Annotated in this window: 27 protein-coding genes (2 of these 27 only partly in view); 10 read left to right on the top strand and 17 right to left on the bottom strand. The window is 54.7% G+C overall.

Annotated features, from left to right (window positions below):
- The 5 genes from VN12_RS14535 to VN12_RS14510 all read right to left on the bottom strand — a co-directional run.
- Positions 1–300, bottom strand: the 5' portion of a protein-coding gene (locus VN12_RS14535) for a hypothetical protein (RefSeq protein ID WP_146677505.1). The gene continues 2,982 nt to the left of window position 1, outside the view; only the first 300 of its 3,282 coding nucleotides appear in the window; its start codon is at positions 298–300; its stop codon lies off the left edge, out of view.
- A gap of 57 nt (positions 301–357) precedes the next feature.
- On the bottom strand, positions 358–3,675 hold the full coding sequence (locus VN12_RS14530) for a hypothetical protein (RefSeq protein WP_146677504.1): 3,318 nt from the start codon (positions 3,673–3,675) through the stop codon (positions 358–360).
- Positions 3,676–3,730: 55 nt separating this feature from the next.
- Complete coding sequence (locus VN12_RS25855) at positions 3,731–5,305, bottom strand: hypothetical protein (RefSeq protein WP_168164099.1); 1,575 nt, start codon at positions 5,303–5,305, stop codon at positions 3,731–3,733.
- A gap of 242 nt (positions 5,306–5,547) precedes the next feature.
- On the bottom strand, positions 5,548–10,848 hold the full coding sequence (locus VN12_RS14515) for a protein kinase domain-containing protein (protein ID WP_146677501.1): 5,301 nt from the start codon (positions 10,846–10,848) through the stop codon (positions 5,548–5,550).
- Positions 10,849–10,927: 79 nt separating this feature from the next.
- Positions 10,928–21,574 carry a hypothetical protein gene (locus VN12_RS14510; RefSeq protein ID WP_146677500.1) on the bottom strand — a complete coding sequence of 3,549 codons (10,647 nt, stop codon included), beginning with the start codon at positions 21,572–21,574 and terminating at the stop codon, positions 10,928–10,930.
- A 413-nt stretch (positions 21,575–21,987) separates the two neighbouring features.
- On the opposite strand from VN12_RS14510, the gene VN12_RS14505 reads away from it, so the two are divergent.
- Entirely contained in the window at positions 21,988–22,704 is a 717-nt protein-coding gene (locus tag VN12_RS14505) for a hypothetical protein (RefSeq protein WP_146677499.1), read from the top strand.
- A gap of 29 nt (positions 22,705–22,733) precedes the next feature.
- Here VN12_RS14505 and VN12_RS14500 read toward each other — a convergent pair whose 3' ends face one another.
- The 3 genes from VN12_RS14500 to VN12_RS14490 all read right to left on the bottom strand — a co-directional run bounded on the left by VN12_RS14500 (position 22,734) and on the right by VN12_RS14490 (position 28,003).
- Positions 22,734–24,992: a site-2 protease family protein gene (locus VN12_RS14500; RefSeq protein ID WP_146677498.1), complete on the bottom strand. Its 2,259-nt coding sequence runs from the start codon at positions 24,990–24,992 to the stop codon at positions 22,734–22,736.
- Between the two features lie 75 nt (positions 24,993–25,067).
- Positions 25,068–25,961, bottom strand: coding sequence for an HlyD family secretion protein (locus tag VN12_RS14495; RefSeq protein ID WP_168164418.1), 894 nt, complete (start codon positions 25,959–25,961; stop codon positions 25,068–25,070).
- A 119-nt stretch (positions 25,962–26,080) separates the two neighbouring features.
- Positions 26,081–28,003 carry an HlyD family efflux transporter periplasmic adaptor subunit gene (locus tag VN12_RS14490; protein ID WP_146677496.1) on the bottom strand — a complete coding sequence of 641 codons (1,923 nt, stop codon included), beginning with the start codon at positions 28,001–28,003 and terminating at the stop codon, positions 26,081–26,083.
- Between the two features lie 220 nt (positions 28,004–28,223).
- On the opposite strand from VN12_RS14490, the gene VN12_RS14485 reads away from it, so the two are divergent.
- Entirely contained in the window at positions 28,224–30,329 is a 2,106-nt protein-coding gene (locus tag VN12_RS14485; RefSeq protein WP_146677495.1) for a TolC family protein, read from the top strand.
- Between the two features lie 35 nt (positions 30,330–30,364).
- On the opposite strand, the gene VN12_RS14480 is transcribed toward VN12_RS14485, so the two are convergent.
- Genes VN12_RS14480 through VN12_RS14470 form a run of 3 tightly spaced genes read right to left on the bottom strand, consistent with a single transcriptional unit; the run spans position 30,365 to position 34,502 of the window.
- Positions 30,365–31,282: an ion transporter gene (locus VN12_RS14480; protein WP_168164417.1), complete on the bottom strand. Its 918-nt coding sequence runs from the start codon at positions 31,280–31,282 to the stop codon at positions 30,365–30,367.
- A gap of 33 nt (positions 31,283–31,315) precedes the next feature.
- Positions 31,316–32,383 carry a hypothetical protein gene (locus tag VN12_RS14475; RefSeq protein WP_146677493.1) on the bottom strand — a complete coding sequence of 356 codons (1,068 nt, stop codon included), beginning with the start codon at positions 32,381–32,383 and terminating at the stop codon, positions 31,316–31,318.
- A 28-nt stretch (positions 32,384–32,411) separates the two neighbouring features.
- Positions 32,412–34,502 (bottom strand): tetratricopeptide repeat protein, encoded by a 2,091-nt coding sequence (locus VN12_RS14470; RefSeq protein ID WP_168164416.1) that lies wholly within the window; start codon positions 34,500–34,502, stop codon positions 32,412–32,414.
- A 157-nt stretch (positions 34,503–34,659) separates the two neighbouring features.
- Here VN12_RS14470 and VN12_RS14465 point away from each other — a divergent pair, with 157 nt between their 5' ends.
- From VN12_RS14465 to VN12_RS14440, 6 genes are all read left to right on the top strand, one after another.
- Positions 34,660–34,872, top strand: coding sequence for a hypothetical protein (locus VN12_RS14465; protein ID WP_146677491.1), 213 nt, complete (start codon positions 34,660–34,662; stop codon positions 34,870–34,872).
- A gap of 145 nt (positions 34,873–35,017) precedes the next feature.
- Complete coding sequence (locus VN12_RS14460; protein WP_146677490.1) at positions 35,018–36,997, top strand: type VI secretion system Vgr family protein; 1,980 nt, start codon at positions 35,018–35,020, stop codon at positions 36,995–36,997.
- Positions 36,998–37,018: 21 nt separating this feature from the next.
- Positions 37,019–37,945, top strand: a complete 927-nt coding sequence (locus VN12_RS14455) for an FHA domain-containing protein (RefSeq protein WP_146677489.1) — start codon at positions 37,019–37,021, stop codon at positions 37,943–37,945.
- Between the two features lie 2 nt (positions 37,946–37,947).
- Positions 37,948–43,119: a carboxypeptidase regulatory-like domain-containing protein gene (locus VN12_RS14450; protein ID WP_146677488.1), complete on the top strand. Its 5,172-nt coding sequence runs from the start codon at positions 37,948–37,950 to the stop codon at positions 43,117–43,119.
- Positions 43,120–43,236: 117 nt separating this feature from the next.
- Entirely contained in the window at positions 43,237–44,949 is a 1,713-nt protein-coding gene (locus tag VN12_RS14445) for a peptidylprolyl isomerase (RefSeq protein ID WP_146677487.1), read from the top strand.
- Between the two features lie 79 nt (positions 44,950–45,028).
- Positions 45,029–50,170 carry a vWA domain-containing protein gene (locus VN12_RS14440; protein ID WP_146677486.1) on the top strand — a complete coding sequence of 1,714 codons (5,142 nt, stop codon included), beginning with the start codon at positions 45,029–45,031 and terminating at the stop codon, positions 50,168–50,170.
- On the opposite strand, the gene VN12_RS14435 is transcribed toward VN12_RS14440, so the two are convergent.
- Together VN12_RS14435 and VN12_RS14430 are read right to left on the bottom strand one after the other, a co-directional pair.
- Entirely contained in the window at positions 50,157–51,488 is a 1,332-nt protein-coding gene (locus tag VN12_RS14435) for a dicarboxylate/amino acid:cation symporter (RefSeq protein WP_146677485.1), read from the bottom strand. The genes VN12_RS14440 and VN12_RS14435 overlap by 14 nt on opposite strands.
- 42 nt (positions 51,489–51,530) lie before the next feature.
- Complete coding sequence (locus VN12_RS14430; RefSeq protein WP_205855049.1) at positions 51,531–53,564, bottom strand: S9 family peptidase; 2,034 nt, start codon at positions 53,562–53,564, stop codon at positions 51,531–51,533.
- Positions 53,565–53,625: 61 nt separating this feature from the next.
- Here VN12_RS14430 and VN12_RS25850 point away from each other — a divergent pair, with 61 nt between their 5' ends.
- Entirely contained in the window at positions 53,626–53,811 is a 186-nt protein-coding gene (locus VN12_RS25850; RefSeq protein WP_168164098.1) for a hypothetical protein, read from the top strand.
- 91 nt (positions 53,812–53,902) lie between these two features.
- Here VN12_RS25850 and VN12_RS14425 read toward each other — a convergent pair whose 3' ends face one another.
- A complete protein-coding gene (locus VN12_RS14425) occupies positions 53,903–54,256 on the bottom strand; it encodes a hypothetical protein (protein WP_146677484.1) in 354 nt (117 codons plus the stop codon).
- Between the two features lie 26 nt (positions 54,257–54,282).
- On the opposite strand from VN12_RS14425, the gene VN12_RS14420 reads away from it, so the two are divergent.
- Positions 54,283–54,738 carry a four-helix bundle copper-binding protein gene (locus VN12_RS14420; RefSeq protein ID WP_146677483.1) on the top strand — a complete coding sequence of 152 codons (456 nt, stop codon included), beginning with the start codon at positions 54,283–54,285 and terminating at the stop codon, positions 54,736–54,738.
- Positions 54,739–54,790: 52 nt separating this feature from the next.
- On the opposite strand, the gene VN12_RS14415 is transcribed toward VN12_RS14420, so the two are convergent.
- The 3 genes from VN12_RS14415 to VN12_RS14405 all read right to left on the bottom strand — a co-directional run.
- Positions 54,791–55,687, bottom strand: coding sequence for a phosphatidylinositol-specific phospholipase C/glycerophosphodiester phosphodiesterase family protein (locus tag VN12_RS14415; RefSeq protein ID WP_146677482.1), 897 nt, complete (start codon positions 55,685–55,687; stop codon positions 54,791–54,793).
- Positions 55,688–55,735: 48 nt separating this feature from the next.
- Entirely contained in the window at positions 55,736–55,975 is a 240-nt protein-coding gene (locus tag VN12_RS14410) for a hypothetical protein (protein ID WP_146677481.1), read from the bottom strand.
- A gap of 167 nt (positions 55,976–56,142) precedes the next feature.
- On the bottom strand, positions 56,143–57,671 hold the 3' end of the coding sequence (locus VN12_RS14405; RefSeq protein ID WP_146677480.1) for a PVC-type heme-binding CxxCH protein. 3,226 nt of this gene lie beyond the right edge of the window; only the last 1,529 of its 4,755 coding nucleotides appear in the window; its start codon lies beyond the right edge, outside the window; it ends in the stop codon at positions 56,143–56,145.

Raw genomic sequence — 57,671 nt, 5'->3', positions numbered from 1 at the left:
TTCCGCTCCCTCTCGAAACTTTGTAGCCGCGTCAGAGATCGACGGGATTCCATAGCGAGCAAGAATTGCTTTCTTATCGGTTATTTCGAAATCGATTCCGAATCCGTCGTCGGAGTCTGGGGCATCGGCGACTTCCTTTTGAAGTGCTTCGAGATCGATGGGATTTCCGTCGTCATCTTTCGCGATAAAGCCACAATCCGGGGTGAACAGAATCTGTCCACCCACGATCTGGCATAGCCAAGCCTTCTTCGAATCACTGAGAACTTTTTTGCTGTTCGTTTTCTGAGCTACGTCTGACATTATGTACTTCCTCAATTACTGTTTCTTGAACCGAATGCGCATGGAGTCCTGCCTCGCCTACCCGACTCCTCTCTCCACATTCAAGTTGATGTCGTTAATCGCTCTCATCAGTTCCACAGCATTGACAAAGCCGTTTTCCTTTTGCCAAGGATTAGGTTGAAAAAAGATCCTGTTATTGACCGGGTTCTTCTGGATAAAATCTTGATACCGTCGAGATATGACCAACAAGCTTTCGCGATATTTCTTCTTGTTCGCTAGATCCTTTTCTTTCGCTGCTTTGTCTTTTGGCGCGGGGGCTTGCAGAACGAGCAGCCCTCTTTCAAAGGCTTGTGCATCGAAATCGGACAGGACACGCGTCACGACCTGGTCGTCGAACTTAGATTGCACGTTGCGGCCTTGTTCTGGAGTGAACTCGTCGGTCGCCTCCGCGAATGACTGCGAAATGGCGTTTGATAGGTTGCCAAGGGAGCCTTCGAGCGTTTCAATTCCTTTCCGCCATCGTGCATTCAATTGACTGAGATTCTCTTGCCCACGGCCGGTGACTTGACTTCCTTGTGGATTTCTAGCCAGGCCCTTCATCATCCTGCTAGCCAATTCCATTCGCTTCGCGGCTTCCGCGAGATTCTTGTTCTTAAATGCCGTCTTTGCAGACTTCGCCGCATCTACATAACGTTTGAATTCAACTTGATCCACCTCGGAAGACTTCGACGCGATCGATTTCGCCTTTTCAAACTCGCTTAATGCAATGTCATATCGCCCTCGCAAGCCAGCGTTTTCGCTTTGCAGCTTCTGTTGAAGCTCCTCACCCTTCTTGTCTTGATCGATAAAGTCTTTGAACAAACCATTCGCGGTATCTTCAATGGCCCAATCAATCTCTTTATTGATTTCATCGAGAAGCCGGATTAGTTGGTCGAATCGCTCTTTGCTATCTGCAGCAATGGCCCCTCCCTGAACTTCGGTAAGACGCCCATACAATTCCAGATTGAGACCGGAGATCGTTTTTCCGGATGCCTCTTTGATCTTCTTGCACAACTCACCCATGATCCGTTCACGGATGGTTGCGATTTTCTGAACGCATAGCTTCTTGCTACCCTTCAACGCTTCGTACTTATCAAAGACCTCTCTTTTTACTTCCGACTCCAGATCCATAATCGTCTTGGACCATGTTGCAAACGTTCGAGCCATCGAGCCGGCTCCATCGTTGCGAAGCTCCTGGAGCGTCGCAGCTACGATCCCTTGCTTTCCACCGTAAACCTCAGCACCCTTCCTCATCGTGGCCAAAAGCTCCTTCTCAGCCAGCCGTTTGAGCATGGACTGCAACTGATCCTTCAGCAGGTTATATTGAATAAAGCTATCCTGTGGGATGAGGATATTCATTCCGGTGTCTTTGAGCAGATTCTTGCACTGATCTTTCAGAATCGCGATGCGGGCAATGGCTTCATTCATCGCGGATTTATTGTCTGTTTTTGCGATCGCTTGAAATCCCTTTAATTCTTCATTCGCAGTCGCATGCCATGTTTCTTCTCTCAAAGTCGTCAACCGGCTTGCTTTGAGCCAAGTGCCAAGCAAATCGAGTTCTCCCATCAATGTCTTTCGAATTTCATTGATTTGCTCAGTGGCCGTTACTGTTAAGTCGGTCGCGTCCAAGATAACTTGCTGTACGAGATCCCAATGGCGTTTCTGTGTTTTGGACTGTTCGTCATAGATCAAATCATTCTCGAGGATGAAATCATTCTCGCGTCGCTGCAGCCACAGCGAAGCATCTGCAAAAATCTTCGTCCATTCCGTTTCTTTCGTCGTGTCGATCGTGGGATCGGCATGCATCGCCAAGTAATCTCTAGCGAGCTTTTTCGCTTGCTCCAACCCCATGCTCAATTGCTCGACGAGAGGCTTGATGCTCCGATTCTTTTTATAGGCTTCCTCGAGATTCTGGACGGTTGTCGGATCGGAAAGGGATGCGATTTGCTTTTGCAAATCAGTCAATTTGTCTTTGGCTGCTTGGATCGCTTTTGATATTTCGTCGACAGTTGGAATGGAACTCTTCGCGAATGGAATCAGAACAAGCTCGTTGTGGAGGTCGGAGACGACCTGGCTAATTCCGTCGACGAAACCTACCGCAAACTTCTGGGCATCGCCCGTCACACCATTGGCAAGCTGGGTCACCGTAGACGCCAGCTTCTGAACCTCTAGCTGACCGGCGATAAAGCGATTGCCCGCATCCAAACATGGCTGTACTTCTTCGATCGCTTGATTCAATAAAGACACCGCTTTCGCATAATCCTTTGTCTGCTCACCTACGGCGACAGCGTTTGCCAAATTACCCAGACCGATGATACGATATTGAGGTGGTGCTAGACCCTCCAGTTGCGACTTTAAGGTCGCGTAGTCATTCTCGCGAAATTGGGTCCAGAGATCGTAATTTTTCTGAGCGGGCCCCAAAAGAAGCTTCAACTTGCCGAGCTCTGTCGCATTGATTTTGTTTCCAGCAAGGCTCCAGTTCTTTTCCCCGGCACCGTTCACTCCTGCAACATAACCCGCTAGTAGAGGCTGCAATTTATCAACTGGCACCACCGTCTCCGCGACGGCCATTAACCTTCGGTACTCTTCAATCGATGCGTCGTATAGCTCTTTGCCATTTTTATGAGCCTGTTTTACGGATTCCGCAGCGTTCACTGCATTGCTAATCGATTGCAGATGCCCATCCGCATCCTTCTTTGTGAGAACCGTCGTCCAGTCCAACTTTGCGAATTCGTTTAACTTTTTGCCAACCTCGCCCGCTGACGTGGGGTCAAAGTTTTTGGCAAAGGACTCGTGCAGCTTCCTGAGCAACACCAACTTCTTCCCGAATTCCTTCCTAGCCTTTAATATCTCTTCGCCCTCTGGTAATTGCTTGATCTTCGCATTGGCAATTTTCACAGACGATTCTTTGTTCTTAACCGTCGTATCAATCTTTCCTTGGAGCGCCTTTAACTCCTTTGCTTTGGATACAATTTCCTCATATTTCTTTTTCATGTTCGCAGAAGCATTTTCACGGTCTTTACTAAAGAACTTGCCTGCCTCCTTCTGTTCTTCGAACTGGCGGTATTCGCGGCGCAATACTTCGAGATCAAAGGCCAAGCCCATGAATTCGCTGCTGTAGCCATCCAGAATGGACTTTAACGACTCGTCGAAGCCGGCGAAGGATTTCAAATCATCGAGGCCATCCACTGTCTTTTGAATGGATGACTCCATTTCCGAGCTATCGGTAAACCCAATACCGAGCCCCAAGACCTTGCGACAGTGTATACACCAGTTCTTCGCGATCTCGACGGTACCCTTCTTCTGGAACTGTTCCTTCTGGGTCTTCTCAACGGATTGGGGGGTTCCAACTGACATCGTATCCTCAGGTAATGGATGGCTAAAACTAGGAAGGGTGATGGAATTGCAAAACTTAGTTTGCTAGTTTTGCTTCAAGATCGTTCAACGCAGCTTGAAGCACTTCACGAACCTTGATGTCTACTCCGAGGGCCGCTTTGGCATCGTCCAGCATCTGAACCACTTTGTGGTTCGAAAGATCGCTCTTGAATTGGACCACTGCCGCCAAAGCTTGTTTCAATGGGCTTTGATCCGAATCGGTGGCGGTTTGAGCGCTGAAGATGGCGTCGTTCAATCGATCGGAAAGGCCTTCAATCGACTGCACAATCTCAGCGACTAATTCGTTCGGATCCTCGTCGGGAACCATTTCGGCGATGGGCCCGAGAAGCTTTTGCACTTCATCCGTCGCGTTGGCCAATGCCTGTTGCCATCGGCTGAGTAGAAACTTCTTCCTCTCCGCCACGATTCCCTTCGGAATGGAATCCGTTTCTTTCACGCCCGAGGCCATGGCGGTCGTCACGGCCTGAAGTAGCCGGTCCAACGCTTTGATCGCATTCGCAAACGATCCCGCGCTACCTTGTTCTTGGATATACGCCATCACGGCCCGGAACTTGCCTGTGTCGCCCAGTTGTTTACGGATCGCATCATTGTAAAGCGGCTCCAATTTGGCGAGCTTCTCCTGGTACTCCCCTTCCAATCCTTCCGGCTGCGCGGTTTCGCTGGGAACAGGTGGAACCGGTTCCGCTTTGTTGCTCGTTAAAATACCTTTCAACAGCTGTCCGACGCTTAGAATACCTGCTCTCGCTTCTTGAAGCTCGCCAGACTCCAGCTGCTTTTTGATCGTCGCAACAGGTGTAAGCAGCTCGACTTTGCGATCCGGAAACGACGCTACCGCCTGCTTCAGCTGCGGAACCAATTTGTTGAGAGCCTCCTGCAACTTCGCTTTCAGCGGGTCTACGCCCTGCGGCGGTGCGGGGGGTGCGGGCGGGGCCGGAGGTGCGGGGGGCTCTGGGGGAGCGGCAGGTGGTGCCTCCGCAGCAGGTGCAACTGGAGCGCTCTCACCCGATTTCCAAGCGTTGAGCTGGGCCTCGAAACGGTTGACGCGAGGCTCCGCTTCGTTGAAATTTCCATCTTGAAGCAAGCTTCGGATCGCCTCATTCTCGCTCTCGATGGTGCCCACCAAATTGGGCTGACTGCCCGATACCGTCGCGATCAACTCCGCCAATCCCATAAAGCGGGCGACAAGCGGGTGACTCAGGTCTTCGTCGTCAAACGGAATGGATGGCAGAGTCGAAACGATCGCAAAACTAGGCTTTGCCTTGAACTCCGCATGCTCCTCCAAGAAATCCTTGAGCGTCTTTTCCTTGCATGGTTCCGAGTCATAGCCATCCGCGGTGGACAGGTTGAACACAAGGTCCATGCCCTTTCCCGTGATGACGCCGATGTATGCGTCCCCCTTGTAACCAAGCTTCTTGGCGTCCGCAATTTCCGATTTCTTGACGGGCTTCTTTTTGACGAGCAAGTACTTCAGCTTCACTCCTTTGCAAATCAAAAGAAAGCATCGGGGCTTCCCTTTCTTCGCTTCTTCCAGGAATTTCACCGTGTCTTCGCCGAGAGGAGGCAAGCCGTCATCTTCGTCTTCGCGTGCCATCGATCATACCTTTGTCGGGAAAGGGGGTTTTTGGTTTCAAGATTGAGAATTGCGGTTAACCACGCATTATCCTACCAAGTTTTTCCATTTCGCTATCACCTTGGTAACACACGGGGACGCCGGAAACACAAGTTTCCATCTGGATAGTGTCGGTGAACCGCGGATCACGATCCAAGCATTTTCAGTACAAATTAAGCGCGTTCAGACCGGTCGCTGCTGCCAGCAGCGAATCGAGCCAACTATCAGCGTGACGAATCGGCTGGAGAGCTCAATGCAATTCCCCGGTCTGCAGAGTCCAACGCAAGAGTGATTTGCGTCTCGGAAGAAAGACTCTCATCCTCGGCACGGAGGACACGGAAATAGAGGATTCCCTGGGTTTCCGCCAACGCATCCGAATCAACCGCCCGGACGGCGATCGCTCCCAGCAGATCTTGGATCATCGCCGGAGTTGCGGCTCGAAGCGGCTTCAATCGAAGGCTTTTCGCGCTGTCGCGAGGTCGCTGGATTTCAGCGATGGGAACTCCCTCGCCCCCCTCCGAGGCCTTCGCTAGGAGTTTCGCCCCGACCTGCTGATAACGTTCGACCGGAAGCTGAAGTTGCACTTCGAAGGGCAACGAATCTTGAACGCCGCAATCGACTTCCATCATGTGCTGAGAAAGATTTCCTGGAGTCGGGACGCTCAACTCGAATAGGTGGCCAACGGCACTCCAAGCATTGAGTGTCGGGATCTCCACTTGGTCCTGTGTCGCGCGCGGATGCGGCGGCAGTTCTTCCGACTCCCAAACCACGCTATCCCCCTCCTGCCCCACCGACAAAATCGAGCCCCCATCGCTTGAGAACTCGGCCATGTTCACGGCCGAGCGATGGTAATTGAGTGCCATCAACTCTCCCAGGATGGTACGACCTGCCTCTCGTTCTCTCGCATAGCCAATGCTTCGCGTGTCCCAGATACGAACCGAGGTATCTTGACTCGAAGAAAGGAGTCTCATGGAGTCTCGAGAAAACTCCAGGGACGTGATGGCCGCAGAGTGGCCCACCAATGTTGCAAGTTTTGAATTTGTCGACAGATCCCAAACGCAAATAGACTTGTCATTCGAACCAGTCGCTAACGCGAGGCCATTCGCTGTTAGGGCGAGACAGCCCACCGTCTCCGAATGCGCCTTCATTTCCGCTTGAATCTCCAAAGTCTTGGGATCCAACCGAAGAACGCGTCCATCGGAAAGGGCGATCCAAAACGAGGAAACATCGCGGGAAAGAACCGCTGCGGTAGGAACCATTCCGATTGGAAGCTGCGCTGTCTGCATCGGTTTGGCTCGCTCGACATCCCACAGAACAACCAAGCCTGTCTTATCGACCGAAATCAAACGATCGCCCACGGAGGAAAACTGCATACTGACGATCTCCGTCGGATGCACCTTTTCCCACTGCAATTGACTTCTTCCATCCTGCACGGACCACATTTGAATGGTCCCATCGCGGCTTCCACTGAGAATTTGGGAGCCGTCTGGGGTGTACTGGATTTCACAGATAGACACGTTGGGACGAAAACTGGAAATCAATCGATTCCATTTCGTACTCCAGAGGCGTGCGCCACGACCTCCATAAGTCACCAAACGTTTTCGCGTCGGGTCGTTCAACACACCCCAGAGCGAAGCATTTCGCGCGCCTTCGACCGGAAAGGTTTGTGCTTGCCCACTAACCAGATCGATCTTAGTCACCGACTTGGTCGACCGCTGCGGGGCAATGAACATAATGGCGAGTTGCTCTCGGGTATCGAACTCGAAGTCGAGCGACTGGACCATCGAGTCGGCGAAATCCTCCTGAAACAATTTCTTTCCGGTGGTACGATCAAATATCCAAACTCGCGTTGAATCCTTTGATAGGGGAGCAGAGCAAGCCAAGTGAGCCCCGTCCTTTGAAATCGCCGACGACTGCAACGGTGCATAGGTCTGGATCCGAGATTGGGGAACTTCATCTCCCGTTTCTGTATTCCACGTACTGATGCTCCCATCGGTGCTGACAGCCACCAGGCACTCCCCCTGCACCAACGTGGAAGGAGCTGATGCAAAGAAGCATTCGACGATGTTCTCTTTGTGCGCCTTCCATGTTCGAATGGGTCTCTTTGTTTCCACGTTCCAAAGCGTGAGGAATCCTTCCCGATTTGCGGACGCGATCTTTTTTCCTTCACCGGAAATCGCAATGGCGCTCGGTTCCGCGAATGGTTTCTTACCATTCAATGCTTCTCCACCCAATGCATCGCCGTCCAACGACTTCAATCGCGCGACTTCGACGTTCTTGTCCAACGACCAAATGGGGATTCCATTTTGATCCCCTGTTGAAACGAGCCATCGTTCGTCTCTTGAGACTGCGAAACGAATGTTACGACCACTATTCTCCAGAACAGCTGTTTGTGTTCCTCGTTCGACGTCCCAGATTCGAAGGGTGTTGTCACCTGCCGCGGTGACGAGGACTTGGTGATCGCGAACGAAACGTGCCGCATTGGCTAAGTAATCGTGTCCCTCGCGCAGCACACTCAGTAGCTCTCCGTTCTCTCTGGACCAAAGCTTGATCGAGCCATCGATATAACCGGTCGCGACGCTCGAACCATCGGGAGAGATTCTCGCTTTGAGCGCTGCAATACCACCGCCCGACAAAATCTGCTGTTCTCGGTAGTGATCCGGGCTCCATATCTTGAGTCGCTGGTCATCTCCTCCGCTGGCTATTCGATCGCCGACAAAGGCACAGGACCGGATCCAACCGCCATGTCCACGAAACGATCGGCTGGGTGAAACGTTCCCGTCCTGGGCATCCGTTGAATTCCCGGTTTGGTTTGATGTGCGGGACACGGGGGAAGCTTCTTTTTTGGCCTCTCGCGGCACCTTCCACAAGCAGACGAGATTATCGCTCCCGCAACTGACGAGATCCTCTCCGTTTTGAGCGAACCGAATGCAATGAACGCTTGATTCATGTCCTCGCAAATGTTGGTATTCGATCGCTTTGGGTGGCACACCCTGGATCGCCAACTGTATTTCCTGAACTGCATCCTGCCCCGCCTGTCGAATCGAAACAGGCCATACCATGATATTTCCACCGCTATCACCCGAGGCAATCCGTCGGCCATCGGGGGAAAAATCGAGGGATAAGACTGATGAGGTATGTTCGGAAAATCGTTGCACCTCGGACGACTCATCGTTTTGGACTTGGGATGCGTCCCAAACTCGAACGGTCCCATCCGTGCTTGATGAGGCAATCCAGCGTTGATCCGGGGAGTATCGGACGCAGGCCACACCCTCCAAATGGCCTACGAAGGTCTTCAAGGTCTGTCCGTCTTTCCAGTTCCATACCTTCACCGTCTTTCTCTCCCCCCCACCGACGAGCACGGGAACATGGGAATCGGGGTGAAACGCAAGCGAATCGATCCGTGTCGTATCCAGGTTCCGATCCTCTGCTTGAAACGCGTCCTGCTTCCTTAACCACACCTTTACCGAATAACCGTGTTCCGCACTCCACGCGGAGGTAGCGATGCGTCCGGTTTCAGGAGAGAAGGCAATAGCGAACAATCGGTCGCCGGCTCGTCCCGAAGCGATCTTCTGACCGGTGGTAGTGTCGATCAACCCAAACTCGCCATTGAGCAACCCGTATGCAATCTGTTGCCCGTCCTTCAGGGAATCGATCGCAACGACATCTTCAGGAAAGTCGATTGTGCGAACGCCTGCGACCGTCTGCTTTTGGGTTCCGCCTTGAACCAAAAATCGAAACCTTCCCCACTCCCAATGCCGCAGCTTGCTTTTGGCATCGGATTGCTCTAGTCCATTGAGCAAATTCCATGCGATGAGAAAACTGTTTTGTTGGATGCTAGCACCGATCAAACCGATTTCGGCGAAGTAAGCGCTTTCATCCGCTTTGCGTTTCTCGCTCGCTGTCTCCAACCTTGATTTGTCGGCCGCGAGCCTCGCCGATTCCGCGATGCGAGTCTGGGTTTCCGCTCGCTGCTGTTCCTGGATGGCATTCTGCTTTTCGGCCTCCGCCACGGTTTTTGCGTCGTTTGCGAGTAGAACTAGACCCTTTAGTTCTTCTTGAGCCCCCAGCAAGTCATCGTTGAGTTGAACCGACCTGCTATAGAGAAACAGGATCACGCAGGAACCCAGCGAGCCCGTGACCAGGATAAAAGCGCCGAGCACCACGGCGATCCGCCTGATCGCTGTGAATCTTGCCTGTCGGGCAGCTCGATCGGACTGACCTCGTTTTAGTCTGGCAATCAGCTCTGGAGCATTGAACTCCTCTTCCTCCAAGACTGAAAGTCCAAGGTCAAAATCCTCCTTGCGGTAGGCTGCCTCCGCATACGCCATCCTCGCATTGGTAAGTCCTTCTCTCGCTTCCGCATTTTCTGGCCATAGTTTGATCGCTTCACCAAATGCGAAGATAACGTGGTTGAACGCTGCGTAGTTTGCCGACTCCTCCGCCGCGATCAACTCCGCCTTGGCGCTTTCCATCAGAGCGAGACTTTCGCGATGGTATTCGAAGTTGCGAATCGCTTTCTGAAAGTCCTGAACCGTCCGATATCGGCGCCCCGGGATGGTTTCCATCGCCTTCATCGCGATGTCCATCAATTCACCAGATCGATCGGTCTCGACGATGACATTGTTAGCGGCATTGCGCACGCACTCCAAGACGTCGTTCCCGTCATGCGGCGGCTTACCCGATAATATCTCAAAGAGAATAGCCCCCAGCAGGTAGACATCGGAGGCCCTTCCGATTCGCTCGACCGGCCCCGATGCTAACTCCGGTGCCATATAAGCCGGCGTACCACCCATCGCCTGCGAGCGGAGAATGCTAGACGATTTGTTGAAACCCTCCGTAGGCATCGCAATGCCCCAGTCCATGACGAGGACTTCACCGAATCCTCCAAGCATGACATTTTCGGGTTTCAAATCGCGATGGATAACCCCGCGCGAATGAGCGAATGCGACAGCGTCGGCGACTTTGTGGAGGATCTCCAAATTGAGCTCGAGCGTTTGGCTGTTGATGACTCGATCCCAAGGGGTACCGACCACATTCTTCATCGCATAGAACAGTTCCCCATCCTTATTGCGTCCCAAATCATAGATGGGGACGATATTGGGGTGATCCAATTCCCCCGTTAACACTGCTTCAGCTAGAAACTTGTCCCGATGTTCGGGTCGCACACGATACTCGTCGCGAAGCATCTTGATCGCGACGCGACGATCGATGCTCGCCTGCCTCGCCGCATAGACGACCCCTACTCCACCTTCGCCAATCACCTCCAACAATTCGTAGTCGAGCGACGTACCGAATTGGAGATCTTTGCTTTCCATTATCTCGCGAGGCTGGATCGAATAGACCGAATCCGATACCGTCAGTTCCCCGGTATCCGATTTGATCGTGCGGTGAAGATCGGAATTCGTAACAATCGATTGCTTCCAGAGTGACGCGATTTGGTCCGTTTTAACCTCGGGTTTCCCCTGGGTCTTCGGTCTGCGTTCCGGTTCGCTCTCACTCGATGAATCTGCCCACTCCATCATCGCCCCGCAATGAGGACAACGTCCCTCGTTTAGAGGAACATCGTTCAAAACCGCACGGCAAATCAGGCACTCGCGCACGTTATTTGGCTCCTGAGGAATTCGATGGTTGCTGCGTCCGAGAAGCAACTTGCTTTCTCAGTTTCCTGGCAGCCCGTCGGAATGATTGTTGTGGCAGCAATACGGAAAGAATGCTGGACGCGAGCCCCTCGTTCCCGACGAATTCCTCGCTTCCCCCTTCCTCGGTTGCGCCTCCATTTCGCGTCGAACTCGTGGGATCAAGAGCCTTGCGTTCTCCTTCACGAGATTCATTCCGAGGCGTTTCCTGCATGTCGCTTCCGGGCGTTCCCTCGGGTTGGACAAGTCCCGGAATAGGGACTTCATCTGCAGTGGCTTCGTCCAGTTCGAAAGGCAAATGCTTCTTCAAATAGAAATCGCGAAGCAACAGCTCGATCCCACCATCCAAAATGGCATAGATTCGATAACGATTGTCGCCTAGACGTCGGAAGAGACTCGGCAGATCGGAGATATCGCTCTCCGATAGCTCTATGTTGTCGCTCTCGGTGACCTCGCCAGCTTCGTTACGAGGAGTAACCAATCGAAGAACATACTGCCGTTCCGATTTGGAAACGACATCCGAGACACTCGATGGCAAATCGGTAGTGGTATTGGATGCGGCAACCAGCGAGTTGGTCTGGAGGATCACCTCGCTCGCTAAGACCAGCACACGGCTCGTGAATTGAACCTGCGGCAACTCAATTCGCAATGCAAACAATCCTGCCGCCGGGACCGTTAAATCGACCTGAACAACTTGTGTCAGCAAGTTTCCTGTACCGAATTGATCGGAAATTTGTATTCGCTGAAAAGGGTCCGTCGTCAGCGTAAAGACAATAGGAATGGGGGCAGCAGGATCGTTGACGTTCGGATTTCCGAGATATTGATGCTGGATCAAGAAAGGAATACCCGTCGCATCAAACCTGAAAACGCCAGGATAAGTGGATAGCGGGGATCTAGCGCCCAACGGCACGTTGTCGACCGCCCCATCCGCCCAATCGATCATGATTCCAAAATTCTTGTCGACCGTAGTTGGATTGGAAGCACCGATGCGAACAATCAACGATGCGCTCCCAATCGCATCCACGTTGACTCCATCTGGATTCGCGATGGGTGTAATTTCTAACTCGGTTGGAATCCGATTTAACAAAGCTTCCGTTTGAGAATTGGAAGCTCCGACTTGAATGACGGCGCCATTTTGCAATTGAAACCGACCGCCGGACTCGGCTTTGAAAATTCCCGCTTCACTCGAGGTCTGAGCAAGAGAACCAGGCAGCAACTGAATATCGCCCCCGGCGATCAACTCAATATCGCCGTTTCCACCTGCGAGAATATTTCCCACAATCGAGAGGGATCCTAAGGGATTCGCCAAAGTGATATCCCCGGTCCCCGACGCCGTCGAGGCTTGAAACACCACCAAGCCTCCGCCTCCGGTTTGCTCGAGCGAAACGCTTCCTGACCCGCTGGACTGCAAGCGGAGAACGGAGAGTGGCAAAACGCTCTCGTTGCGGACTTGCACGTCGCCTAATTGAGAGAATGCTCTCAGCACCGAAGTCTTGGTACGGATCGGCGAGCCGTCCCCCACTCCGCTCTGCGCAACAAACTCGATCGAGTTCGATTGCAGCGTGGCCGCTCCAAAAATGGTCCCTCCTGACACGACTTGTAGAGCACCTTGCTCCACGACTACGTCGCCTTGGAAGTCCACATCCCCTGTTCCGGAGCCGAGGAAGGAAAGCGAGCCCAATCCACCAACTTGAATACCACTTACCCCTATAACAACCTCACTGTTCAGAGACTGAATCAAGGCATTCGATTCACCCACGCTCGGGGTTCCATCCGCACCGGTTAGGAACCTCTCGAGGCTCATGGTGCCACCGGTCTGCGAGACATGGATGTTCGTTCCGTTTTGTCCCTCGACGTCCCAAAGTGCCACACCCGAAGCGGTGTTTGCCAGCCGAATAACTCCCCCGTGCGAATTCTTTGCCTCGATTCGACTCGTCTGAACTTGAATCGGCGTAGCAGAACCAATTCCATTGGCTGCGAAGAATCGCACCTCGGTCGCTTTAACAGTCCCTCCCGATTCCACACGCCCAATGCCTAACCCATCTTGAGCGGAACGAACCGTAAGCCTCTTTGCCAGATCGGTCCCTTGAAGGAATACGTCGCGGTCCGCGATCACCTCCACTTCTCGCGACAATCCTCCGCTCTGCAACGATGCCAACCGGACGGACCCTCCATGACTGACGAATTGAACAGGAGTAAGAGAAGTTGCCAATGTAATGCGAGCGACATCGTCCTGCATCGATAGGTCACCCGTGTTGGCGATTACCTCCGTGGTCGCTCCCAATCGCAGGGCATCGAATATCCGAGAGAATGTAGCTTGCGTAGCGCTGCTCACATTTCCTTGAACTTCGAATACTCGCCAATTCTCCGCGACGATGGCCCCCGTCAATGACGTGAGAGGACCGGCGATCAAGGCGTCGTCATTCCGTTGCACACTCCCTCGAAGACTCAATGTCCCCGCCTGCAATGCCTGCGAGGAAAACGACGCTCCCACAGAATCGGCATCGCTGTCCACCTGAATGCTGAGCTGCGAAGCGGGAACTAACGTTACGACTCCTAATTGCATCCCTCCCTCCGAAGAAAGGGATAACGATACCACATCGGAGGAATCAACGTCTGCCAACTCCAAACCATTGGCGTCTCCCGTTGCAATGATCTGGAAGGCCGCACCATTCCCTATCAGTCGAATGGAGCCAACTCCAGTCCGCGCCAATACACCTGCCCCTCGAAGAGTGAGAGGGTTCTGCAACTGAACTTCACCCGAGACATCGCGAAACTCGACCGCCCCCAGAGATTCGATGTCGGATTGCAAGATTACCGATTGCACATCTTCGACCAGCAGCCCATCGATGCCGAGATCGAGCTGGTCGGTGAAGAGTGCCTCGTCGTTGGCAGGGTCACCACCGGTTACGCGAAGCCCTCGCGCTTGCACACTCCCTGCACGGAACATCGTATCGGTGCGCGCCGTCGAGCGACCGATCGATGCCTCCACCAACCCGTTGGTCAGTAACACATTCCCCAACAAGATCGAATGGTCGCTCAACAGCTCCAGCGTCACGTTCCCAGTTCCCGTGATACTCGGAGTCTCAAGCGTCGTGTTACTCCCTCGGACTTCCAAGATGTTCGTGCCACTGGCTCCTACCAGTTCCAGGACTCCTACTTCCCCGGCCATACTAATGTTCGTCGCCGAACGAAGGTCTGTGTTCGAGGCTAGCTGCACCGAACTAAGGTCCACGAATTGAATCGCTCCGCTTCCCGTCGTAACATCTCCTCCCAACCATACCGTATCGTTACCTAGCGCCGAACCGGTAAACGTGATCGAACCTGCGTCCAACGCACCCGTTGCCGTCAACGCTGAGATCGAATCATTGTCCGTATCCAACTGTATTGATAGCGAGCCTGTGTTCAAGTCGATCGAACCAACCGAAATACTACCTTCCGAGAGAAGGTTCAAATTCTGCGAACCCGATGCCACTGCATCTCCAAGCTTCAGCTCGTTCGTATCTCCCAACACTCGCAACGTCGCGCTATCGACCAACTCCGTCAGCGTGTTCCGGAAGTCCAAGTCTCCATGGACCGTTACCGTCACGGCCGATCCCGTGGGATGCTCCAACCGTGTGCGACCAATCGTTGTACCTCGCGTATCGATCGATAGGGAACTCCCGGCTGTCGAAAGATCCACATCCGCTAAGAACACATTCCCCGCCACATTCGAACTGTTCCCAACAACCGTTGAACCGGTTACCAACGACAAGCTACCAGAGCCCGTAAAACTCGTATTGCGAAGATCGATCGCTCGGGAACTCAACCCCGCAACACCTCCGGGGTTCGTCTGCAGCGAAAGGGGATTGGCTGCTGCAAGCTCCACCGTGCCTAAGATCTCAATACCAACCGCCGATGCGCTCCCACCATTGAATCCATCGACACTCAAGACGCGAGCTCCTGTACCAGTCACGCTCAACGTCCCGCTCTCGTTGGGGGTCCCAGCACCTCGCATGTCGATCAACAGGGTGTCGAAGTACGCGCTACCCTGGTTGGCTACTCCTCCAATGCGAATGTCACCACCATCGTTCCCGTTGTCCACGACACCAAGCCCCGTATGCTGCGTTCGCAACTCCAACACACTGGTGCTATTGAGCGGGGTCAATCGCGAGGATCCAAAGTCGATCGAACCGGCTTGCTGACCCAACGTCCCATCCCGAAGATCGATCACGCCCGATGCGATAATATCTGTCGCCGTCGCATCGCTCTGGTTGATCTGAAACAACGCCGGTGTACCGGACTTGCCAATCAAACGAACACTACCAATCGTCACCGTTCCATCGCTCACCGAGCCGCTGCTCTGAATCGAAAGTCGATTCACACCGCTGCCGGTTCCAACGACAGTACCCAGAGTGACCGCTCCACCTTGCAGAACACCACGGGTGTCGATCTCCAAAGCGGCTGCGCCGTCCACTCCCGCAATGCTTGTTCCTGCTCCCCACTGGACTTGCCCTGCCGTGTTCGCTGTGACTCCGGTCCCACCTGTCGTCAAAGTCCTGACTGCCGTGCCATCGACATCGACTCGGCCTGACAGAAAGAGAATGTCGCTGCCATTCGTGGTGATATCGGAGTTGAGAAGGATCGTTCCTCCAGTCCCCACTTCCAACGACATATCCCCGTCGGAGAAAATATCTCCTGAGAGATCGACCGATTGCACATCTTCGACCAGCAGTCCATCGACGCCGAGATCGAGCTGGTCGGTGAAGAGTGCCTCGTCGTTGGCAGGGTCACCACCGGTTACGCGAAGCCCTCGCGCTTGCACACTCCCTGCACGGAACATCGTATCGGTGCGCGCCGTCGAGCGACCGATCGATGCCTCCACCAACCCGTTGGTCAGTAACACATTCCCCAACAAGATCGAATGGTCGCTCAACAGCTCCAGCGTCACGTTCCCAGTTCCCGTGATACTCGGAGTCTCAAGCGTCGTGTTACTCCCTCGGACTTCCAAGATGTTCGTGCCACTGGCTCCTACCAGTTCCAGGACTCCTACTTCCCCGGCCATACTAATGTTCGTCGCCGAACGAAGGTCTGTGTTCGAGGCTAGCTGCACCGAACTAAGGTCCACGAATTGAATCGCTCCGCTTCCCGTCGTAACATCTCCTCCCAACCATACCGTATCGTTACCTAGCGCCGAACCGGTAAACGTGATCGAACCTGCGTCCAACGCACCCGTTGCCGTCAACGCTGAGATCGAATCATTGTCCGTATCCAACTGTATTGATAGCGAGCCTGTGTTCAAGTCGATCGAACCAACCGAAATACTACCTTCCGAGAGAAGGTTCAAATTCTGCGAACCCGATGCCACTGCATCTCCAAGCTTCAGCTCGTTCGTATCTCCCAACACTCGCAACGTCGCGCTATCGACCAACTCCGTCAGCGTGTTCCGGAAGTCCAAGTCTCCATGGACCGTTACCGTCACGGCCGATCCCGTGGGATGCTCCAACCGTGTGCGACCAATCGTTGTACCTCGCGTATCGATCGATAGGGAACTCCCGGCTGTCGAAAGATCCACATCCGCTAAGAACACATTCCCCGCCACATTCGAACTGTTCCCAACAACCGTTGAACCGGTTACCAACGACAAGCTACCAGAGCCCGTAAAACTCGTATTGCGAAGATCGATCGCTCGGGAACTCAACCCCGCAACACCTCCGGGGTTCGTCTGCAGCGAAAGGGGATTGGCTGCTGCAAGCTCCACCGTGCCTAAGATCTCAATACCAACCGCCGATGCGCTCCCACCATTGAATCCATCGACACTCAAGACGCGAGCTCCTGTACCAGTCACGCTCAACGTCCCGCTCTCGTTGGGGGTCCCAGCACCTCGCATGTCGATCAACAGGGTGTCGAAGTACGCGCTACCCTGGTTGGCTACTCCTCCAATGCGAATGTCACCACCATCGTTCCCGTTGTCCACGACACCAAGCCCCGTATGCTGCGTTCGCAACTCCAACACACTGGTGCTATTGAGCGGGGTCAATCGCGAGGATCCAAAGTCGATCGAACCGGCTTGCTGACCCAACGTCCCATCCCGAAGATCGATCACGCCCGATGCGATAATATCTGTCGCCGTCGCATCGCTCTGGTTGATCTGAAACAACGCCGGTGTACCGGACTTGCCAATCAAACGAACACTACCAATCGTCACCGTTCCATCGCTCACCGAGCCGCTGCTCTGAATCGAAAGTCGATTCACACCGCTGCCGGTTCCAACGACAGTACCCAGAGTGACCGCTCCACCTTGCAGAACACCACGGGTGTCGATCTCCAAAGCGGCTGCGCCGTCCACTCCCGCAATGCTTGTTCCTGCTCCCCACTGGACTTGCCCTGCCGTGTTCGCTGTGACTCCGGTCCCACCTGTCGTCAAAGTCCTGACTGCCGTGCCATCGACATCGACTCGGCCTGACAGAAAGAGAATGTCGCTGCCATTCGTGGTGATATCGGAGTTGAGAAGGATCGTTCCTCCAGTCCCCACTTCCAACGACATATCCCCGTCGGAGAAAATATCTCCTGAGAGATCGACCGATTGCACATCTTCGACCAGCAGTCCATCGACGCCGAGATCGAGCTGGTCGGTGAAGAGTGCCTCGTCGTTGGCAGGGTCACCACCGGTTACGCGAAGCCCTCGCGCTTGCACACTCCCTGCACGGAACATCGTATCGGTGCGCGCCGTCGAGCGACCGATCGATGCCTCCACCAACCCGTTGGTCAGTAACACATTCCCCAACAAGATCGAATGGTCGCTCAACAGCTCCAGCGTCACGTTCCCAGTTCCCGTGATACTCGGAGTCTCAAGCGTCGTGTTACTCCCTCGGACTTCCAAGATGTTCGTGCCACTGGCTCCTACCAGTTCCAGGACTCCTACTTCCCCGGCCATACTAATGTTCGTCGCCGAACGAAGGTCTGTGTTCGAGGCTAGCTGCACCGAACTAAGGTCCACGAATTGAATCGCTCCGCTTCCCGTCGTAACATCTCCTCCCAACCATACCGTATCGTTACCTAGCGCCGAACCGGTAAACGTGATCGAACCTGCGTCCAACGCACCCGTTGCCGTCAACGCTGAGATCGAATCATTGTCCGTATCCAACTGTATTGATAGCGAGCCTGTGTTCAAGTCGATCGAACCAACCGAAATACTACCTTCCGAGAGAAGGTTCAAATTCTGCGAACCCGATGCCACTGCATCTCCAAGCTTCAGCTCGTTCGTATCTCCCAACACTCGCAACGTCGCGCTATCGACCAACTCCGTCAGCGTGTTCCGGAAGTCCAAGTCTCCATGGACCGTTACCGTCACGGCCGATCCCGTGGGATGCTCCAACCGTGTGCGACCAATCGTTGTACCTCGCGTATCGATCGATAGGGAACTCCCGGCTGTCGAAAGATCCACATCCGCTAAGAACACATTCCCCGCCACATTCGAACTGTTCCCAACAACCGTTGAACCGGTTACCAACGACAAGCTACCAGAGCCCGTAAAACTCGTATTGCGAAGATCGATCGCTCGGGAACTCAACCCCGCAACACCTCCGGGGTTCGTCTGCAGCGAAAGGGGATTGGCTGCTGCAAGCTCCACCGTGCCTAAGATCTCAATACCAACCGCCGATGCGCTCCCACCATTGAATCCATCGACACTCAAGACGCGAGCTCCTGTACCAGTCACGCTCAACGTCCCGCTCTCGTTGGGGGTCCCAGCACCTCGCATGTCGATCAACAGGGTGTCGAAGTACGCGCTACCCTGGTTGGCTACTCCTCCAATGCGAATGTCACCACCATCGTTCCCGTTGTCCACGACACCAAGCCCCGTATGCTGCGTTCGCAACTCCAACACACTGGTGCTATTGAGCGGGGTCAATCGCGAGGATCCAAAGTCGATCGAACCGGCTTGCTGACCCAACGTCCCATCCCGAAGATCGATCACGCCCGATGCGATAATATCTGTCGCCGTCGCATCGCTCTGGTTGATCTGGAACAACGCCGGTGTACCGGACTTGCCAATCAACCGGACACTACCAATCGTCACCGTTCCATCGCTCACCGAGCCGCTGCTCTGGATCGAAAGTCGATTCACACCACTGCCATCGACATCTTTGACAACATTGCCAATCGTGATGTTCCCGCCGACGTTGGTAGCTTGGCTCCAGACTTGAAGGTTTGCGGCGCTCCCCTTTCCGTCGATTCGATTGATGTTCCCCAGTTGGATTACACCGCCTGTTGCACTTCCTCCGCCGCTCGATTCGATGGTTCGAGTCGCACTACTGTCGACCAAAAGTCGATCTGCTACGATAGAAATGGATCCGCCACGCGTTTGAAGGTTCCCGGCAAGCTCGACTTCGGAGGCATTAGATCCTTGGATAAGCAGCGAGTTTCCCGAGCCCTGGACAGTCAAGGAACTGTTGATAATGACATCGGCTCCACCGGACGCGACAATGGTCAACGCGTCGGTGTAGGTATGGGAGGTACCGGCTAGAGTAATCTTCCCAGTTTGGAGAGACTGACCGTATTGAATCCCTCCCGTGAATCCCGATGCGATCGCCAGCAGCGATGCGTCGCTCATCCTCAAGTCACCTGAAGCGCCCGTTCCGAACCCCAATGCCGTCGTTGTCTGCAATCCTTGTATTCGCAGCTGACCAGACGTTGATTGAATGGAACCTGCTCCACCGACGAAAGCCACGATAGATGCCGCTTGGATTTCCAAATCCCCGGATGCGGTGCTAACGTCATCAAGTGAAATAGATGTCCCTGTTGTGTCGGTCGTCTTAAGTTGAATATCCCCACCCAGGCTAGTGAGAGGCCCGGTTGTCGCGAGAGATCTGGAGACAGATGTCATGGCGAATCCTGGCAATCCGACTCCGTCGCCGATAGAGACCGCTCCCAAAGTAATATCGCCGCTGGTGGCTGATAGGTTGAGTTCTCGCAGTGCAGACAAATTTGCGGAATCGGTTCGGAGATTTCGGCCGGCGGTGAGTTGCAACGAAAGTTTTTGATTGCCCGCGATATTCCCCGATGCGTTGAACTGAATATCGCGAGTGGCGTTGAGGCTTAATGTGGCATTGTTCGTTCCGGTGACATTGATCGCGGCTTGTATCAAGATGTCTCCATCCCCGGTTCCCGTGGAGGTGATGTACGAGACCGAGACGCCATTGTTGAGTTGGGACTCGATTGTGCTAGCCAATACATAGGTCACCGTCGCGGTATTGGCGGTGGGGGTGGAAACGATAACGATACTGGATGGATCGACCAACCAGAGCCCACCGCGTCCCGCGTTGGCCGTTAGGACCGCCGGGTTATCCACCTGGAGCGAGCCGCGACTCGACGTCTCGATGAAACCGCCGTTCCCACCCGTGAGACCGCCGCGGGCACGCAGGTTTCCGGTACCCTCCACCACCGTGCTCGCTTCCGACCAGATCACGATGGATCCACCGTCGCCATGTTGGATCGAATCCGCTTCGACCAGCGCGGATGCGGAGACTCTCACGGACTGGGCGTTGCCGTTTCCAAGCAACGCACCCTGTCTTCCTCCACCGATCCATATTTGTCCGCCGTCGAGATCGGAGGACGCATTCAATCGAGCGCCGTCGTTCAATTCGACTCGATCCCCCAGCAATACAATCTGACCTCCCCCATCGAACCCGCGGCCCGAGACATCGATGGTACCGGATACGAAAATCGAATGTTCCCCTCCCGCGTCCAGCGTGACACGGGCTCCCGAGCTGGCGGTGATCTGGCCGTGAACCAGAATCGTACTACCTTGGATATCGATTGACTTTGCATTGGTTCGAAGATCAGACATCTCCAACGTCGCGGTCGATGCGGGCTCGAAGAATCGAATCTGCATCGCACTGCTATCGGCGAAGGCCCAGCGTCGGGTTCCGTTGGAGAGAACCTGCAACTCCTGCCCGACCCATCCTTCGCTCGTGTCCCGCGCGAGACTCTCGAGCCCCCATCCTCCAGCAGCCTGAAGAATGTCGTAGGTCTGCGAGGTGGATTGCGAACGATCCTGCATGGATTCGACACCTGAAGCTTCGATCAAAAGCCCCTGGGAATCGGAAGCGGCGTAGTATGTTCGGCTCCAAGTGTTCGATTCCAAACGCGTTTGAATCTGCTCCCAGAGTCGGTTTGGCGAGGAGAGGACCTGGAGGGAGTCTTCGCCCCCTTCGTCGTTGGGACCTCCAGAGAACTGAATCGTCCCCTGCCAATTCAGCTCCGCGTCTATTTTCACCACATCGCTGTCGCTGGATCCTTCGATTCGAATTTTGTCCAGCTGGTTGTAGGCCCCTTCCCACACCTTCTGCGCATTGACGAGGACTTGCAATTGCCCCGTCGATCCGGACGACGCCTGGCGTATTTCGAAGGTGTCGGCCCCACCATCGTTTCGGCCCTCTCCTGCGTCGATCAGCAGTTCGGAGACGTCGGTGGGAAACGGTAGCGGGGCTGCATTGAGAACGCGCCGCGACTCCAACCTCGACTCGTACAAGCGGGGATAGACTGAATTGTCACTCTTCCGTGGGTTGGCGGCGCGATCTTCGACGTTCCCTTTCCAGAATCGCAGCAACTTCAGAAGAAACGACATCATGAATCGACAACGTGATCAAAAGGAAAAGGGTCGGGACAAACACTTTTGAGTGGGGCTGCAGCACACCCTACAGATGGGTGAAACGCTACTCTCGGACCTTTAGTCATAAAGTCGACAAAACAAACAAGCCTTACAATTTTAACTGTGCCCGTCTCGGACGTTCAGCTTTTCATTTGATTTTCGTCTACAACCGCTCCAAAAGTCACACCTTATCAGGCTTGGATCACAAATAAGTTCTGTTTGTTCCTGTCGTACCGCGCAATCGGTGTTTATCGCTCGTAGGGAATGCCTGCAATTTCTGATTTTATGAACCGGGCTAATACGAACATTCCCGTGAGCAGGGAAGGATTCCCGCTGTCTCGCTCTCCCGGCGGACTGGATGAAAACCGCGTTTGGAACAGGATGTTCATGCGATGCCAACTCTTCGAACCACCCCCCTTTGGCCATCCCTCGCTGTGGCGGTAGGTGTGGGCTACGGGCTCCCTGCGATCGCTCAACAGGGGGTCAAGCTCCGACAATCGCAGGGACAGATAGGCCGCTCCATTGTCGTCGAAGCACCTGCGGAGGCCTGGGTGCAGGACGAACCGAGCTTGATGCCACCTCCGCCAGCATCGCCAGCATCGCCGCAGGGGACGCAGAAATCCGGAAATCCGCAGGCCCATTTCCTGCCTCCGATGAAGCCGATTGGGTCGGTGTCTATCGGATTGGCACCGAAATCGAAGGGGGACAGCACGCTTCTCCCTGAAAACCAGGTGGAAGCCGTTCTCGGCCCGATACCGACTGTGGAGCCGCAATGGTTCGCCTCCCCTTCCCATGCCTCGACCCCTGCCATTCGGTCAGCGTCCGCAGTTCCCTACCAGCCTCTTTACTTCGAAGAGGTCAACTTGGAACGCTACGGTCGCACCTGCGGTCTCGTGCAGCCCGCGCTGTCGGGAGTTCGATTCCTCGCGACAATACCCGCGTTGCCTTATGCAATGTCGGTTCACGACGCGCGGCAACCGGCGTATTGGGATTGGCCCTACGAAGCCGGTTGGCCCGCACCGAAAGTACGCGAGTTGCCGCCCCTCCAACTCAAACCTCTCGTTATCGAAGGAACGGTGTTGACCGCGGGAGCCTTTTTAATCCCGTGATGTCGCGGGCGGAAGCTCTCACCATGCGTCTACCAACGCAAGTTCGACGCCAGGGACCGCCACAAAATAGCGGCGAGTGGGAGGGGTGATGTCGTTACCCATACACGTCCGATGCCGTCGGCGTCGATGGAGCGAATCTCTACCTTCAGCTCAATTTCGACGAGATATACCGGCTCTTTGGACTTCGTTCCCTCGGTAGTGGCGTACCATGAAAACAGGGATTCGCGTTGCAACGCAGGAGGAATCTCTCCCGTGGTGTCGAGCTTCACTTGTCGGACCACGCCCGCACACGGACGATCAGGCTGCCGCCTCAAGATGACCTTGGCGTCCTGTCCAGATTGAATCCCCGCCACATCCGACTCGCGAAAGTAGGCTCGAAATACCGAACCTCCTTGTTGTTCCACGGTCGCTTGCTCCAGGGGGATTTGTTCAACCGGGGCATTCTCTACCGTGGCGACCCATGTTCCGCGCACGATGTGGCAACCGAGGTTCTGAAATGAAAGGAGCGGAACTCGCCATGCCTGAGTCTGCGACTCCTCCATGGCACCGCGATCAGGCTCGACGCACCACCCCGCTCGGTCCGCGCGAAGGGTGAGGAGTTCTAGATTTTTGTCGAGCAGTGCGAGTTCTTGCTCTAGTCCCAGGACTTGCTGCTCTGCGCTTAGGAGAGACTGCGATGCGGATGGCTCGAAGGCGCGTTTGCGGCGAAGACTCTCTTGACGAGCTCTAGCCTGCTGAAGCTGGACTTGAAGATTGGATCGTTCCAGCTCCAAAGTCGGGTTCTCCAGCGTGGCAATGACCTCACCCTGACGCACGTACTGCCCCGCCTCCACACACGATGCGAGTCTCCCCGCCACGATGGAGAGAATCGGTTGCCGTTGCTCCGGGAGCACAATCCCGAAGGAAGTGGCATTCCATGAAACGGGAAAGGTAAAGAGCAGGACGATGCCCACCACGATGGCGGCCGCGGTCCCTAGGCTGCGCGCGAGGCTCAACCTGCGTCGGAAGGAAGGGTTCTGAATTTGCGATCCCAGTTGCAGCGAAGTCACCAAAACGATCGTTCCTCCGATTAAGAACAAGACCATCCAGAACACGGAAAGCAGCCGCCATTGAATTGCCAACGCGTGCAGCACCCAAAGCATGGCAGCCAACACTGCGAACTGGTAGACCGAGGAAGCCAGACCGAACCATAACGCCAGGGTTCCTGACCGCATCCATGGATCGCGTTGCTGGAACGCAGGTTTGAGAAAAAACATCCCAAAAAGCCTTCGAACATGTGCGCGGGAAGCGGTCCACAGGTTGGGACGATTCAACGCATCGGAAAGAACAAAATATCCATCGTATCGAAGCAGTGGCTGGCCGTTGATCAAAATGGAATTGATCGAACAAACGATCATGACTTGAAGAGAAATTGCGTGGATCACTCCAGGATAGGTCAACCACCAACACCAAAACGCGAGCCCCCCGAGCACGCACTCTGCCGCGATTCCTGCTCCCGCTACCGCCGCGCGCTTCCATCGACTCTTGAGCATCCATGAATCCGACACCTCGCAATAAAGACAAGGTACGAACAAGAGGAGCATCACTCCAATCTCATTGCATTCGGCGCCGAATCGTCTGCATACCATCGCATGGGACAGCTCGTGAAGGATCTTCGCGATCGCGATCGCGAGAATAAGAAGACTCACATATCGCAGGGATAGATATTCGTTCCATGCTGGTAGCCTGTCTTGAAAGGCCTCTCGGTGAATTGCCGCGAAGCCAACCGTGAAGACCAAGAACAGAGCGAACAGGACGATGGAAACCGGATGAAGCAAGAAACGGGTTCTTCGTTCGACCTCGTCGAGAACATGTGGAAAGGAAAAACCACGAAACCGGATGCAAAGCAGTTTTTGAATCAGGCTCGCAGGAGACAACTTCTTGTTCTTCAAGGACCTCGCATAAAGCCGTTCGCCAGTCCCAGGCCGATCGGCTAGGACCAATCCTTCATAAAAAAAGTTTGCCAACAATCGTTCGAGATGAGGGATGCTTAGACGCTTCCCTGGAAACTGTTTTTCGAAACGGCTTTGCAATTCGCGACGACTGGTTCGCCCGTCCAGACACGCTAGCAGAAAGTACTCCTCATGAAGATACTGAAAATGCTGGAACGCAACCGGATCTTTGATCGTGAACCGTACCCCCTCACGTCCGACCGACTGGCGAACGATCAGATCGAGCCGCCTTCTAAGAGGGATAGGACGATCCATCGCAGAGAGAAGAGCGGGAGAGTTTCCCAGGACGAGACTCATACCGTAACTACCCGCATTTCGAAAAGTGTCTGACCAGACGATCTAACGTCCAGCCTATGAAACGAAGGGGAAGTGTCACGGGATCTTTCGGCGACGAGCGTCGATGGAGGGATTGTTTGCGGGTATGCGAATCGCAACGCGCATCCCAGGTGCAAGCCTTTGTTGAGCGTTGTCTACCTCAGCGACCACGCGACGACGATCATCGTTGATATCGACTTCGGGGCTGATGAAAACGATCTTCGCACGGATTTCCTTGCCACCTTCCTTGGCTGTCCCCTGCGGATTCATGTCGTGAACCAGGACCATAACATCCCCTTCGATCGACAGGAATGAGGCCTGCTTTTGTGTGATAAAGGCCTCCGCTCGCAATCGATCTAGTTGCAGGACACGGGCCACCGGAGCTCCTTGGCGAATCCATTCACCGGGCCGCGCGAAGATTTGAACGACTGTGCCATGGATAGGGGATCGTATTTGACATTGATCGAATTCGAGGTTGGCTGCCTCGAGCGAGGAGCGAGCGAGATCATGCGTAAGATGCGCCAACTCAAGATCTTGTTTGGCCCTTTCGAGATGCTGATTCGCCTCGGCCACGCGAAGACGAATTTGATCCATCTCTGCTTGGGACGGGGTATCTGGGAATCGCTTTCGAGATTCGTTCGCCCTTTGCAGCGAAGCACTGGCTACCTCGACCTCGATTTGAGCGAGTTCGACCGTGGAGTTGTCTGCGGCCTTTAAGCCTGCGATCCTCGCCTGCAACTCGGCTTGGTCCCGTTTGTGTTTTGCATTTCGGTCGTCCATATGCACCAGGACGCTTGTTGGGTCGACGTGCCCCCCTTCTTGCACCACGATTTGCCGAACGGCGCCGTCGAGAAGAGCAGGGACTTCTACCTCCTCCATCGCTTTCAGCAGGACAGGGGAGATGACGAGTTCGTCTGGGGACTGAGCGGGGAGCGCGCTGGTCCAGACCATTGCGATCCACCCACAGGCTCCCAGGGCGAAAAACGTCCTCCTGGCCACTCGAAGATACCCATGAGAGACGACGCTCAGAGCGTGTCCCAGACCATTGGGTCCACCTCGATGGCGAAGCGTTAGAAGTACCACCATAATCTCCACTGTTGAAGGACCCGACTGCACCAAAGACCACCGAGTGTTGTATCGCCACATGGTATTCTCCCTCGAACGTTGGCACCTGGTTGCGGGGACACATTCTGACCGACCGAGACCACGGCTTCGACTCGGATCGATCGAACCGCTCGATCCGAACGTTCGGCATTGATTGCCGTTCGCACTACTTCAGCCCGATGGGTAACCGTCGGATCGTTCACGAACGTAAATCGAACTTCTACAGGTGCATTGCTCTCGCGAGTTCGTCGAAACAAAGCCGGCGCATCCCTGTCGTCTATTGTCAAACGCAATTGACCTGGACTTTGCAAATCGACGATCGAAACCAATCGCTGCCCCTGACGAACGGGCCGACTTATCCAATCTTTGGTGTTGTTCCAGCTGATCACTTGCCCCGTGATGGGGCTTCGAAGCGTTAGCGACGCGATCATTTTGTCGATAATTCCTAACTGCTCATTTTGTCCCGCTACAAGTTCTCTCAACTCTTTTTCTGCAGCGGACCAATCGGTTGGCAGGGCTGGATCCTGCGAGCGATTGCGGCGATCTCCCAGACGCGAGGCTTCCAACGCGCGAAGCTTTTCCATAGCAACCTCTCGCTGCGTCATGAGTTCCTCTCTCTTAAGGTCCAGTGTGCGACTTTGCAGCTTCAGTAACACATCGCCCTGTTGGACCTTGCTCTCGTGGTCAACACGCATATCGACCACTTCGGCGTCCAACGGTGCGAAGACGTCGCGCGAGAGTGAGCACTCATAAACACCTTCCGCCCAAACTTCATAGTCGATCGGAATCGTGAACAGCGCGACCAAGGAACCGGCAATTGCGAGCCCCAAACCGATCCCTGCCCATCCCGATGCGGCAAGTCGCTTGTGCCATCGATCGATCCATTTGCCCGTTCGGAGAAACCAACCGCGGTCTCGTTTCCAAGCCAACCCGAGAGCCGTTTCGGCTTGTTGGAAAACGAATTCAAGCTCCTCGGGTATCTCTGCTCGGGATGAGTGAAAATTCTCGAGGGAGACGACCGAAAACGGTGCTCGAGCTTCTCTCGGCCCTCGCGTCTCAAGCGGTAGGTTCCAAGTCGCTAGACAAACCGAAGAAGCACCGCTCGCATCGACATAATTCTCGGCCAATACCACCAGCGACGGAGCCAACTCTTCTTCACTTGGAAAGACAACCTTCAAATTGGCTCGAGCGACAAACGTCATCAACTCTTCCATCAAGGAAACTTGCTTCGCGCGTCGATCCAACACGGGGGTTCCACTGATCACCGTCAGCTTGACCCGCTTACCTCGAACCGACCCGATACTGACTCGATGGTACGCGCCCAGTTCCAGGAGGTCGTTGGCGATCAGGAATGCCGTCTGATCCAAATGATCGCAAGCGTACCATTTCGGGATGCGCTCGGACCAAACATGGAAGCCATCGAGTTGTTGCTTCAACGACTGGATCGTGGAGCGGCTACGGAATTCCCTCGCAGTCTCGTGAAAGGCCGCGAGAATCGCCATGAAGGTCGACTCGGTCCCTTCAGAAACTGGATCGGTCGCGATCTCGAGGACGAGGAAAGTGTCTCCGTCCAAATCACCCGCGAAGAAGAGATAAACGAAATTTCCATCGCCCCCTACGACGCGAGCGGAACGCTCATCGGAACGGCACGCCAACTCCAGTCCTTGTTCATGCTGGACGCGGACCGACTCCGATGCGTGGATCCCGATGGAAGCAAGGCTCCGCTCGGCTTGCAATCGATAGCGAGATCCTTCTACGGTCCAAACTGCTGCAGCGCGGGCATTCGTCGCTTCGCATAAAGATTCGACGAGTGTATCGAAGTAAACCTTTGCAGCAGGCATTTTTGCGGCCAGTTCGGATAACAGGTCCAGTCGCTGATCCAGATTCACTTGCTCGTGCACTTTCTCTGCGCTACCTGGTTTACCACACCCAGTTCACCAGCCGTTTCAAAACAATGGAATTTTCGTCTGTGCCGATTTTATCGCTTATGTCGGCTTTCGCACCAGCCCGATAAAGGACCGTGGTGTGTTCCTGTGGACATTGTGACGGAGTCGCCCCGAACATCCGGGCGGATTCTTTGCACTTCAGACAAATCTCGTTGCTATCTCCATGCGTAGTTTGCACCGCAGTCTCTTTCTGGTGAGCTTGGGCCTGGCGTGCCTGCCAGGTTGTGCTCGCGACTACAAGCCTGCGGTCCCCGCTCTGACTCCGCTGCAAAAGTTGGCCCACCCCGGCCCCAATTCCTACTTGCAAGACCTCGCCGAGGAGCCGCGCGCTGTCCTCGTCGAGTCGATCGCGTCAGAACCCCTGACGTTGCTCTCACCGGAGAGGGCGGCGTGGCTTATGACACCGGACGAAGCGATTCAAATCGCGGTGGAACGATCGAAAATTCTGCAGGACCTCGGTGGTACCACACTTCGCACGGCCAACGGAGTCCAATCGCTCCACGATCCTGCAATCCAAGCGACCGATCCGAGGCTTGGAATCGAATCGGCCCTCGCTGCCTTTGACGCCCAATTCAACAGCAGGCTCACTGTCAACAAAAATGACTTGCCTCTGAACAACCGATTGATCGGTGGTGGTACCAACTTGCTCCAGCAAGACTTGATCAACTACCAAAATGAACTCACCAAAACAACTGCGTACGGAACCGATCTCTACGCGCGTAAAAACACGTCGTACGATGCGAACAACGCGCCGAGTAATCTTTTTCCCAGCGTTTGGCAAACGAATATCGAAGTCGGATTTCGCCATCCCCTGGCACGAGGAGGGGGGCTCGAATACAACCGAATCGCGGGCCCGAAATCCACGCCGGGGGTCTACAACGGTATCCTCGTCGCACGCGTCAACACCGATTCCGCAATCCTCGACTACGAGATGGCCATACGGGATCTTGTCAGCGACGTCGAGAACGCCTATTGGGATCTCTATTTCGCATACCGCAACCTCGAAGCGAAAATCGCGGCCCGAGACGCCGCTCTCAATACGTGGCGAATTGAGAAGAACTATCGAGACCAACAGTCGGGATCGAGCGATTCAGAAGCAAGGGCGAGGGAACAGTACTACCGGTTTGAAGCGCAAGTCCTCGATGCGATGACAGGACGAGAAGTCGACGGTACACGAACCAACAATGGAAGCAGCGGCGGGTCCTTTCGAGCGATCGAAGGGGTTCACACCGCAGAGCGCCGGCTCAGGCTCTTGATGAATCTTCCCATCAATGATGGACGAATGATCCGCCCCGCGCACGACCCCATCCTGGTTCAAGTCTTATTCGATTGGGGACAATTAGTACAAGAGTCGCTGAGTCTGCGACCCGAACTGAGAAAACAAGATCTTCAAATCTCGCGTAGCCGATTAGAACTGCTCGCTAGCAAAAATGCTCTCAAACCACAACTCGATCTGATCTCGCAATACCGCATCCGCGGCTTCGGCGATAGCTTGTGGAGCCAGAGCCAAGCGGAATTCGACAACGCGGTAGCGAGTATGACCTCCGGTCAATTCCAAGAGTGGCAATTCGGCCTGGAGATGAACCTACCCGTGGGATTCCGACGCGCGTACAACAACGTCAAAAATGCACAGCTGAAGCTCGCGAAAGATCAAGAATTGCTCCAAGCGAAAGAGCGGCGAGTCGTTCATGATTTGAGCAATGCCTACGCGGCCGCTATTCGAAGTTTTTCTGTTGCTCAAACCACCTTCAACCAGCGATTGGCAGCCTACGAGCAACTCGCCATCCTAAAAAACTTGGAAGAGAATAACAACCAAGTCAACGTGAACGAAATCCTGGATGCACAAAGCCGTGTTTCGCAGTCCGACACCGCTTTCTACGATGCGTTGGTTCGATACATGATCGCGTTAAAGAATATCCACTTCGAAAAAGGAACGCTGCTGGAATACAACAACATTGTCTTTGCCGATGGAATCAAAACATCGAGATCCTCCACTCCGAAGTGGCGAGTGCAAGCCCCAGAGGGCGATTTACCGATTTCGCCGCTCCCATCGACCACCATCGATGTTCCCCCAGAGGCACTCCCCCCTCCAGCCCTACCGCAAATCCCTCTCGAGCCGACGACCCAAGCCTCAGCATTATCGAACCCAGCTTTATCGAACTTGGGAACATCCGACTTGGGGATATCGGACTCGATCGTTGTACCGACGACCGAGCCCTCCTTTGATCCTATCGCTCCGCGAATCGACTCGTTTCCAACGAACGAATAGCTCGATCGCGCCCGTCGGTGGGACCGCGAAGCCACTCAAGACAAACGGTCTGTTTCCGACGGCGGATTTTGAAGCTTCGCGACCTGAGCAGCGATTTTGTGAAGCTGATCGTTGATAATAGCCAGCTCATCATGCAAGGTTAAAAAACCTTTCTCTGCCAGCTGCGTTTCTCGGTCCCCATGGTCGGCGACTTCCGATTGGGCCTCCTCCATACTACTAATGATCACTCCCGTAAAGAGATTGAGCATGATCATCGTTCCGAGAAGAATAAAAGACATGAAATAGAACGTAGCGGACAATGGCATCGGCTGCGATATACGATTCGACGAAGTGATCTCTTTCCAACTTTCATCGTACGTCACATCGCTCCCCATGACTTGCGTGTCGCGCACGTCATTCCAACCTTCCAACGTGAGGACTTGAAACAACGTGGATGCGGTTGCATGAAGCGACCCAAATCGAATGGGATCGTTCTTTCCAAACGCGATGGTCCCAATGACCGAATAAATATAGAAGTGAAGACCGAGAAGAACGCCAATATACCCCAGCGAAGGGATCGAACGGAGCAGAGCGCTAACCAGCAATCGCAACCTCGGCAGGATGGTAATCATGCGAAGAGCCCGCAATATACGAGCCATGCGAACCACTGCTGCCGACTGCAAATTAAAGGGTAGCAGACAGATCAGAATGATGGCGAGATCGAATAAGTTCCAAGGTTCCGCGAAAAACTTCTGAGGCTTGCTACCACAAGCGATGATTTTCATCGCGATTTCGATCACAAACACCAGAAGAATTACGGACTGGATCCACTGCAGTAGCTCCCCCCATCGAGTCCCCTCTCCAAAAGCTGGATAGGTTTCCACGCCGACGAGAATACCAGACAAAACGATCAGCCCAAGGATCGATCTGTTGAACAGCGACGATTCGGTGACTCGTTTACAAAACTCGACCACTTGGTAACTCCGTAAACGGAAATAGGAAAGCAACTAGGGTAGGGACGTGTCTATGTCTACACCGGCGATCGATTCACAGTTCGCCTCCAGCCATTCAAGCGTTTGGATGGGAGTGGTACCGCGGTCCGAGAGCAATGCAGTGCAAAGCTGAAACGGTGCATCAGGATCAGCGGTGAATGTAATTCCCCACATCGCCAAAAGCCAGCGGCTGATTTCGAAAAGTGAACTAGAATGCTCTCCCTTCCAATGACCCTCGGTAGAATCCAAGCGTTCGGAAAGATCTGCCAGCAACATGGACAAAGACCGCAAGAGCTGCCCCGTCGCTTCCCGTGTCGGCAACGCGACTTTCCCCGAATCATGCACGCCGTTGGCGAAAAAGAATCGATGCACCAAACCGAGCCATTCGTTCTGCGGAGCATCAAATGACTCAGGCAACGCCGAATCGGTCGTATCACGCTGACTGTGCAGGATACGAAGGATCTGCTGCTCGACGAGCTTCGGGCTCGAAATCCTGCGGCCTGGCAAATCGAGAAGTGGACGTATTCGAAGCCCCTCTCTCTTGGGTGCGCCGAAAATCCTCACATCGCCTTGAACCTCGAACCCCAGCTCGAAGTCGGACGGGTCCACCAACAACGTTTCCCCCCCAGGTAACCGTGCTGAATTGCGTTGCTCTCCCCAAGCAACCTCGATCGACGAAGAGGTACCGTTTCGAATCCGAATCCACCTCGATCGCTCGCGATCGCTACGGGTGGGTGAGGTAGGTTCGGCCGAAACGCTCGCAACCGATCCCGAAGAGGGAGTTCCGTCTGGACGACGCATTTCCTGCACAACGCGATGGATACTCTCCGCGACGCTGTAAGCCTCGCGTTCCTCCAAGACCGAAAGGCTGAATATCAAATTCGGTACCAAGCTCCGAAACTTGGGATGATCCTCTCGAGCGGTAATGTAGAGGGTTTGAGGCGTCTCCGAATTCTCCAGTTGTTTCTGAAAATCGAGCCGATCCCCACGTTGCATGGAAGACCAGCCAGTCTTCTCCATGTAAAGGCAAATGCTCTGGTGCGTGATGGAAGCGAAAAGCTTTTGAATGTTCTTCGTGCTCAATTTATTTCCTGATGGTTGTGGCCCTTCGTCAGGCATTCACTCGCGAGAATCGATCGATGACTTCCAACCAAGCATCGTCGATCGAGCGAGCATAAACGTCCCCCTTCGCAAGTGGCGAACGCAGAAACGCGTGTCGTCGCTCGACTCGCTGCTGTCGGTAGACTCGGAGTTGCTCGAGCTTCCCCCGAAGCGCGTCGATACACTCTGGAACGGTGGAGCCCAGAACCACGGACTCGGGTAAGAGCGACTGCAACGGTGCGAGCCCACTTCGGGGAGCAGAATCCCCGAGCAAACCCGCTACCGAGCATCCCGTGGAAAGGGCTGCCAGCGGGCTCGGCATCGAAGCGACAGGCAGGCTCGTTACAAAAACGTCCAGCCCTTGACACCATTTTGCAATCGACGCAAAGGAACTTGGATCGTAATCGGAATCTACGCAGATTCTCGACTCGAGAATACCTCGACGCGCGAATCCGTCGCGAATCTCCCCATCCGTTCCTTGGCTTCTTAACTCCGACGATAGTAGGGTTAGCGAGGAATCGGGAAACGCAGCGAGGAGGGAGGCCCAAAAATCGAGGGACTCGTGAGTCATCCATTTCATCGCGCCGCAAAACCCAAATCGGAGCGGAAGTATCTTCGACGTTTCATCCAAAGCAGGGTCGAATTCCTCCGGGGGCAGATCCGATTCCGTCATCGCTGGATAATTCACGACGACGGCGGATTCCGTTGCTTCATGCCGGAACGCGGCGGGGTCGGAATGATGCAAAAGGCGAAAGGCAAAATCGGGCTGACCGCTCGTCTGTTGCGAGTAGTTCCAAAAAACATTTACCTTTGCGGGCTGAAGCTTGCCCACTCCCAGCCTCGTGGAAGGACCATGCCCGATCATGTCGACCAAGATATCGGACCTCTCTGCCTCCATGCGCCCTGCGATCGATGCGTCGGTCCATTGGTGGGACATCGACCACTGATCGACGAGCGGTTGTAGCTCCTTCTGAATCGGATGCTCGTCGAGGGAGCACCAATAGATATGGATCGAGTGAAGGGATCGGTCGCGTTGCTTCAGATAGGGCAAAAGCTGAAATACAATGGCTTCCAACGCCTCTTCATGAACCAAAACAGCAATGCGCCGACCTCGAGTTGTTTGGGGACTCGAGGAGACTACTTCGTCCTCCCCGTTTTTGGTTTCGGAACGCGTGGGATGCGCTCTGCCAAACGGGGGGACGCTCGATCGCGTAGGCCCAGACTTCGCAACTCGCCAATTCTTCGCTTCATCTCGCACTTTGTTCGGATGATGCACCGAAGAGAGCTGGAGCATCTGAATCCAGTGGCTAAATAATTCTGCAGACGGTTCTCGAAGCGTGGCCGCACGATGGATGCAGGCGGTAGCTTCCGACACACGACCTCGCCGTGCGTGATGCTGAGCCAACCTCGAAAAGGTGCGCGGGTCTTCCGGAAACCAGTCGACCGCTTGCACCAAGTACGACAATGCTAAATCCCAGCGATCCCGCTCCTCCCAGAGAGCGCTGAGCCCAAAACAAGCATCGATTTTACAACGATCATGCGCGAGAGCCTCCTCTCCCAAACGCACCCCGCGATCCCATTCGCGAAGGAGTCCCAATGTTCGGAGACCACGCTCCACGGGACGAGGATTGCCGGGGGCTTTCTCCCAAGACCGGCAAAACGAATCTGCGGCGTCCGAATAGCGAGCGAGTGCCAGCTGGACACGTCCTAAATGGAAGAAACATTGCGACGCCAGCTCAGGAGGAATGCTGCTGCTCCGAAGAGCTCGAACGTAGGCGGCTGCGGCATCTTCGGACTCCTGCAGTTCGCTCAACGCGTTGCCAAGATTGTTCCAGCTGGCAGGGTCATCGGATAATGCCAGCGCTGCACGGTACGCGTCCGCCGCCTCACGGAATCGAGCCAGTTCAAAAAGAGCGTTTCCCAGATTGAAATGCCCCGCCTCCACCTGCGGAGCGAGCTGGGTAACACGACGATAGCATTGCACCGCTGTGTTCCAGTCACCCGACTGGGCCGCCCGCGCCCCTAGCTCGAATACTTCCCTGGGGTTGATCCCAATCAGCGAGAGATCCGGTTCCCGGGCTTCGTCTTCCGATGATTGCATTTTCCTGATGGGTTTCGTTATTTCCTTTGACTGCAACGAAGTTGCAGCTCGAAATCGACGATAGTATAGTGGGAGCCGAGCCGCACTGGGTAGCTCAGGTTCGCATACAACCATCGCTTTGACCAGGAGTCGTCTCTTAGGGAAGCGGAAGAATCGCATGTTCGAATTACTCGATAGCATCCTCAATGAACTAAAAGAAGTTCCCGGGCTTTCCTTCTTGAAAAACCTCCATCTCAACTTGCGAGCGAAACACGCCCGTCTCCAGCGACATTATCAAGTCGCCAAGAACCGGAGACGCGAGATGAAAGAAGTGGCTTCGAACATCAGTACCATGCGGGGCGGAAAAGGTTCGAAGAGTCGCGATAGTTGATTGGTTTGGGTACAGTGCGAGTGACTGGTTTGGGTACAGTACGGAGTTGGGCACTGAATGTTCTCGAGCGATCCGGAGCGATGCCCACACCACCGAGATCTTTTCCTGTTCGATATTGCAGTGATTGCTTGAAAGGTAGTTCGAAATGTCGAGCGGAGTCAACGCCCAACGCATCAACAAGATTCACGGTGTTTTTGACGAGTCGACGATCTTCCGAAAACTGGTTGCAGAAGAACACTTGGGGCGGCTGTTCTCCATCCAGGTCGAAGTCCTTTCGACCAAATCCGACATCAGCCCCTATCTGACGATCGGCAAATCGGTTGCGATCGAAGTAGCGAACTGGGGAGAATCACGATTCTTTCACGGAATCATCTCGCACTTTGAACTGGTCGGCGAGATCGGTAGTTATTTCTTGTACAAATTCGAATTGAAGCCTTGGTTCTGGCTCTTAACTCACACGAGCGATTGCCGGATCCACCAGCAATTGGATCCATCGAAAATCATTGAATATGTTTTTCGAACCAAGAATGGGTTGACCGATTACCAATCCAAACTCACGAAGACGTACAAGGTCCGAGATTACTGCGTGCAATATCGAGAATCGGACTTTCAGTTCGCGAGCCGATTGATGGAGCAGGAAGGGATCTACTATTACTTCGATCACTCGCAATCCGACCACAAGATGATTTTGGTCGACAACGTTTCATCCCACGCCAAAATCAGCGGCACCCCCACAATTCCATTTCGACCGCCCAACAATGCGGAAGCGGCCGACGAGCATATTTACGTGTGGAAACATCGCCTGGTAATTCAACCGGGCAAGTTTGTTTATAGGGATTTTGACTACATCAAGCCGAACGTCAATCTGGAAGTCCGACTCAACGGGGAGCAATCACACCCCCATTCGAGCTTCGAACATTTCGACTACCCCGGACTCTACTCCGAAACAGCGGATGGCACTAACTACGTGCGAGTCCTGTCGGAATTGCATGGTAGCCAGTTCGCGCAAATCCAAGGTGTTGCAAAGTCTTGGAGACTAAGACCGGGATACGTCTTCCAATTATCCGAACATCCATCGAATTCCGAGAATGAGCTTTATCTGATCATCTCGTCTCGAACCACCATCACTTCGGGAGAGATCGACCAAGCCCGACAGGACTCCGATAACGAATCGATCGTGGAGTTCGTTGCAATCAAAAAGACCCAACAGTTCCGAACGCCGGTCACCACTCCTAGGCCGATTATCGCGGGCCCCCAGACCGCCAAGGTTGTTGGAAAGAACGGAGAGGAAATATGGACCGATAATCTCGGACGAGTCAAGGTTCAATTCCCTTGGGATCGCGAAGGGACTTCCAATGAAAACAGCTCCTGCTGGATTCGCGTCGCGCAAATCTGGTCAGGCAAATCCTGGGGAGCCATGTTCATTCCGCGAATCGGTCAAGAAGTCGTCGTGGAGTTTTTGGAAGGTGACCCCGATCGTCCCCTTATCACCGGTCGTGTCTACAACACCGACCAAGTCGTCCCATATGCACTTCCCGATCAAGCGGCGACGAGCGGTATCAAGACCAGGTCGACCCCCTCCGGCACCGCAGAGACGTATAACGAGTTGCGATTCGTCGACAAGAAAGACGAAGAACTCGTCTACTTCCACGCCGAAAAGGACTTCGAACGGGTCGTCGAAAACAACGATAGCCTCAAAGTTGGATTTATCAAAAAGGATAAAGGCGATCAGACCGTCGACGTCTTCAACAACCAAACCATCCACGTGGGGACACAAGAATCGAGCGACGGCAGCCAAACGATCGAGATCTGGAAGGACCAAAAGGAGACTATCAAAACCGGCGATCGCACCACGAAGATCGAACAAGGAAACGATTCGCTCACTATCTCGGCTGGTAACCAATCTATCTCCATTCCATCAGGCACCTGCACCATCGACGCTGGGCAAAAAATCACTTTGCAGGTCGGAGGTAGTAGTATTGTCATCGATGGATCGAGCATCACCCTCAAATCCACCAATATCAAAATCGAAGCGGGACTTTCGGCCGAGATGACTTCGACAACCGGAAAAGTCGAGGCATCGGCAACGCTCGACTTGAAGGGTGGAGTGATCAACATCAACTAATCACGCGAGGGCGTTTTTCAGATGCGAATTGCCATCACCGTCACTTCAGGTCCTTCTACGGGGCAGCGATTTGTTCTGCGCAGCGGTCAGCTGGCGAGCGTTGGACGCTCGGATTGGAATGACTTTGCCATCCCGGAAGATGATCGTATGGACGACTCACCATTCGTCATTCGCTGCGAACCCCACGCAGGAGTCTTGGTCGTCCGATCCGCGTCGAGCAGCCCGCTGCTCAACGGCAGTCCATTAGCCAATCCCTGCGAGCACCTTTTGCATGATCGCGACAGGCTCAGCATCGGTCGATCCGAGTTCCTCTTCGCGATCGAAGGTGCTTCGGTACCCATGCCGGGAATGGGAATGGTCGATACCCAGACGGCGCGCGCTGAATTCGATGTAGCGCATTGGGCGGAGAGGGTGACTTACCTCGAAATCGAAGAGGACCCCTCCGAACTCGTGTCGGATGGCTCCCAAGGCGATGCCATTGAACGCAAGCTAGTCAGTGCCAATCGGTACAGCGATTCCCTGCGATGGAAAGGCTTCCACTGCGATCGACACGAACTGATCGCATGGGCCGGTGCATTGATCGGGACTCATCTTGAATCACCCCAAAAGCCGGCCGAACGGGATGCTTGGACTCACTGCCGCAATTGGATGGAGCAACCAAACGACGCCGATCGGGTCGCGGCCTTGGAACTAGCGAAGAAACTGAAGTGGGCGGGCCCCGTCGCGGCCCTGGCGGCGGCAATCGGATGGAGCGGAGGATCCCTCGGTCCTGCGGAGGGAGAACCGATTCCCCCCGATCCACGTTTGACTAGCCGGCTCGTTGCGATCGCGGTCGAGCAATTGGCGCGTCGGCATCACCCCACCGCATCCCATCTCGTTCTTCAGACCTGGATGGAAAGCATGCCCCCCACAAACTACCTTATCCCGGGCGCAAGAACGCAGGAATAGAGATGCCAAATCGAACTATCCGACCTGCGACGCTTCGCGAATCCTGGCGACCTCAGAACGAGGGTTCGTTTCGCGAACTCCAGTCGATCGTCTTGCGACGAGCCCTGTTCTCGTTCGTGCTGACAGCGGTACTCTGCTTCTTTGCCTACCTCCTTTTCGCGCCGTTCTATCACCCAAACGTTCGACTCTATTTCTTTTCTGCCGGGGACTATCGGTCTCCATGGGTTGAGCCTGTTCCCTTTTTTCGAGATGCTGCCATTCGCTTTCTCTCCAGCGACGGGTACTTCGACGAAGCAGAGGCGTCCTCGCAATTTCGAGAATGGTCCTCCCCCCCCGAGGCTCTGGCTTCCATCGACAACCTTCTCCAGGAAAACTGGCGAACCTCCGATTTACCGATCATCTACCTCAGCGGCAAAGCATCGATCGTCAACGGACGCGCGTCACTCCACTCCTCCGACCTGATACCCGGAAACGCCGATGCCAGCGCCGTGCTGTTTGAAGACATCTTTAGCAAGCTCGCTCAGCTACCCGTCCAGCGCGTTCTGGTCCTCGTCGATTTCGAATCTCTCCAAGCTCCTCCAACGTCGGGACCACCCTCGATTCTCGACAATCTGCATGAGCTGCTGAAACAACCCAATTATGCAAAACTCTGGGTGATCGCATCCCATTCAGCTACCGAGCGCAGCCATCTGTCGGTAACCCATCGCGTTCCCGCATTCCTCGTCGCGTGCTCCCGCGCACTCGCAGGCGACGGCTCGATCGGCGAGGACAAGAAAGTATCCTTCCAAGAATTCTTTCGCTTCGTCGAACGCACGACCGCTGAGATCGTCCAATCCGAATCGCAAGGTGAAGTCGCCCAAACTCCACTCTTTTTAGGAGATCGTCGGAGACTGGAGGCCTTCAACGATTGGACCGTGGCCAGCGTCCCTGAATCAACTTGGAAGCAACGATTGCTCGAGATGCAACAAACGGTAGAGCAGTCGGCTTCCCCAACCGAACCTCCCCCTGAAGCGGAGGTGCTCAAGGAAGAAAATAAAAAAGCGCAAGGATGGCTTTCCAAACTTGCAGCAGAGAAGTCGGAACGGGTCTCAGGACGCATCGCCGACGAAATTTCCGATAACATCGATCTACTCCCCTCTTTTGTCGCCGACCCCATCAAAGTCTCGATCGGTCTCCGCCCCGATCTCGCCGAAGATCCCGCCGCTACCGACAAAACCGACAGCTCGACGCCTCCCGCCGATCTCCAACTCCCAAATGGTCCCGATCTCCGATCCCTCGCCGCTGCGATCAACGACTCCGTGCAATTGCTCCAACTGGCGCGACAGTATTGCTCCTACGTCGAACAGAATCATGCAAGTCCCTTTCGGCCATGGGAATCGATCCCCGTCGCATGGGCCTACACGATTAGCAAACTTCGCAACATGGAGAGCAAACTGCGACTGGGGGGCTCCCCCGATACCTCGATATCCCGTGCAGAACTGGTCGCTCTCATCGTCGCCATCCACCAGTTGGCCACCGACAAGTCCGTCAAGCTCGAAGGCCCTTTAGAGGCTTGGCAAAAACAACTCCCTGCACCGATGTCCGACGAGATCCCCCCCGTCTCTTTGACGTGGCTCGCCATCGCCTCGCGAGGCACGGAGATGGCGCCCGCAGTCACCGAATGGACTCGGTCCTTTGATGATGCGTTGATCGCCCCCAACGCGGAGGCGCTGACCAAGCTATTAGAAACTCCAGCTCCGTTCGAACAAAGTTTGCTCGCCGATTGCTTCTATGCGAGGAGATTGACGGTCGACCAGCAAGCTCCTTGGGAACTCACCCGACGAGCGTTGAGACTCTTTCGCAAGCTCGATCACTTGCTTTCCGAACCGGCGAGCAGCAATCGCGAGTTGAGTGCAAAACTGCAGTCCGCGTTCCAAGAGTGGTTGCGGGCGACGAGGTTATGCACGGACCTGGTTCCGAATGACTGGGAAACCCGTGCGAGGGAAAGCTTTGACAATGTGGAAAGGGATTTGGTCAACGCCGAGCAGCAGGTCCAACAAGTCCAATTGGCAAAAAGACTTTGGTATCGCGTCCATTACGAATGGAACGGTTGGAATGAACGACTTGCTTCGCCCGTTCAACGCACGGATTTCGATGTTGCGATCGAGTCCACACTCGCCCGAACCCTTCCTTTGCATCGCGAACTCACGGAACAATTGATAAGCCTTGAGTCCAGCTCGCTCGAAAGCATTCAACGAACGACGGTCGCTCTCGAAGAACAGCTGGGAGTCTTGCAAGACATCTGGGTTCAAGAAGCCAGTCGACTCGACGGCGTGGACTCCGAACCCAAAGTCTCGGATTACTGGCTGATCCATGAGCTGCTAGAGTGGTCCTACTACAGCGGCCCAGAACGCGATCGCCTCTTTCAACGATGGCTACAATGGATCCAATCACCTGCCCCCGTCAAATCGGTGTTGGAAGCGATTCCCTTTTTCAATACCGACGGGCGAGGTTCCGAGCGGGCCCCTTTTTGGAATGAGTTGCAGAACTGGCGAGCGACATTTCGTGTTGACCCTACTCAGTGGGATCAAGAATCGACTCTTGAGACATTGCGCCGGCAGGAAAACGCAGTTCGGCAAGTGCGAGTGGATTCGCCCGATGCATTAAACCCTCGCTTGCTGTTCGAATCGATCGCGAGGCAGGAAGCTGCCCAGTTGATGCGTGTTCGCCGCGCATGCTTTCGCCAGGCTTTGAAAGATGCGACGGAAGAGGAATATAACTTCTATTGGACGGCCGATACTCAACTGCGAGAAAGGTTGGCGACCATCCTGCCGACCTCGCAGGACTCCCCCTTCGCACCCAATGACGTGGTCGCACAAGCCCCACCTCAAATCTCATTGGAATCGAGTCGCGAACAGATCGTCTCCCTGCGATTGAGAAATCGAAGTCCTTCGGTGCAGGAAGTCTGGCTTCTAGCTGATCTGGATGCTCAGTCCATCGCCATCGAACCGCTTCAGGGTGAACCACTTTACTTTCTCCCCGATCTCCAAGATCGATTGCAAAAGGAGAAGAAGAGCTTGGAGGAACGCCTCGCCGCGCTTCTCGCGACCTCACCTCCCACCAGCGATCGTCGCGATGCGCAAGCTGTCCGAAACAGCATGCAACAGTTGACGAATGGACTCCTCTATCCCATCGATCCCGTCGCAGCCACCGTGGAACCCACGATCGCTATTCCACCCAACAGCACCAAAGACATTTCATTCCGAATCTCGCGAAGCGAAAGACCGGATGGGAGCCAGAAAGTCCTTTGGAAAGTGGTCACTCGCTCGCAGTACACCCGTTTGGAAACCCGCGTTCGCTTACCCTCGTCGAGCGATGTTCGATTGATGGCGGAAATCCAGGGAGGGGCATGGCGTCCGTCCTCCTCAGGCATCGATATCGATCTATTCCCCAATCGCACCGCATCGGCGAGATTCGGCCTGCGAGCCTCGGAAGTGGGAGCTGGTAAATACGACGTTCGGCTTTGGATTCCTCAAAGTCCCATCTCGGTATTGTTGCCAACCGGAGAGCTCTCCAATGAAGCGAGCGCGACACTCAAGACCAAGCTCCCTGAGTTGAAACTCTGGCAGGAATGCAACGCAGTCGAACTCACCAGCGCTGAATCCACCGCTTGGTTTTCTCCCAAATCTGCGCCACCTTCCGCCCCGAACGCTCCGGGCGCTACCTCGACGGAATTGACTAGCAAAACCGCAGCGGGCGACGGAGCAGCTCCCGAACCGATGGACACCGTCTCGTATGGAGTGATTGCCGAATTCCAGAACCAAGAAACCGGACGAACCGGTTGGCGATGGATCACGATGCGAACTCGACACCCGAGAAGCTATATCGATGCGCGTTGCAGCTATGACAGTATCTCGGAAACAGCCGAATTGGTGCTCACTTGCCGAGATCCATCTCTCCTCCCAGCCGCCGGAGTTCCCGTGGCCGGTCGCGTTCGCGAGAACCTTCCTAAGGGTACCGAAATGAAGCTTTCGGGAACCCTACTGCCCGACACGCCCCTTCGTTTGTACTGCAAAGTACCCATTACAACTCTGCGAATGCTGAACGTCGAACTCGATGTCGAAGAGTACCCAAGAGCCTTCGTAGCTAGCATTCCCTGTTGGAGAACCTTCTCCAGCGCCCCGGTACGCAACGATCGACCTCGCATTCAAATCGAAAACGTACTTCCCAACTCGGCGCTCTTGCCTGGACAAACGCTGCCGGATGTCCAAGTCCTCGTCGACGCATGGGCGGACTCTTTTCTCAATGATGGCGACCGTCTCGAAATCGGATGGGATGAAGACCAAGATCGCGAATTTGAAGATGAGACACCACTCGTGATTCGTTCCGATCGCGACCTGACGATCCAAGCCTCCCGTTACGGCATTCAAGGAACCAAGATTCAACCCAAGGTAACCGACTTCCGGTTAAATCTCCCCCCTCCCACCCCCGTGAACCGGAAGATCAATTTGCTGGCAAGACTCCAAAGCGGCGGTCAATCCGTGTGGAGTACACCGATTCCTGTTGTGATCGACGGGGATAAGCCATCGATCCAAGGTATCGAAATAAAACCCAGCATGCGTCTCCCCAAGGGCACGGACCTCGACCTTCGCGTTTCCGCCGACGATGCCTCGTTGAGTGGAGTAGCAGGAGTGCAAGCCGCGATCGACACGCGAGGTGTTTTGAAGTGGTCTGAAATCCAAGCACCGGTACTGGGAGTGCGTCAAGAAGACCAAACATGGCGAATCACGGTGCCCACCTCCGAAGCCCCCACCGGCATGTCTACGCTCATAGTTGCCGCAACAGATCGCGCAGGAAATGTGAGCGAGATCGAGAGGCGAACCATTGAGCTGGTCGGAGAGGACGAATGGCAAAAGATGATTGCTACGCGCCCTCGCGAAATCGTCGGACTGGTGACCTACGCGGAGCGATCTGTTTCCAATGCCGTGGTGACCTTATCCAAAGAAAGCGGTGAGGTGATCGCTAGCACTTCCGTCGATGCGCTCGGGCTGTTTCGCCTTCAAGGTGTTTTGCCAGGGAAGTACAAACTTTCAGCAACAGCGGTCATTAAGAATCGTCCAAGGCGATTCGAAGAGAGCCTGACGGTCAAAGGGGAACCCGCCACACCGCTGCGGAAGGAGATCCAGCTAAAATAACTTGTTCGTGCCCTCCTGCAATTTAGAAGTTTCAAGTTATTCCACCGAGAAAGTCGAAGAAGCATTACGTATGGATCGCTTTTTCCAATTTGTCTGATTGCAAGACGGGCTCCCAACGTGATCGCACCCGATTTTCTCCATGGTCGAATGGCTTTGAGCCTTCCCAGAGGGTGGTATTGGTTCGGATGGCTCCTCTTTGCCCCCCTGGTAGGCTGCGCCTCGGTTCCTAAACCCGCTCCTACCGCCCCGCCTCCCACCAGCGCGAACGCTGGAAGCACGACGATTGTCGCGATCCAACCCTCCAGCCCAGCTTGCGATACGACCCTTCCGAAGTTCTTGGGATTAGACGCCGCCGCACAAGGCATCGGGGGTGGCCTCCAGAGGTTGGGGAGCCGATTGTTATCTTCGCTCGACCTGACCGGGCGTTTTCCGGGGCTCCAACCGCAACCCCCTGTCCTACCTCTGACAGCCCCTGAAAATATGGGCCCTGAAGCCCCACCTGCGGTGCAAGCAGCGGCAGAGATTAAGAAGGAAGAGGACAGCGCCCAACAAAAGATCATGGCCATTCGATATTTGGCCACTCTCGGATGTGGGGGATGCTACGAGAAAGTGGAAGAGGCTCTTCTGGAAGGATTGGGAGATTGCACCGAATCGGTTCGCTACGAAGCAGTTCGAGCACTCCAATGCAAACCGGAATGCGGTTGCCGATATTGCAGCTCTCCCTCCTGCTGCAGTGCCAGCGTCCGCAAGAAGCTCGAGGAACTCACTCGCTGCGAGAAAGAACCCTCCGCCCGAATCCGACGCCACGCGCGATTGGCCCTCGCTTGCTGCTCGACAAAACCTTTAGAACAAGAAGATGCACCGAAAGAAGGCCCGACCCCTGCCGTAGCCCCTTTGGACGGAGAAGCGATTGCAGCGAGGAAGGAATCGGATCTTTTCGACGGAATTCAAAAGGTGTCGTTCCAGACCACGACGGATCACGGCAATAACGGAAGCCCCGACAAGGGCGTCCTCGCAGTGGTCAATGGCGAATCCATTACGAGGAGCCAAATCGCCAGCTTGCTCGAAAGCGATGGGGATCGCTCTCTTCTCACCGACTCGCCCCGCGATGAAGAATCCCGGTTGCGACGCGCGGTGGAGAAGGCCGTGAACTGGAAAATGATCGAGCAACAAGTTCGAAGCGAGGTGCGCTTGGCCGGAGGTAGTTCAGCAAACGCGGTTTCACCGGATGAAATGCGAGCTTGGTTTGAAAAAAGATCGCCGACGGAAAGCTACATTTCCGCCTCCGAGATTGCCGCATACTACGAGGTGCATCGCCCTAGATTCTCCCGACCGAGCCGAGTGAGGTGGGAGGAGTTGGTGGTCTACGTGAGCGAGTGCGGAACGAAGGCAAATGCAATCCGTCTCGCGGAAACACTTCGAAGACGTGCCGAGGGCTATGAAGCCAATCCCGGCATGACTCTGCAGAAACACCAATTCGACACGAACTCTTATCCTTGGATGCCCACGAGCTCCGTGGATTCGGTGGCACTGGCCAAGTGTTTGGAGTCACTGCCGGTGGGTCAGGTCAGTCCCATCATCGAAGACGATGGACGACTGTTTGTCTTGAGAGTGCTGGAACGCGCTCCCTCAGAAGTCCGTTCCTTGGCAGACTGCGCCGCTGAGATTCAGCAGCAAATCCTCGCGGAGCGCAAACGCCAAGCTGAGCAGAACTTGTTGGCGCAACTCCGCGCCGCGAGCTCGGTGTGGACCGTCTTGGAAGAGGGGACCGCTCACGATAGCAATCCAGTTCAAATGGCTTCAAAACGTTCGATCGAACCAGTCCGCTAGACTACCATCTAATCCATTCCGGAGGTTGCAGCAGCCTTTGGTGCCCAACACATCCATGCGTTGATTGAGTGATCGCAACATGACAACCAATGGTAGCCGTGAACGAAACTGGAAGGGTGACGCTCCCGTTGTCATTGACGAAAAGAAACATCGTTGGCAATTGGAGTCCACCGAGAGCCCTACTTCTAAGGGCAAGGTCCAAGGTCAACGAAACAGTTTGCCTCTCCTGGGAGTCGTGGTGGGCGTGGTTCTCACCGGATGGCTGGTCTATCTGCTGACCTACGCTCCGGTCAAAACACCCGTCCTCGCTGTCTGCGCTGGCCAATACGCGTGGCCGATCAAACTCCCCGCTTGGCGGTCGGAAGATTTCTCCGAGCTCCAAAAGTTGAATGGAAAAACCATCCATTGGATCAACGCGAGCCGCGAATGGACGACCAAACCCGCGGCGTTGGCAGATCTCGAACGGCGAGTGGCGAGCTTCTCCAAACAAGCGGCTCGTTCTGGGAATTGCGTGATCTATCTGGCTATGCAGGGTGTGGTGAACGATGAGAGCAAACCATGCTTGATCCCCACCGAAGGAGATCCGCTCGATCCGGCCAGCTGGATCGGGGTAGAAGAGATCGCGGACATTCTGGTTTCCGCGATGCCCACGGGCGTGCACTGTTTGCTCGTCATCGATCCGATCGATCTGAAACCGAATTGGCATACCGGCGTGCTCACTCAAACCTTCACTCTCCGTGTATCGGAGTGGATGAATGAGCGAAAGGAATCCAATCTAACCGTTCTTCTCGCCGCGAAAGATGGCCAAGACATCATCGCATCGGCGGATTTGAATGGATCGCTTTTCGGACGCGAATTCCGATTGGGTTTGTCGGGCGGGGCCGATGTCTACGAAGCCATCAACCGGACCGATGTCTTGAACCGACCGGGAGACGGAGTCGTTACGGTCCAGGAACTGGCAAAGTTTGTTTCCACCCGTGTACAGGATTGGTCCAAGGAATTTCGTCGAGAAGAACAGACCCCGCTACTGGTGAGCCAAGCCTCGGGATCGACCGCTGTGGCCCGTGCGAGCTTGGCTGACGAAAAGACCAAACTGTTGGACTCGATCATCACTTCCAACTTGCCCAGCCCCGCGGTCTCACTCGATGAACGAAGTCGATTGTGGGAGATGTATCACCTGCTTCGCGATCAACAACTGTACTTGGATAACCCGAGTCGCTGGACCGAAATGGAAGTAGGGCTGCTTCGCTTAGAAGAGGCAAATCGCTCTGGTATGGCTTTTAGCGATTCGCTGAAGCGGACCTTGCTCTCGCAGGTCAGTCGCTCTCTCGAAAGATATGTTGAACGCTCCAAAGGGCCCAAGGCACGAAGTATCTTCGAACGAGAGCAGATTCTTGCAAATACCACTGCCCCGATACCTCGTTTCGGACCTTGGCCCTCTCTCGCACTCAAAGGGATGTTTGGTGAAATCGATGGGCCGTCCCAAGATCGGCTACAAAGCGAACTGCCCGGACTGATCGCCGACGGGAACCTCATCGATACCGAGCTGTTTGGAAAGTCCGCGCAGATCGCTCCGAGCGGGAGCATTTGGAATGAAGTCAATTTCGTGAATTTGCTCAAACGATTCGCGCTGGCAGCTCCGTCCGCAACACGCGAGCGGATCGAGCAAATCGCGGTCCTCCATAACGAGATGGAGCGATTCGTCAGCGCAGGGGACGTGCGGGTCACTCGCATTCAGAGACCCGATTTAGAGACGTTGGACCGTCTTCGACGCTCCTTGGAGGACACAGCGTTATCGGGTCAAACCGATCTCCTGGACTCCAAGACGCAGGCACTCCAGAGCGCGCTGACGGATCTCCAAGCCAATCCGACAGCCATTGCATCTCTTGCGAATCAAGCGATCCGAACTCGAGATCTATTTCTAGTCACATCTCCTCATATACTTGCGTGGCTCGACGCCGAGCATTCCCTTCGCGACGAAGCGCTCGCTTCACCTGCCGGATCCGAGCTGGATCTTTCCGGTGAACTGGTCTTGCCGGGAACCGCAGCGATCTCCTCCTCACGTCTCTCGAATCGAAAACGAGCTGGGATCGATCGCTTTCTCCAATTGTTGGATGCTACCAAGGATTTCACTCAGCTTCTTTCGCTTGAGGGCGAAGGGGACTCCGCTCGAATGGAACGAATTCGCGATGCAGCGGATCTGATTCTTCAAGACTGGTTATTCCTTCAGACACAGTGGACTCTCGACGCTCAACTCGCCCTGCAAAATCGAGACCGAGGCGCAGCGCTCCTTGCTGAAGTGGGAACGGAGCTTCAGATTCTGATTAGCGACAAGGAAGTGCGAGATCGACTTCGTGCTTTGGAAGCAGAGATTCTCGAATCGAACCATGAATCCAATCGAAATCATTTGGTCGAGAGTTTGAAATCCAATTGGCGAAAGAATGCGATTCCTGGCGTGAACGCCGACGCCTCCATGCTCCAGACGTCGCAAAACCCCTCCGGCTGGCGCCCTCATTGGGAAGCCTGGGGCGAGCATCCCTTCTTGACCTACATACAGAGCACCTATCCCTTGCTCGAACCCGATCCTGCAGATGCTACAGCCGGCGCTGGGGAGCCATCGGAAATGGCGGATCGAATCGAAAAGGGCAATCGCCAATTGCGCAATTTGTTCAATGCCTTCCCTGCCTTCACTCCTAACCGCGTTGCGGCGTGGTGTCGGAATGCCGGTATCGATCTTCCCTTGCAAGACACCAACGCGTCTTGGGCCACTGCCGTGTATGCCGACTATGTGGAACGCATTCTCGCGCCTTGGTCCTCACGAAGAACCGATGCCCACGGATTTGCTCTGTTTCGCAATATCGCCATCAAAGATCTACTGAGCTGGTACGCGCAGCGGTCGCTCGAAGATTTCTATGCAACGAAGTCCGTCGAGGGAGATGCCGCTCCCTTTTTCAAAGTCGCTGTCGAACAGCTTCTTTCTAATCTAGCGAAGTTACCGGCGAACTCTGCAGACCTCGACGAGTTGTCCGCTTCGATTCAACGGCAATTAGATGTGCGGGTGGGCTCCTATCGTCAAGCTTTGATACTCGATATGAAAACAGGCGACGAAGAGTCGGACCCGTTATCGATATCACTCCGTACCAGTCGCATTGGATTGCCCGACGGAGGCCAGTGGAATCCAGAGCTACCCTCAGGTTCCGTGGGTCTCTTTCAACGCACATCTGCTGGCGACTTGATCTCGCTCGAACGAGAACTCAAACTTCCTAGCGGCGATGAATCCATCTCGTCCGTACTCAACACTCCCCTCGACTCGTCGTCTGGCGCACGAAGCGAATTCGTGGCCGCATTTCGAGGTCATGAATTCACGAAAGATCTCAGCATCGATCGCTTCCATGTCGTAGAGGACGAGTGGGTTCCTGAACGACGTTCTGAAATCGTCTTGTTTGGTGACAAGCCAAAACAACCCTCGATCGTTTTCGTGCTTGATTGTTCGTCCAGCATGGGTGGAATGATTCCTCTCGAAGCGGTCGATGCGAGAGTTCAATCGAAACTGGACGCCGCCAAAGCCGGCATTTTGCAACTGCTCGACCAACTAGCAGGGTTTCCGGATGCCCGCGTCGGTGTCCGTTTGTTCGGACATCGAATGGGATGGTCCAGGCCCATCAGCGATTCAAAATCGGGTGCCACCGGCTCCACCCGTCTGCTGCTTCAGCCGAATTACATCGGAGCGATCCCAGATGGCTTAACACCAAGTCGAGATGTCGAGAATGTGATGCCGCTCGGCCGTTTTCAGCCGCAATCCATTTCCGAACTCGCCGATCTATTGGGCAGCGTCGTTCCCTGGGGCCAGTCTCCGGTCTACCAATCGGTGATCGAAGCCTATTCGGACTTCGACGCCGACTCCAACTCGACCGCAAAGTGCGTCGTCTTGATTACCGATGGCGACAATTTCCAATTCAATGCACTTCGTACCCCGGGAGGTGATCGGGAGGCCGATACAACGCTCGAGGATGTGCTGCGGGCTTGGGAACAACGAAAAGTTCCTACCTTTGTTCTCGGGGTCGGAATCGATCGCACCCAGGATAGCCAAGCTTGGCAAAACCTCAATCGAATCGCCGATGTCACCGGCGGCCAATACTACGATGTCGGCAACCGTACCGCGCTGCTCCGAGCCTTGATGGAACAACTCTCGAAAGGGGAATATCGGATCTCGAACTCCTCCAATAGCTCGGACATTCAACTCGACGCGCGACGGAACGAAACCGTTAGCAAACTCAATTCTCCCGTACAGATCGAACTCGGCTCACGCGGCACCGAACGAGTCGAGCTTTCCTTCCAGACGATCAAAAAGGAAATGGTTCTAGAGGGTGGGGAATCGATCGAACTGAGCTTGAGGGAAGACGGACTCGAAATACGATCGGAGCCCTATTCCGTCGGCTCGCCGAAGTTAGGGGTACTGCGCAAAGCCAATTCCCAAGAACGTCGAATTGCTCGAGTCCATCGTCCCACCGTTGAAGCCAACTCGGTTCTTTTCCCCATCTCCATCCAAAATCCCAATAGCCACTACACTCGCAGACCCCGCGAACTTTGGATCGAAATCCAAGCACAGACCGAGTCGAAACAAAACATTGGGAAACCTTATGTCTTCTTCGATAAGCACTGGAAGAGCGGAGTTCCGGTTCCACTCGTCGACTGCCGAGCAGGAAATTGGCCCGATCGCGCCACCCAGGCCAGTATCAAGATCTGGTTTTCGGACGAACCAGCCACCCCCCTTCTTTCCATTCCAATCCCAGAGCTACTGAGCAATCCCAGCAAGTTTGCCTCAGGCGTGCCCGTTCCCTCCATTCCCGGATACCGAGTTCAATGCACCCTGCAGCCTACTGAGTCCTCCCGCACGATCGATTCCGTCACGGTGAAAGAAAGCAAGGAATTGGAAGGAAACGATATCCATCAAACCAAAGTGCAGTTTGTCGCGGCACCCGATGCCCTCCCTACCAAGGTGCGGCATAAATACGACGACACGCAGAAGAGCGCAACGCACTCCTTTCATTTCCAAGGAGAAGCTAGACTCCGCGCCACCCAGTCCAATGCGAATCGAATCGAGATTTACAACAAAGGAAGTCTCACATCCGGTGCTTGGAGCCTCGAAAACGAAGAACCTATCGAGATCGAAATTCGGGAAGCGAGCGAATACCTGCCCTTGCCGATCAACTTGCCGTGATTGCGTCCGAATGCGATTCCATCCGCTTCCCCTCAATCGCATCGACACATACCGCAACCGCGACATCCCCACAAACGTTGACTGTGGTTCGGGACATGTCGAGCAAACGATCGACCCCCATAATGATCGCGATTCCTTCAGGAGGGACACCCACCGACTGAAGCACCAGTACGACCAGCGGGAGCGATCCCCCTGGCACACCTGCCGTCCCAATGCCAGCCAACATCGATAGCAACACGACGATAATCTGTTGGCTCAGGGATAACTCCACACCAAAGACTTGCGCGAGGAATAAGACTGTAATCCCCTCGTATAACGCGGTCCCGTTCTGGTTCGCTGTCGAGCCGATCGTCAAGACAAAGTGCGATATTTTTCGATTCAGTTTGAGATTCTCATCTACCACCCGTATCGAAGTGGGCAACGTGGCGCTCGAACTCGATGTCCCAAACGCCGTCACGAGCACTTCGAGGATATCTCGAAAAAAGGTTAGCGGGTTCCGCTTCGCGATCACCCAAATGGCAATCGAATAAACGACAAACATGTGGATGCTGAGCCCGAGTATGACCGCGACCACATATCCCGCCAACAACCGAATGATATCGAAGCCCAGCAGCGTCGTAGCGTAAAAGACCAGCCCCGCAACCCCGTAGGGCGCGAGCGACATGGCCGTGCGTATGATCGCCATGATCGCTTCATAGAACCCCTCCAACACGGCGAGGACCGGCTTCGCCTTGTCCCCAATCGTTGTCAGCGCAACCCCCATACACAGCGAGAAAAACATCACGCCGAGCAGGCCGCTCCCAGGCGACGATCCGTCTAAAGCACCGACAGCTTCTTGGAGCGGATTGCGTGGAATGATCTCGAGAAGCGTCGCGATAATTCCCTTAGAACTACCTGCCTTCTTGATCTTGTCATCCGCATCGCTCGTAAACTGCTCCTTGAGCCTCTCCCTGCTTTCATCGCTCAAACTGGTACCTGGCTTGAGCGTGTTCGCTAACCCCAATCCGATAACCACCGAGGCGCCGGAAAAAAGAAGAGTCATCAGGAACGTCATCAGCCCCAGTCGACCCAGCTTTCGAACATCGCCGATCTCTGCCACTCCAAGCGTCAGAGCACAAAAGACGAGTGGTATCACCACCATGAAAATGAGTCGCAGAAAGACTTGCCCAACGGTGTTGGCAATGTTCTCACTAAACCATTTGAGTCCTGGATGATCCCCTAGCCATTGCTTGCATACCAGCCCCGCTATGGCCCCTACCGCAAGACCGATCAGGATGCGCCAATGCAAGGCGAGGCCTCGCGCGTTCGATTCGCTCATAGCTTCTTTCTAATGGCTACTCGTTAGGAAAGACGAAGCGGATCACTTCGCGCCCGGCGGGCAATACTTTTGCAACCAACCAAAGATCTCGCGGTGCCAATGAAGGCTGTTCGCTGTCTTGTTCACCCAATGCCCTTCGTCAGGAAAATTGACGAACCGACTCTCGACTCCCAATCGTTGCAATGCCTGAAAGAGCTCATGCCCCTGCCCTATCGGGCAACGAAAATCGAGATCATTGTGGATCACCAGCATCGGAGTTTTGTATTTGGTGAGATTGCCTGCCAAGCGATGGGGGCTGAACTCGCGGTACTTTTCCTGCTTCTCCCATGGCATGCCACCATGCTCATACTCATCAAACCATAACTCGTCGGTCGTCCCCCACATACTCTCGAAATTGTAGACGCTGCAGTGGGTGATCAAACAGCGGAACTCCTTCGAGATCTCATTGACCGCAAACCAATTCTGCATGTAGCCACCGAAACTGGCTCCAGCCGATGCAATCCTGCCCGCGTCGACATAATCGAGCGACTGGATCTGCTTTAACCCCGCCACCAGATCTCGGTAGCACTTGCCACCCCAATCGCCACTGATCTCGTCGCAGAACTTCTGGCCAAAACTGGTCGACCCTCGCGGATTCGGCATGGCCACGACATAGCCTTGAGCTGCCCAAATCTGGGGGCACCAACGAAAACTCCAGCCGTCTTCCCAAGCCCCCTGTGGCCCGCCATGGATCAAGTAAACAACAGGCCATTTCTTGGCGGGATCAAAGCTAGGTGGCTTCAAGATCCACATCTGCATCTGCACATCCCCCTCCACCGGAACCTGCATGCTTTCCGGCACGGGACGCTCCCACTTTGCAAGCAACTCTCGATTGTGCGCCGTGATGGACAACGCGACGCCCCCCGCCAAACTACCCGTGTACAAAGCGGCAGGTTCGTTCATCGTCGCACGAGCCAAAGCATAACGATCCCCTCGAAGCGAAAGACCCGTCAACTGGCCCATCCGACCACCCTCAAAAGGTGCAGCGACTGGTTCAGGCTGCTTACTTGCACTTGCTAGAAAAAGAACACTCGATGCGTTCTTATCCGAAGTGAATAGAATTCTCGCGCTGTCGAGCCATCGAAAATCGTTCACCGGGCTGTCCAGACTCTCGGTCCAGGAAGTAGGCGTCCCGCGAAAGGTGCCATCTGGATTGCATTCGCATACGATCAATTGCCAGCGATCCGCTTCATATCCGGGCTTGGATTGAGCCCGATAAGCAGCCCACTTTCCGTCAGGACTGAACTGGATCAAGCTCTCGGCAGCTGGACCGGAGGTAATCGGTTGCCACTCTTGCTCCTTGTTCTGTATCGATACACGACAAATGTCATGATTCGTACTCCACGACTCTCCCTTTGCCGGTACGGCCGTGAACAGAAGATAGTTTCCATCTGGAGAGAATGTGAATTCGTCCCCCGCACTGAACGTCGAACTCGTCGGGTAAGCGTCCCGATCTCCCGGCGTCACATCCCGACAATCCGTGCCATCGGCTTGGATGACGAACAAATGATTCCTTTTGTCCTCGACGTATGAATCCCAGTGGCGATAGAACAACTTCGTGAAGGTCTTCGCTTTCACTAAAGAGTTGCTAGCAGCCTCGTCCGTATCTTTGTTCTTGGCATCCGACTCCGCAAAGGGAAGAGCGCTCCACTCCGGTCGCACGGTCGAGAGGAATGCGATGCGGCCTCCGTCCGGCGACCAGATCCCATTGCTGGCACCCGTCGCAATCTGGGTCACTTTCCTCGGCTCGCCTCCCGCAGCGAGATCGAGAACGTAGATCTGAGAAGACCCATCTCGGGTCGATTCAAAAAGGATCTTGGTGCCATCGGGCGACCAACGAGGGTGCGTATCGGATTTGCCCGAAGTCGTTAACTGTCTGCTCCCGGAACCATCCGCATTGGCCAACCAAAGCTGAGTCGCCTTTTGATTCTTCGACGCATCGAGGATCTTTGTCACTTGATAGACAACCTTCGATCCGTCCGGGCTCAACTGCGGATCCGCGACCCGCTCTAGCTGGAATAACCCTTCCAAGGACATCGGCTCGGCACCATCGCATCGAGCTCTAGAGTCATAGGAAACTGTAGAGCCCGATAGGATCATGGCGTTCAAAAGAATTACCGCCCAATGTCCGAGTGAAGGTTGCTTGGTCAACATGCGCAGCGCTGAGAAGGGAGTTGACGAACAGATTCGTGAATGCCGAGAGGAAGAACCTGCCATCATACTTCCAGAAGCCACCTATCACAACCAACCGGGTCAGTTGCACCCCCCCGAGGTGAGAAAGTAGACGATCACCAACAACGGCAACGGTATCCCCAAAACCCAGAGGGCCGCAAATATCGACTTCTTACCCATTCCCATGATCTGCTCTCTTTCCTTTAAATAGCTTTCGCTCGAATTCCTGTTCCCGATACAACACGATCCGGTTCGATGGCTAGGACAAGCCGCCATTCGTCCCTCGTGTCTCCTTGGACATCGCAATCGGCGGACCAGAACCACCACGAATTGTCAAACATCCACACAAACGTCGCCAACACTCGCACCGCCGGTCGATGGGGAGACAGGTTGGTCGATGAAGGAGCATCGAGAGCCAGTGCTTCCGACAATCGTCGCTTGAAACAGGACTTGCGAATCGGACTCGGTGCTTGGCGCGCAACTTGCCCTGCTTCTTCTAGGTCATGCTCGCCACTCCTGCCGCGATCGTCGCCGCAGCTAGCTGGCGACCATATCAAAGTTCGTCATTCACAGCAGGAGTATTATGATGGTCCGACGCGAACTTATATTGGGTTTAGGCGCAACCTCGATGGCGGGCGCTCTCTTAGGTGGCTTCTCCACAGCCCAAGAACCTAAAGTCCCTGCGGGAGATGCGGCTCCACACCACGCCATGGCAGCCATTGCCCAGAAAATTGCCGCTTGCTCTGTCGAATGCAGCAGTTGCTACTCGCACTGCACCATGAACGTCGCGGCTGGAAAGAAAGAGCATGCCGCATGCGCCGCAGCCTGCTTGGATTGCGCCGATATCTGTGCGATGGCAAGCCGAGTTGTCGGTCGCCATGGTGCATTCCTGTCGATCGTTCGCGATGCGTGCGTCCAAGCCTGCTTGGCATGCTCGATCGAGTGTGAGAAACTCGCGGCCGACCCGATGATGAAAAAGTGCGCGAGCGTTTGCCGCGAGTGCGCCGAAGCCTGCAAACGAATGCATATCCAAGCGTAGGGCAGGAATTCGTTTCCGCTCGATATTCATTGCTCCGCGAAGAGGTTAACGTTCACTCGCGGGGCGAATCGTTCGCGCCCAAGACCATTTGCAGGTCTTTGAGTCGATCCGTATTGATGAAATCGACTTGCTCGCGCTGTAGCAGACGCCATACCTCCTCCCGATCTGGAATAGCCCAGAATCGAAGCTTCTTCCCCTCGGCATGTACCGACTTCACGAGCGTTCGAAGCTTTTCTAAATCCTCTTGGCCGATCTCTCCGACACCTCGCCATCGAAAGTGCAAGTTCCAATTATCGCTGAGCACAGGATAGAGGTCGCATGACCTCAGGTGACCTAAATCCGAGAGGCGACCATCGATAGTGGCCAGCCGAGGATTCGCACTTTCTATGTCCTCGAATGGACGATTGCCACTCACGATCACTTGGACCGCCCCCTTAGGATTCTCTCCGTCCGGCCCGCGTGCGAACAACATCGAACGATACGCGAGCAATTGCCGATGCAGCTCCGCAAAAGTCTTCCTGCCATCGGACTTGATATCGACCAACAACACCAGCGGCTGCGAGACTCCAGCACGCACCCGTCCGCCGTTCCCTTCGACAATCTGACGCAAAGGCTCCAAGTAAAGGTTTCGCAAGGTCTTCGCGCGATCGATTTCCGCCGCCGTATGCGCAACACACAAATCCCCATCGACCAAAAACACATCCGCCTCGACGGATGCAAATCCACTCTCCAACGCATCCCGAAGCGGTCTTCGGTGCAAATAATCGTTATGTGCGTGCGCGAACGGCATGTACTTCGTATTCGCTTGGGATGCGAGAGTTTCCCGCACCGGTTGGCCCGAGAGATCCTGGGCACAACAGATGGGGCAAACCAGACCTAGCGCTGCGATGCAGATGATAGGAAACCGGATCCATGGCAAGGGAAATCGGTGAGCACTTGGCGTCGTCATGGATGTTTCCCTTTAAACAGATGGCCCGCTTTAAACACAGGGCCCGCTTTAAACACAGGGCCCGTCGGACGGAAAGTCCTGTTCGTGAAAGCGTCTATGAAGCTCAGCAAAAGGCGCCACGATCACACCGATCCGCATTGCAATCGAGAATCGCTCCCATAGACCTTCGACTCCCCACCAACTTAAACCAATAAAAAACGCAGCGACAATCCCCATCACCACGAACAGGGTACTTAAATGGAACTGATACCAAGGTAACTTTTCGCGTTTCTCGGTTTGGGTGTACATCCCAGCTTCCCACTTCGGGGGCGTGCCACTCACTCCGCCACCCGATTTCGCGAGTCGCTCGCCCGCGCGCTCCACTCTGCGACCTTTGCGCCTTGGCGAGCGAACCGAACCGTCCACTCTGCGACCTTGGCGCCTTGGCGAGCCAACCTAACCACCTGAACCTCCGGCTACTTGCCCGTACCAAAGACGGCGATCTGGTTCAGATGCAAGATGCCCCGACCGTCGAGACCTACTTTGATGTAGCGACCTCGCGTTCCCGCGGGCAGCTCGATCTTGTAGTTCTCAGCGGGCTTTGACGATTTCCAAACTTGCTTCCATTCCCGACCATCGGTGGAAATCCACACGGCCAGATCCTTTGCCCGTTCGTAGAACTGCGGACTGCGTCGGTTTTGGATTTGGATCACGCGAATCTCCTTCTCGCTCGCCAAACGAATACCAACAGCTGGCGACTCGGAGCCTTCGTTGGGAGAGTGGAACGAGAACTCTCGTTGGGTAGGATCGACAGCGCTCAAGACGAGATTGGCCGAGCCTGACCATTGCGCTGGAAAGTTGTTGGGAAGCTGAATCTGCGCGTCGCGCGAAATCTCCACGAATTCGCCCGATTTGCGAAGCTCGCCGTCTGGAGCTCCGGTTTCGATCCAACCATCTTCTCGAATGGTAAACTTGTTCTGCCGACCGAGATATTCGATCAAATCTAGGAACTCGCTCGGTGCGATCGTCTTGGCCAATCCTTCAGGCATCGAGCTGGCCTTCATCTCTTTCCTCAAATCGATTTCTGATTTGAGAATTTCGCGTTCTTTCCCCTTTCCATCGGTGGTGGCAATTCCGAGGGTGATTGCTTCTGGCGTCTCTTTGAGAACAAAGCCGGTGACGACCTCTTCATCCACGGTCACCAACTGGATGGTCTCATAACCTTTAGCGATCGTATCGTTCGGCCAAAGGATATGCCGAATGATCGCGTCTTTGCCGTAACGGGCACCGACATCATCCAAGCGAGGGCCAAACGGCTTGCCTTGATCGCCAATCTGGTGGCATGCGGAGCAAACGCGGTTGAACACTATCTCCCCGCGGCGGCTGCTGCCCCCTTCAATCGATGCGATAGTGCGCATCGCTTCGTCCCGTTTCCATTGAGGGAGTTCCGGGTTCTCAGCATCACGCAAGGGCTTCACGACTCGTCCGCCGGGGCCAGACGCCAACTTGTAATCATCGTAGTACTTCCGCCTTCCATCCGTTGCATCGGCCAAGAACTTGCCTTGTTGAATGGCGTCATCCACTTTGGGGGCGAGTGCTTGCAGCGTATGCTCCAGCGTGTACTCGATCCAATAGTCCATCGGCTTGGTTGTGGCCAAGAGCGCTACTTCGGCTGCCTCGACGGTTTGCATGAAACTCAGGCCTCGAATTGCCTCCAATCGTACACGAGGATGTTCATCGACGATGGCTCGCTTGAGGACCTGCATGGCATCGGCATAGGTCTCCCATTGATTCGAAACGGCGTGTACCACGGCTGCGCGAGCGTGGAAGTCTTTGGCTTGAAGCAAACGGTTCGCAAGCTTCGGATCGATCTTGTTAAATCGCTCTTGAAGCCACAGCGCTTCACACAATCGCTCCTCCGTTACGTTTCCGGATACCCATCGATCTACGGCTGCCAAGACTTCTTTCTCATCTCGCGACCAGAGTTCGCGTCGAGCTCGGTAAC

Source organism: Pirellula sp. SH-Sr6A (genome assembly GCF_001610875.1).
Classification (GTDB): Bacteria; Planctomycetota; Planctomycetia; order Pirellulales; family Pirellulaceae; genus JBKCUI01.
Note: the sequence above shows the minus strand (reverse complement) of the source record. Positions and strands in the feature narration are given on the sequence as shown.

Coding starts and splice junctions, on each gene's coding strand:
- VN12_RS14505 (WP_146677499.1), top strand. CDS start 21,988: ATGCCAACTCTTCGAACCACCCCCCTTTGGCCATCCCTCGCTGTGGCG.
- VN12_RS14450 (WP_146677488.1), top strand. CDS start 37,948: ATGCCAAATCGAACTATCCGACCTGCGACGCTTCGCGAATCCTGGCGA.
- VN12_RS14470 (WP_168164416.1), bottom strand. CDS start 34,502: ATGCAATCATCGGAAGACGAAGCCCGGGAACCGGATCTCTCGCTGATT.
- VN12_RS14435 (WP_146677485.1), bottom strand. CDS start 51,488: ATGAGCGAATCGAACGCGCGAGGCCTCGCCTTGCATTGGCGCATCCTG.
- VN12_RS14410 (WP_146677481.1), bottom strand. CDS start 55,975: ATGTACACCCAAACCGAGAAACGCGAAAAGTTACCTTGGTATCAGTTC.
- VN12_RS14530 (WP_146677504.1), bottom strand. CDS start 3,675: ATGTCAGTTGGAACCCCCCAATCCGTTGAGAAGACCCAGAAGGAACAG.
- VN12_RS14430 (WP_205855049.1), bottom strand. CDS start 53,564: ATGTCCTTGGAAGGGTTATTCCAGCTAGAGCGGGTCGCGGATCCGCAG.
- VN12_RS14495 (WP_168164418.1), bottom strand. CDS start 25,961: ATGGTCTGGACCAGCGCGCTCCCCGCTCAGTCCCCAGACGAACTCGTC.
- VN12_RS14510 (WP_146677500.1), bottom strand. CDS start 21,574: ATGATGTCGTTTCTTCTGAAGTTGCTGCGATTCTGGAAAGGGAACGTC.
- VN12_RS14500 (WP_146677498.1), bottom strand. CDS start 24,992: ATGAGTCTCGTCCTGGGAAACTCTCCCGCTCTTCTCTCTGCGATGGAT.
- VN12_RS14455 (WP_146677489.1), top strand. CDS start 37,019: ATGCGAATTGCCATCACCGTCACTTCAGGTCCTTCTACGGGGCAGCGA.
- VN12_RS14420 (WP_146677483.1), top strand. CDS start 54,283: ATGATGGTCCGACGCGAACTTATATTGGGTTTAGGCGCAACCTCGATG.
- VN12_RS25850 (WP_168164098.1), top strand. CDS start 53,626: ATGGCGTTCAAAAGAATTACCGCCCAATGTCCGAGTGAAGGTTGCTTG.
- VN12_RS14440 (WP_146677486.1), top strand. CDS start 45,029: ATGACAACCAATGGTAGCCGTGAACGAAACTGGAAGGGTGACGCTCCC.
- VN12_RS14485 (WP_146677495.1), top strand. CDS start 28,224: ATGCGTAGTTTGCACCGCAGTCTCTTTCTGGTGAGCTTGGGCCTGGCG.
- VN12_RS14415 (WP_146677482.1), bottom strand. CDS start 55,687: ATGACGACGCCAAGTGCTCACCGATTTCCCTTGCCATGGATCCGGTTT.
- VN12_RS14515 (WP_146677501.1), bottom strand. CDS start 10,848: ATGATGGAGTGGGCAGATTCATCGAGTGAGAGCGAACCGGAACGCAGA.
- VN12_RS14460 (WP_146677490.1), top strand. CDS start 35,018: ATGTCGAGCGGAGTCAACGCCCAACGCATCAACAAGATTCACGGTGTT.
- VN12_RS25855 (WP_168164099.1), bottom strand. CDS start 5,305: ATGGCACGCGAAGACGAAGATGACGGCTTGCCTCCTCTCGGCGAAGAC.
- VN12_RS14465 (WP_146677491.1), top strand. CDS start 34,660: ATGTTCGAATTACTCGATAGCATCCTCAATGAACTAAAAGAAGTTCCC.